Origin of the sequence: Peptacetobacter sp., from assembly GCF_029264495.1 — a bacterium.
Lineage (GTDB): Bacteria > Bacillota > Clostridia > Peptostreptococcales > Peptostreptococcaceae > Peptacetobacter.
The window spans coordinates 1-57,671 of sequence record NZ_JARIBH010000081.1; the positions used below are offsets into that span (position 1 = coordinate 1).

48 protein-coding genes and 1 other annotated feature (1 of these 49 running past the window's edge) are annotated in these 57,671 nt (G+C 24.8%); of the genes, 5 read left to right on the plus strand and 43 right to left on the minus strand.

The genetic code is table 11. The features are described 5' to 3' along the window. Together Q1J78_RS07905 and Q1J78_RS07910 are read right to left on the minus strand one after the other, a co-directional pair. Positions 1 to 296: rubredoxin-like domain-containing protein (locus Q1J78_RS07905; protein WP_300276082.1), on the minus strand; the 296-nt coding region annotated here is incomplete at its 3' end. 232 nt (positions 297 to 528) lie between these two features. Next, entirely contained in the window at positions 529 to 1,341 is an 813-nt protein-coding gene (locus Q1J78_RS07910; protein ID WP_300276084.1) for a purine-nucleoside phosphorylase, read from the minus strand. A gap of 276 nt (positions 1,342 to 1,617) precedes the next feature. On the opposite strand from Q1J78_RS07910, the gene Q1J78_RS07915 reads away from it, so the two are divergent. From Q1J78_RS07915 to Q1J78_RS07925, 3 genes are all read left to right on the plus strand, one after another. Beyond that, positions 1,618 to 2,403 carry a DUF3800 domain-containing protein gene (locus Q1J78_RS07915; RefSeq protein ID WP_300276086.1) on the plus strand — a complete coding sequence of 262 codons (786 nt, stop codon included), beginning with the start codon at positions 1,618 to 1,620 and terminating at the stop codon, positions 2,401 to 2,403. A 408-nt stretch (positions 2,404 to 2,811) separates the two neighbouring features. After that, positions 2,812 to 3,201: a GntR family transcriptional regulator gene (locus Q1J78_RS07920; protein ID WP_300276087.1), complete on the plus strand. Its 390-nt coding sequence runs from the start codon at positions 2,812 to 2,814 to the stop codon at positions 3,199 to 3,201. Continuing rightward, positions 3,194 to 4,321 carry a DUF5808 domain-containing protein gene (locus Q1J78_RS07925; protein WP_300276089.1) on the plus strand — a complete coding sequence of 376 codons (1,128 nt, stop codon included), beginning with the start codon at positions 3,194 to 3,196 and terminating at the stop codon, positions 4,319 to 4,321. Before Q1J78_RS07920 ends, Q1J78_RS07925 begins: the two co-directional genes overlap by 8 nt. 142 nt (positions 4,322 to 4,463) lie before the next feature. Here the strand turns inward: Q1J78_RS07925 and Q1J78_RS07930 are convergent, their stop codons facing one another. The 17 genes from Q1J78_RS07930 to Q1J78_RS08015 all read right to left on the minus strand — a co-directional run bounded on the left by Q1J78_RS07930 (position 4,464) and on the right by Q1J78_RS08015 (position 21,393). Beyond that, complete coding sequence (locus tag Q1J78_RS07930; protein WP_300276091.1) at positions 4,464 to 5,267, minus strand: Nif3-like dinuclear metal center hexameric protein; 804 nt, start codon at positions 5,265 to 5,267, stop codon at positions 4,464 to 4,466. 37 nt (positions 5,268 to 5,304) lie between these two features. Next, a complete protein-coding gene (locus tag Q1J78_RS07935) occupies positions 5,305 to 5,991 on the minus strand; it encodes a tRNA (adenine(22)-N(1))-methyltransferase (protein WP_300276093.1) in 687 nt (228 codons plus the stop codon). 72 nt (positions 5,992 to 6,063) lie between these two features. Continuing rightward, positions 6,064 to 7,230: an RNA polymerase sigma factor RpoD gene (rpoD, locus tag Q1J78_RS07940; RefSeq protein WP_300276095.1), complete on the minus strand. Its 1,167-nt coding sequence runs from the start codon at positions 7,228 to 7,230 to the stop codon at positions 6,064 to 6,066. 13 nt (positions 7,231 to 7,243) lie between these two features. Next, positions 7,244 to 9,079, minus strand: a complete 1,836-nt coding sequence (gene dnaG, locus Q1J78_RS07945; protein WP_300276097.1) for a DNA primase — start codon at positions 9,077 to 9,079, stop codon at positions 7,244 to 7,246. Between the two features lie 110 nt (positions 9,080 to 9,189). Next, on the minus strand, positions 9,190 to 10,464 hold the full coding sequence (gene aroF / locus Q1J78_RS08670; RefSeq protein WP_330683250.1) for a 3-deoxy-7-phosphoheptulonate synthase: 1,275 nt from the start codon (positions 10,462 to 10,464) through the stop codon (positions 9,190 to 9,192). Continuing rightward, the gene (gene folB, locus Q1J78_RS07960) at positions 10,457 to 10,822 is read right to left on the minus strand and encodes a dihydroneopterin aldolase (protein WP_300276099.1); all 366 of its coding nucleotides are present in this window, start codon (positions 10,820 to 10,822) and stop codon (positions 10,457 to 10,459) included. The genes aroF and folB overlap by 8 nt, the downstream gene beginning before the upstream one ends. 51 nt (positions 10,823 to 10,873) lie before the next feature. After that, positions 10,874 to 11,662, minus strand: a complete 789-nt coding sequence (gene folP, locus Q1J78_RS07965) for a dihydropteroate synthase (protein ID WP_300276100.1) — start codon at positions 11,660 to 11,662, stop codon at positions 10,874 to 10,876. A 14-nt stretch (positions 11,663 to 11,676) separates the two neighbouring features. Then, entirely contained in the window at positions 11,677 to 12,264 is a 588-nt protein-coding gene (gene folE / locus Q1J78_RS07970) for a GTP cyclohydrolase I FolE (protein ID WP_300276102.1), read from the minus strand. 24 nt (positions 12,265 to 12,288) lie between these two features. After that, complete coding sequence (locus Q1J78_RS07975) at positions 12,289 to 12,651, minus strand: hypothetical protein (protein WP_300276104.1); 363 nt, start codon at positions 12,649 to 12,651, stop codon at positions 12,289 to 12,291. 138 nt (positions 12,652 to 12,789) lie between these two features. After that, positions 12,790 to 13,989, minus strand: a complete 1,200-nt coding sequence (locus Q1J78_RS07980; RefSeq protein ID WP_300276106.1) for an MORN repeat-containing protein — start codon at positions 13,987 to 13,989, stop codon at positions 12,790 to 12,792. A gap of 152 nt (positions 13,990 to 14,141) precedes the next feature. Next, positions 14,142 to 15,008 carry a YitT family protein gene (locus Q1J78_RS07985; protein WP_300276108.1) on the minus strand — a complete coding sequence of 289 codons (867 nt, stop codon included), beginning with the start codon at positions 15,006 to 15,008 and terminating at the stop codon, positions 14,142 to 14,144. A gap of 360 nt (positions 15,009 to 15,368) precedes the next feature. Beyond that, complete coding sequence (locus tag Q1J78_RS07990) at positions 15,369 to 16,115, minus strand: LrgB family protein (protein ID WP_330683249.1); 747 nt, start codon at positions 16,113 to 16,115, stop codon at positions 15,369 to 15,371. Beyond that, on the minus strand, positions 16,058 to 16,420 hold the full coding sequence (locus tag Q1J78_RS07995; RefSeq protein ID WP_300276110.1) for a CidA/LrgA family protein: 363 nt from the start codon (positions 16,418 to 16,420) through the stop codon (positions 16,058 to 16,060). Before Q1J78_RS07995 ends, Q1J78_RS07990 begins: the two co-directional genes overlap by 58 nt. A 108-nt stretch (positions 16,421 to 16,528) precedes the next feature. Then, positions 16,529 to 17,908 carry an aldehyde dehydrogenase family protein gene (locus Q1J78_RS08000; RefSeq protein WP_300276112.1) on the minus strand — a complete coding sequence of 460 codons (1,380 nt, stop codon included), beginning with the start codon at positions 17,906 to 17,908 and terminating at the stop codon, positions 16,529 to 16,531. Positions 17,909 to 17,987: 79 nt separating this feature from the next. Next, on the minus strand, positions 17,988 to 19,430 hold the full coding sequence (locus Q1J78_RS08005; RefSeq protein ID WP_300276114.1) for a VanW family protein: 1,443 nt from the start codon (positions 19,428 to 19,430) through the stop codon (positions 17,988 to 17,990). Between the two features lie 81 nt (positions 19,431 to 19,511). After that, complete coding sequence (locus tag Q1J78_RS08010) at positions 19,512 to 20,939, minus strand: outer membrane protein assembly factor BamD (RefSeq protein ID WP_300276116.1); 1,428 nt, start codon at positions 20,937 to 20,939, stop codon at positions 19,512 to 19,514. 121 nt (positions 20,940 to 21,060) lie between these two features. Then, on the minus strand, positions 21,061 to 21,393 hold the full coding sequence (locus Q1J78_RS08015) for a hypothetical protein (RefSeq protein ID WP_300276117.1): 333 nt from the start codon (positions 21,391 to 21,393) through the stop codon (positions 21,061 to 21,063). A 227-nt stretch (positions 21,394 to 21,620) separates the two neighbouring features. Further along, positions 21,621 to 21,874, plus strand: a binding site (T-box leader). Between the two features lie 121 nt (positions 21,875 to 21,995). Between Q1J78_RS08015 and Q1J78_RS08020 the strand changes: the two genes are divergently transcribed. Next, entirely contained in the window at positions 21,996 to 22,544 is a 549-nt protein-coding gene (locus Q1J78_RS08020; RefSeq protein WP_300276119.1) for a tryptophan transporter, read from the plus strand. A 91-nt stretch (positions 22,545 to 22,635) separates the two neighbouring features. Here Q1J78_RS08020 and Q1J78_RS08025 read toward each other — a convergent pair whose 3' ends face one another. The 4 genes from Q1J78_RS08025 to Q1J78_RS08040 all read right to left on the minus strand — a co-directional run bounded on the left by Q1J78_RS08025 (position 22,636) and on the right by Q1J78_RS08040 (position 26,348). Then, positions 22,636 to 23,232, minus strand: a complete 597-nt coding sequence (locus Q1J78_RS08025) for a ribonuclease H1 domain-containing protein (RefSeq protein ID WP_300276121.1) — start codon at positions 23,230 to 23,232, stop codon at positions 22,636 to 22,638. Between the two features lie 103 nt (positions 23,233 to 23,335). Further along, on the minus strand, positions 23,336 to 24,718 hold the full coding sequence (locus Q1J78_RS08030) for an MATE family efflux transporter (protein ID WP_300276123.1): 1,383 nt from the start codon (positions 24,716 to 24,718) through the stop codon (positions 23,336 to 23,338). 107 nt (positions 24,719 to 24,825) lie between these two features. Beyond that, on the minus strand, positions 24,826 to 25,638 hold the full coding sequence (locus tag Q1J78_RS08035) for a MerR family transcriptional regulator (protein WP_300276125.1): 813 nt from the start codon (positions 25,636 to 25,638) through the stop codon (positions 24,826 to 24,828). Positions 25,639 to 25,679: 41 nt separating this feature from the next. Then, positions 25,680 to 26,348: a Dph6-related ATP pyrophosphatase gene (locus tag Q1J78_RS08040; protein ID WP_300276127.1), complete on the minus strand. Its 669-nt coding sequence runs from the start codon at positions 26,346 to 26,348 to the stop codon at positions 25,680 to 25,682. Between the two features lie 139 nt (positions 26,349 to 26,487). On the opposite strand from Q1J78_RS08040, the gene mnmL reads away from it, so the two are divergent. Then, positions 26,488 to 27,459, plus strand: a complete 972-nt coding sequence (gene mnmL, locus Q1J78_RS08045) for a tRNA modification radical SAM protein MnmL/YtqA (RefSeq protein ID WP_300276129.1) — start codon at positions 26,488 to 26,490, stop codon at positions 27,457 to 27,459. A gap of 101 nt (positions 27,460 to 27,560) precedes the next feature. On the opposite strand, the gene Q1J78_RS08050 is transcribed toward mnmL, so the two are convergent. From Q1J78_RS08050 to Q1J78_RS08145, 20 genes are all read right to left on the minus strand, one after another. Continuing rightward, complete coding sequence (locus Q1J78_RS08050) at positions 27,561 to 28,241, minus strand: hypothetical protein (RefSeq protein ID WP_300276131.1); 681 nt, start codon at positions 28,239 to 28,241, stop codon at positions 27,561 to 27,563. Positions 28,242 to 28,269: 28 nt separating this feature from the next. Continuing rightward, entirely contained in the window at positions 28,270 to 29,031 is a 762-nt protein-coding gene (locus Q1J78_RS08055; RefSeq protein ID WP_300276133.1) for a hypothetical protein, read from the minus strand. Next, positions 29,025 to 29,726: an ABC transporter ATP-binding protein gene (locus tag Q1J78_RS08060; protein WP_300276135.1), complete on the minus strand. Its 702-nt coding sequence runs from the start codon at positions 29,724 to 29,726 to the stop codon at positions 29,025 to 29,027. Before Q1J78_RS08060 ends, Q1J78_RS08055 begins: the two co-directional genes overlap by 7 nt. A gap of 3 nt (positions 29,727 to 29,729) precedes the next feature. Continuing rightward, the gene (locus Q1J78_RS08065; RefSeq protein WP_300276137.1) at positions 29,730 to 30,095 is read right to left on the minus strand and encodes a GntR family transcriptional regulator; all 366 of its coding nucleotides are present in this window, start codon (positions 30,093 to 30,095) and stop codon (positions 29,730 to 29,732) included. Between the two features lie 287 nt (positions 30,096 to 30,382). Further along, on the minus strand, positions 30,383 to 32,320 hold the full coding sequence (locus tag Q1J78_RS08070; RefSeq protein ID WP_300276139.1) for an ABC transporter permease subunit/CPBP intramembrane protease: 1,938 nt from the start codon (positions 32,318 to 32,320) through the stop codon (positions 30,383 to 30,385). After that, complete coding sequence (locus Q1J78_RS08075; protein WP_300276141.1) at positions 32,310 to 33,107, minus strand: ABC transporter ATP-binding protein; 798 nt, start codon at positions 33,105 to 33,107, stop codon at positions 32,310 to 32,312. The genes Q1J78_RS08070 and Q1J78_RS08075 overlap by 11 nt, the downstream gene beginning before the upstream one ends. 44 nt (positions 33,108 to 33,151) lie before the next feature. Beyond that, positions 33,152 to 34,648, minus strand: a complete 1,497-nt coding sequence (gene glpK / locus Q1J78_RS08080; RefSeq protein WP_300276143.1) for a glycerol kinase GlpK — start codon at positions 34,646 to 34,648, stop codon at positions 33,152 to 33,154. Positions 34,649 to 34,823: 175 nt separating this feature from the next. Continuing rightward, positions 34,824 to 35,579: a copper homeostasis protein CutC gene (locus tag Q1J78_RS08085; RefSeq protein WP_300276146.1), complete on the minus strand. Its 756-nt coding sequence runs from the start codon at positions 35,577 to 35,579 to the stop codon at positions 34,824 to 34,826. 50 nt (positions 35,580 to 35,629) lie between these two features. Beyond that, a complete protein-coding gene (locus Q1J78_RS08090; protein WP_300276148.1) occupies positions 35,630 to 36,514 on the minus strand; it encodes an alpha/beta hydrolase in 885 nt (294 codons plus the stop codon). A 210-nt stretch (positions 36,515 to 36,724) separates the two neighbouring features. Next, positions 36,725 to 37,816: a hypothetical protein gene (locus Q1J78_RS08095; RefSeq protein WP_300276150.1), complete on the minus strand. Its 1,092-nt coding sequence runs from the start codon at positions 37,814 to 37,816 to the stop codon at positions 36,725 to 36,727. A 59-nt stretch (positions 37,817 to 37,875) separates the two neighbouring features. Further along, the gene (locus tag Q1J78_RS08100; protein WP_300276152.1) at positions 37,876 to 39,381 is read right to left on the minus strand and encodes a hypothetical protein; all 1,506 of its coding nucleotides are present in this window, start codon (positions 39,379 to 39,381) and stop codon (positions 37,876 to 37,878) included. A gap of 23 nt (positions 39,382 to 39,404) precedes the next feature. Then, complete coding sequence (locus tag Q1J78_RS08105) at positions 39,405 to 40,850, minus strand: J domain-containing protein (protein WP_300276154.1); 1,446 nt, start codon at positions 40,848 to 40,850, stop codon at positions 39,405 to 39,407. Between the two features lie 25 nt (positions 40,851 to 40,875). After that, positions 40,876 to 42,063: a tetratricopeptide repeat protein gene (locus Q1J78_RS08110; protein ID WP_300276156.1), complete on the minus strand. Its 1,188-nt coding sequence runs from the start codon at positions 42,061 to 42,063 to the stop codon at positions 40,876 to 40,878. 27 nt (positions 42,064 to 42,090) lie between these two features. Continuing rightward, a complete protein-coding gene (locus Q1J78_RS08115) occupies positions 42,091 to 43,905 on the minus strand; it encodes an Hsp70 family protein (RefSeq protein ID WP_300276158.1) in 1,815 nt (604 codons plus the stop codon). Positions 43,906 to 43,927: 22 nt separating this feature from the next. Continuing rightward, the gene (locus Q1J78_RS08120) at positions 43,928 to 44,548 is read right to left on the minus strand and encodes a nucleotide exchange factor GrpE (protein WP_300276161.1); all 621 of its coding nucleotides are present in this window, start codon (positions 44,546 to 44,548) and stop codon (positions 43,928 to 43,930) included. A gap of 349 nt (positions 44,549 to 44,897) precedes the next feature. Next, positions 44,898 to 48,569, minus strand: a complete 3,672-nt coding sequence (locus Q1J78_RS08125) for a DUF2357 domain-containing protein (RefSeq protein ID WP_300276163.1) — start codon at positions 48,567 to 48,569, stop codon at positions 44,898 to 44,900. A gap of 23 nt (positions 48,570 to 48,592) precedes the next feature. Continuing rightward, on the minus strand, positions 48,593 to 51,160 hold the full coding sequence (locus Q1J78_RS08130) for a DUF8727 domain-containing protein (RefSeq protein WP_300276165.1): 2,568 nt from the start codon (positions 51,158 to 51,160) through the stop codon (positions 48,593 to 48,595). Then, on the minus strand, positions 51,161 to 53,260 hold the full coding sequence (locus Q1J78_RS08135; RefSeq protein ID WP_300276167.1) for a hypothetical protein: 2,100 nt from the start codon (positions 53,258 to 53,260) through the stop codon (positions 51,161 to 51,163). It lies immediately after the preceding gene. Further along, positions 53,238 to 56,627: an AAA domain-containing protein gene (locus tag Q1J78_RS08140; protein WP_301118256.1), complete on the minus strand. Its 3,390-nt coding sequence runs from the start codon at positions 56,625 to 56,627 to the stop codon at positions 53,238 to 53,240. The genes Q1J78_RS08135 and Q1J78_RS08140 overlap by 23 nt, the downstream gene beginning before the upstream one ends. Positions 56,628 to 56,644: 17 nt before the next feature. Continuing rightward, positions 56,645 to 57,671: the 3' portion of a protein kinase domain-containing protein gene (locus Q1J78_RS08145; protein WP_300276171.1), read on the minus strand. The gene runs 383 nt beyond the window's last position; only the last 1,027 of its 1,410 coding nucleotides appear in the window; its start codon lies off the right edge, out of view; the stop codon is at positions 56,645 to 56,647.

A 57,671-nucleotide genomic window follows, 5' to 3' on the forward strand; every position in this document is an offset into this window, starting at 1 on the left:
AATGCTATTCTTTTGTAAGCTTCTGCTACTTCTGGATATCCTTCTCTATCTGCCTGTCTTGACATTGCTAAGTACATTCCTACTTCTGTACATTCTCCAGTGAAGTTTGCTCTTAATCCTTCTACTATTTCTTCATCTACACCTTTAGCAACACCTATTCTATGTTCGTCAGCCCAAACTCTATCTCCGCCCATTTCTTCGAATTTATCTGCTCCAACTTTACATACTGGACATTCTTCTGGTGCAGTTTCTCCTTCATGTATATATCCACATACTGTACAAACCCATTTTTTCATAATCTTAATCCTCCACAATCTTTACTTTATAATAATTTTATTTGTTTTCTTTTTAAAGAGTTTTGTTATCTCTTTTATGTTATATATTATACCCCTGAAAAAATAGCCTAAACATATTTTTAAAAAAATTTTTTAATTTTTTATATTTTTTCTTATTTAAATATTTTTAGTCTATTTTATATTTTAAATTATGGAGTTTTCTATTTTAGTTTATTTATATATAGTTTTGATTTTATAGTTCTTTTATAATATTTTTTATTAACTTAGCAAAATTTATTTTTACTTTTTCTGTTGTTTCAATTACTTCTTTATGATTTAGTTTAGTTTTAGATATTCCAGCTGCCATATTTGTTATACATGATATCCCTATTACATCCATTCCACAATGTATAGCTGTGATAACTTCTGGTACTGTTGACATTCCAACTGCGTCTGCTCCCAATATTCCTATCATCTTTATCTCTGCTGGAGTTTCATAGCTTGGACCTGATAAATAGGCATATACACCTTCTTTTAAATTTAAATTTTCTTTTTCCCCAATTTTTTTTATTAAATTTCTATGTTTTTCACTATATGCATTTGACATATCTGGAAATCTAGGTCCTATTTTGTCATCATTTTTCCCTATAAGAGGATTTGAACCACTAAGATTTATATGGTCTTCAATAATCATCAAATCTCCCGGTTTAAAGTTTTTATTTACTCCTCCTGCTGCATTTGTCACTATTAATGTTTTTGCTCCTAACATTTTTATAACTCTTACTGGAATAGTTGTTGTTTCTTGCGAATATCCTTCATAATAATGAAATCTTCCTTGCATAGCAATAACTTTTTTACCTTCTAAATCACCTATTATTAATTCTCCAATATGACCTTCTACTGTAGATACAGGAAAATTAGGTATATCTTTATATTTTATCCTTATTGGATTTTCTATTTTTTCAGCCATAGACCCCAATCCAGATCCTAATATAAGTGCTATTTCTGGTTTTATGTTTGTTAAGGTTTGTATATACTCTACAGATTCTAATATTTTTTTATACATTAGTATCACTCCTTATAATATTATATTTACTATTTAACATATAATAACATCATGAATGTATATTTACAACTTAATAAATTCTTTAAATACTTATTATAATTTTCATATTAAAAATTTATTTCATAATATGTTACTTTCATAGCTTAATTTTAATCTACTCTTCATAAAAATACATATCTTTAACTATTTATAAAATCCACAGTTTAGACTATAATATATATTAAGTTATTTACTATATAAAATATATAATTATCTACATGAAATGGAGGAACTGTAGTGATAAATATCTATATCGATGACTCAGGTAGTAGAAGTATTAAAGATTTAGACCAACCTATATACCTTCTTACTGCTGTTTGTATAAATAATAAATATTTCAAAGAAATAAATGATGATATAAATAAAATATCTGAAATATTTAAATATAAAATAGAAAATACTTTAGAATCATCTTTTAATAAAAATACTTATACAGAAAAAAGAGCTCACAAAATGTCTAATCTACTTACAAATTTAATTGTTGATAAATCATTTGAACTTCATTGTTCTGAAATTATAAGAGGAGATATTCCATATATAATATTGGATAAAGAAGATAGAATAAATACAATAAAAAAAGTTTTGAGAGTTGTAGAGAAATACAATTTACCCATTTTTACTATATATTGTAATAAAGAAGATTTTTCATCAAAATACGGTAAAAATAATAACTCTGAAGATTTATTAAATAAAAATATGACAAAAATTTTTATTGATACATTATTAGATTATTTGACAGAAATAGATGAACAAGCTTGTTTAATTGCTGATGAAGGAAATTATACAATATCTAATTATATTATTCCATATATTCGTGAAATAGATAATGAGCGAATTAGCTGTGAAGTGATGCAGAAAAAAAGTTTTGAAAGCGTAAATATTCAATTGGCAGATATTTGTGCATATACAACAAATATGAGTTTAATGTATAAAATAAAAAAAGATAATTATAAGCACAAAAATATAGCAATAGATTTATTTAGTTTAATTTCAGATTATAGCATAGTAAAAAAGGTCTACTAATTTAAAATATATAATTATTAATCTATCAATCATATTTCTATTCATATTAATATACAAAACTCTTATATTTAGTGCATATAAACTTTCATTCAGAATTTAAATAAATTAAATCTTAAATATGAAAAAGGGCTATTCTTCTTAAAGTTAGCCCTTTATTATTTTTATAATAAAAAAAGTGAAACCCGTCACCTCGTGTTCCACTCCTTATAATTCTCTATACTGATTTCTTAGAATACACCCGTCATCTCGTGTAATATTCCAATCTATCTTCACTTATATATTAACATAATTTCTTTAATTTTTCAATTTTTACTTTAATTTTCGCAGTAATATTATTAAAATTATTGACATTATATTATATCTGTTATATATTATCTATAACAGATATAATATAAGGAGGCTATAATAATGCAATTTGAATTAGATTTTAATAGTGATAAGTCTATATATATTCAGATAGAAGAAAATATTATAAAATCCATTGCAAAAGGTGATTTGAAAATTGGAGATTCTCTTCCTTCTGTAAGAAATATGGCTGAAAACATAGGGGTTAATCTACATACAGCTAATAAAGCTTACAATTCTCTTAAAGATAAAGGTTATTTAAATATAGATAGAAGAAAAGGTGCTATTGTTTCAGATTTACCTCTCAAAAAAAATTCAGATTCAGAAAAGAACTTATATAGTGAGCTAGAAATATTTATTTGTAATGCTTTTTTATCTGGTATAAGTAAAGAAGAATTTATTGATTTTTCAAAAAAAATTTATAATGAATGTGAGGTTATAAAAAATGACTAACTTTTTACTAGTTATAATAATATTATTATTTTCAATGATAATAATGTCTGTATCTTTTTACTATATGCAAAATTTTTCAAATAAAAATATTTTTTATGGTGTAAATATTCCTAAAAAATATAGAGATTATGATGAATTGAAAAAAAGTGATAAATATTATAAAAAATCAATCTTATTATTGAGTTTTACATCTTTATTTTTACAAATAGCTTTTTATATAGCTGCTAGTTATTGTGAAAATAAATATATTTACATATTATCTTTTTATTTCCCTATATTATTTTTAAGTATAGCTTCTTTCATTGTTTATTTCAAAACGTATAAGGCTGTACTTTCTTTTAAAAAAGAATTTTTATCGACTATTGATAAAGAATTAGATTCTAAAAAAGTGCAGATATTCGATATCAATTTTTTAAAAGAAAAAGAAAAACTAATAAAAAAATATCGTATTTTATGTATTATACCTATTTTAATTACATTTTTAATAACATTATATATTATTTTAAATTATAATAAGATACCAAATATGATGCCTGTTCATTATAATTATCTAGGTGTTGCTGATAAATTTATTGAAAAAAATGTATCATCATTTTTATTTCAATTATCTTATCCTTTGATTATGATGATTATACTTTATTTTTCAATTATAAGTTCTTTAAAATCTAGAATAAAAATGAATGATAAAAATTCTGAGAATTTTTCAATTTCTAAGTTGAAATATTTGGAATATTTGGCTTTTTCATCTTTTATCATGCTAGTATCAATGTCAATACTTTTGAACTCTATTTCTTTAGCTCTATTATTCAAAAGTTTAAACATTGTGATTAATATTACTACTACTGTTTTAATGTTATTTTCAATAATTCCTATTATTTATTTTTCAATCAAAATCAAAAATGATTCTTCTTCTGATTCTTCTTATTCAGTTGAAGATGATGATGAGCATTGGATTTTAGGAAGTATATATTATAATAAAAATGATCCATCTGCTTTTACTTCAAAAAGATTCGGTATTGGTTGGACTGTTAATTTAGGAAATATAAAAGGCAAATCTTTTTGTATACTAATACTATTATTCGTATTTTGGGTAGTTTTCTTTTCAATAAAATATCTTTAAATAGTTAAAATAATTAGTAACTATTATCAAATTTTATAACTTAATAAAATAATATGTGTAATAAACAAAAGCTATGGCGGTACTATCATTAGTTCACCATAGCTTTCTATTATTTTTGATAAATAAAATTATATGTATTATTCTATACAATGTTAAATGGATTTAAATTTATTTCACTTTTCATAACTTCTATATCTTTAAATTCATTTTTTAAGAAATCACTCATAACATCTTTAAAAATATCTTCACTGTCAAAGTGGCCACAATCTACTAAATTCATTCCCATATCTAATACATCTTGTGCATCATGATATTTTACATCTCCAGTTAGAATGACATCTGCACCCTCATTTAATGCAAGTTTTGCAAACTCTGAACCAGATCCAGTTACAACAGCTACTTTAGATATTTCTTTTTCTAAATCTCCAACAACTCTTAAAGAATCTGCTTTTAATATTTTTTTTATTTTGTTACATAAATCTTTTAATTTTATACTTTCTTCTAATTCTCCTATACGTCCAAGTCCATATGTTTCTCCATCACAGTAATCTTGATAAGAATCTATCTTATCCAAAACTTTTGTATTTTTAATTTCCATAATTTTCATAAAATAATCATTCAATCCATCAAATGCTATGTCAAAATTTGTGTGCATAGAATATATAGATATATTATTTTTTATAAGTTTGTGTATTAATTTTCCTTTGTAATCATCTGTTGTGATTTTTTTTATTTTCCCAAAAATAAATGGATGATGTGTTACTATAAGATTAACATTTTTATCTATTGCTTCATCAACCACTGATTCATTAGCTTCTAATACAGTCATTATTTTTTTTATATCTGAGCTTAAATCACCGACTATTAATCCTACATTATCCCACTCGTATGCTAAATTCAGTGGATATTTATTTTCTATTTTTGTTATTATATCATTTAATTTCATAATAATCACCTTTTTAAATTTAAAATTAAATTATAGTTTATAAAAGATTTTCTAATTTTTTTATTTTGATTTCTATTTCTCTTCTTTTCTCTGATATAGTTTCACTTTCTATACCGTCTAATTTATCTAGTATAGCCTTATTTGATCTTATTTTTTTATTTATAAATTCAGTAAATAGTTCATTTTTATTGTTTAGTAACTTTTCTCCAACTTCATAATATATTTCGTCTTCAGGAATATTATTTTTTCCAGTGTACTTAGCTGTCATTATTTCATATATTCTAAAGTCTTCATTTTCAAGAGTTTCTTCCATTATTTCATATCCATTATTTAGTAGATATTTTCTTAATTCTTCTTGTGCTTGCATAGGTTGAAGTATCAATTTTTCTGCATTTTGTGCTACTTCTTTTTTAGCTTCTAATATATCAGCTATTAATATACCTCCCATACCAGCTATTATAATTTCATCTACTTCGCCTTTTTCTAATACTTCTATTCCTGAGCCACATCTTAAATCTGTTTTATTTTCTAAAGAATTATGTCTTACTTCTTTTCTAGCATTTTCTAAAGGCCCTTTATTTATATCTGCTAAAATTGCAAATGGTATTTTATTATTTTTTAGTAAATAAACAGGTATATATCCATGGTCAGTTCCTATATCTGCTATTCTTTTTCCATCAGTTACAAATGATGCTATTTTATATAATCTATCCGTTAATTTCATATTATTTTCCTTTCAATATTTATTATATAGAAAAAATACGTCTTTAAGTAAGACGTATTTTTATATATTTTATTAGTCAAGATAGTCTCTAAGTTTTTTAGATCTACTAGGATGTCTTAATTTTCTAAGTGCTTTTGCTTCTATCTGTCTTATTCTTTCTCTTGTTACATCAAATTCTTTACCTACTTCTTCAAGAGTTCTAGCTCTACCATCGTCAAGACCAAATCTTAATTTAAGAACTTTTTGTTCTCTTTCATTTAAAGAACCTAAAACTTCTTCTATTTGTTCTTTTAATAGTGAGTATGCTGCTGAAATATCTGGAGCTGGAGCATCATCATCTGGTATGAAATCACCTAAATGAGAATCTTCTTCTTCTCCTATTGGTGTTTCTAAAGATACTGGATCTTGTGCTATTTTCATTATTTCTCTAACTTTTTCTTCAGATAAATCCATTTCTTTAGCTATTTCTTCAGGTTTAGCATCTCTACCCAATTCTTGTAATAACTGTCTTGAAACTCTCATTAATTTATTTATTGTTTCAACCATATGTACTGGTATTCTTATTGTTCTAGCTTGGTCTGCTATGGCACGTGTTATAGCCTGTCTTATCCACCATGTTGCATATGTACTGAATTTAAATCCTTTTTCATAGTCGAATTTTTCAACAGCTTTTATAAGACCTAAATTTCCTTCTTGTATTAAATCAAGGAATAACATTCCTCTACCAACATATCTTTTAGCTATACTTACAACTAATCTTAAGTTTGCTTCAACAAGTCTTTGTTTTGCTAATTCATCACCTTCGTGCATTCTTTTAGCATACTCTACTTCTTCATGAGGTTTAAGTAGTGGTATTTTACCTATTTCTTTAAGGTACATTCTTACAGGGTCATCTATACTTATACCTTTAGGTAAAGATAAGTCTATTGTTTCTGAATCACCATCTTTTTCATCATCATCAGGATTAGAATCATCTATATGATCAAATTCCATATCATTATTATTTCTTTCAATAAAAGTTGCATTATTCTTTTTAGATTTTTCATCTACTAATTCTATGCCTACACTTTGAAGTGTTTCATAAAGGTTATCCATCTGTTCTTTATTCATTTCCACTGTTTCAAAAGCATCACCTATTTCTTCAAATGTAAGAGATCCGTTCTTCTTTCCCTTTAATATCAGTGCGTTTGCTTTCTCTTTTAATTCTTTTTTGTTGTCTGCATTTTTTACTTTATCCACACTTAAACCCCCTTTATAAACTTCTCAATCTTTTATTTAAATCTACTGTTTTCAAAGCTATATTCATTATTTCAATATCTAGCTCTTTTATCGCTTCTTTATTAGAATCATCCATTTTTTTTCTATTTTGTTCTAATTCTGATTGATGTTTTCTTAGATTTTCTATTTTATTTTTTAATGCATTTCGTTTAACTGTTCTTATTGTTTCTTCTATTTCATGAAAATTATTTATATCTATAAGTTCTAAAGAAATCTCTTTTAATGTATTTAAATAACTCTCATCTATATTATCCAATTTTTGAAAATCCAATACTTCTTCTGGATCTAATTTTTCTAAAACTTTGATTATATTTATACTATCTTTAAGTAATAAATCACTTTCATCTATTTTTAGTAGTATCTTTTCTCTTAAAAATGGAAATTTCATCATCATTTTTATTAATGTTATTTCCGTAGTTTCCTCTCCATTTTTAGCTACTTCTACTTTTTCTATATTTAATTTTTCTTCTTTAGTATTAAAATTATTAAATTTATTGTCTTTTTTTAATGATTTTTTTGTATAATATGATTTACCGTATATTTCCCTTTTTACAGCATCTTCATCTAATTGAACTATTTTGCTTAAATATTTTATGTAATAGTCTATTTCTACTGGACTTTTTATTTGTTTAATAATATCAACTGCACTTTTCGCAAATTTTATTTTGTTTTCATCTTTATTCAAATCAAATGATAATTTTAATTTATCTATTTTAAATTTTATCCGAGGTACAGCTTCTTTTATTGCATCTTTATATCCTTCTGTTTTATATTTTCTAACATATTCATCTGGATCTTTTGCATCTTTCAAATCTAACACTTTTACTGATAACCCTGCTTCAACCAAAATATCAATTGCTCTAATAGTTGCTTTCACACCTGCTTCATCAGAATCATATGATATTATTACATTGTCTGCATATCTTTTTATTAAATTAGCTTGCTGACTTGTAAGTGCTGTTCCTAATGTAGCAACTGCTATTTGAATTCCATATTGGTATAAAGATATTAAATCCATATAACCTTCAACTAAAATAACTGTCCTTGTAGTTAAGTTTTTTCTTGCAAAATTTAGTCCATATAAGTTATATCTTTTATTAAATATTTGTGTATCTGGAGAATTTAAGTATTTTGGAAGAGAATCATCTAAAACTCTACCACCAAATCCTATGACATTGCCTCTATAATCAAATATAGGGAACATCACTCTATTTCTAAATTTATCATAATACTTACCTGTTTTAGTACTTTTCCCAATTAGGCCACACTCTATAAGGTCTTTTTCTGTATAACCTCTGTTATTTATTAAATATTCCATTAGACTATTCCATGAATCTAGAGAATATCCCAAGCCAAATCTTTTTATAGTTTTATCATCAAGTCCTCTATTCCTAAGGTATTCGTAGCCTTTATTTTTTGTACTCATTAGATTTGATAAATAAAACCTAGCTGCTTCAGTGTGTATATCTTGATATCTTTTACTTAATTCTAATCTTTTTTTTGTGTCTTCATCTATGTTTAAATTTATATCTATTCCGCATCTAGTTGCTAGCATTCTCACTGCATCCATAAAATCTAGATTTTCCATCTTCATGATAAAATTTATAACATCTCCACCTTCACCACAACCAAAACATTTATAAACTTGTTTTGATGTACTTATATGAAATGAAGGTGTTTTTTCGACATGAAAAGGACATAAAGCTTTATAGTTTTGACCAGATGGTTGTATTTTTATATATTCGCCTATTATACTAGCAATATCACATCTAGCTTTTATTTCATCTATAATCTCTTTCATATCGTTCATCTAAACACATCCTTATTTTTTGTCTTAACATTTCTATTTTACACAATTTAAAATCTTTGTCAATGTTTTAATATATAAATAATTCTATTTTTTATTTAAATTCCCTCTTTTTATTTATAATTTTTTTTAATTTTTTCCATCATTTCTTTAAAATCATCAAATTCTAGAGATTGTTCTCCATCTGATAATGCTTCTTCTGGATTTGGATGAACTTCTACCATAAGTCCATCAGCACCACAGGCCAATGCTGCATATGACATTGGTTTTACAAGTTCTCTTATACCTGTTCCATGACTCGGATCAACTATAACTGGTAGTCCTGTTTCTTTTTTTATTATAGGTACTGCTGCTAAATCAAGTGTATTTCTTGTATAATCATCGTATGTTCTTATACCTCTTTCACACATTATGATTTTTTCGTTTCCTTCAACTGCTATGTATTCAGCCGAACAAATCCATTCATTTATAGTTGCTGCAAGTCCTCTTTTTAACATAACTGGTTTATCCTGTTTCCCAGCCTCTGATAATAGTGGAAAGTTCTGCATATTTCTAGAACCTATCTGTATTATATCTGTAGAATCATATACTTTTTCTAAATCTCTAATATCCATAAGCTCTGTTATAACAGGCATTTTTGTTTTTTTTCTTACTTCTTTTAAAATTTCAAGACCTTCTTCTTTTAATCCTTTAAATGAAAATGATGATGTTCTAGGCTTGTACGCTCCACCTCTTAATATATCTGCTCCCTGACTTTTTACAAATTCTGCTGTTTTTAGAAATTGATCATAACTCTCTATTGCACATGGTCCTGCTATAACTATTTTATCTTTCCCAAAAATAGTGCCTTTTTCTCTATTTATAATAATATCTTTCTGCTTTGAAAAAGGATTATTCTCATTGATTTCAAATTCTAAAACATTTCTTTTTTCTTCATTTGAAAGTTTATTGAATATATCAGATATACATTCTCCTTTTATATTTAATTCTGTATTTAAATCTAAAAGCGGTCTTATTACAAATGCTCTTTCTTTCATAAGTGGATGAGGTATTTTTAAATTTTCGGTATCTATAACCTCGTTATTATATAATAAAATATCTACATCTATTGTTCTAGGTCCCCATTTTATTACTCTTTTTCTATTTAGTTTTTTTTCTATATTTTGACAAAACTTAAGCATTTCTTGTGGGTCTAAGCTTGTATCTATTTCTACACACATATTTAAAAAGTCCGGTTGTTCTGTATATCCCCATGCTTTTGTTTCATATATTTTAGACTTTTTTATAGAAAAAATATACACACTATCTTCTAACATATCATATGCTCTATTTAGATAGCCAAGTCTATTTCCCATATTAGTCCCAAGACTAAGATAAACTTTATTCATTATTGTATCTCCTTATTTCTACTCCCATATAATCAAAAATTCCTTTAACAGGAGCTTCTTTCTTTCTAATTCTAATTTTAATAGAATATATTTTTTTAAATTTTTTCAATATTTCTGATGCTATTTTCTCTGCTAATGCTTCTATTAAATTAAATCTTTCTTCTTCTGTTATTTTTCTAGTTATCTCATAAACTTCTGCATAGTTTATAGCTTTTGTAAAATCGTCACTTATTCCAGCTTCTTTTGTATCAGTTTCTATCTCTATATCTATAAAAAATTTTTGTCCCAGCACGTTTTCTTCATTTAATACACCATGATATCCATAAAATGCCATATCACTTAAAATAATTTTATCCATAACCATATATAATTTAAATATAAATATTTAATCCCTTCTAATTATTATATTTTATCTATAAAGAACATCTGCTATTTTTGCAGCTCTTAAGTTTTCTTTTACATCATGAACTCTTACAATATCAACACCATCTCTTATTCCAAGAACAGTTGTAGCTATTGTTCCTTCTACTCTTTCTTTTGGTTCTATATTTAAAATATTTCCTATAACAGATTTTCTAGATGTTCCAAGTAAAATTGGATAGTTTAGCTCTTTAAGCTCTCCTAATCTTCTTAAGACTTCTAGGTTTTGTTCAAATGTTTTTCCAAAACCTATTCCTGGATCGATTACTATTTTTTCTTTTTTTATACCTGCATCTATTGCTATTTCTATACTTTCATTTAAAAAGTCTTTTATTTCTTCCATTATATCTTTTTCATAGTTTGTACCATTTTGATTGTGCATTATACAAACTTCAGCATTGTATCTAGCTATTGTTTTTGCCATATTTTTATCTTTTCTAAGTCCCCAGACATCATTTACCATTTCTACACCTAATTTTAATGCTTCTTCAGCTACATTAGATTTATATGTATCTATTGATATAGGAACTTTTATATTATCTTTTAATACTTTTATAATAGGGATTACTCTTTTTATTTCTTCATCGCTATCTACATATGTATGTCCTGGTCTAGTAGATTCTCCTCCAATATCTATTATATCTGCACCTTCTTCAACCATTTCTTCTGCGTGTTTTAGTGCTTTATCTATTGAATTAAAATTTCCTCCATCAGAAAAACTATCTGGTGTTACATTTAATATACCCATTATATACGTTTTTTCTCCATATTTAAACATAATTTAGTCCTCCACTACATAAGTATTAAATTCATAGCCTCTGTTCTAGCTGCTACATCTTTTTCAAATATACCTCTAACAGCAGATGTTACTGTTTTTGAACCTGGTTTTTTAACACCTCTCATTGTCATACACATATGTTCCGCCTCTATAACAACCATTACACCATATGGTCTTAACTCTTCCATTATTATATCCGCTGTATCTTTTGCAATTCTTTCTTGTAATTGTGGTCTTTTTGATATAGTTTCAACTACTCTAGCTAATTTAGAAAGTCCTGTTAATCTACCTTCTTTTGGTATATATACTATATGTGCTTTTCCAAAAAATGGTACTAAATGATGTTCACAGCAAGAATAAAATTGTATATCTTTTACAATTACCATTTCTTCATGTGATTCTTCTGGAAATGTAACTTTAAGATGTTCTCTTGGATCTTTGAATAATCCACAAAATATTTCTTCATACATTCTAGCAACTCTATCTGGAGTTTCAACAAGTCCTTCTCTATCTGGGTTCTCTCCAATAGCTTCTAATATATCTCTAACTGCTTTTTTAATTTTTTCTTTATCTACTTTCCCATTGTTTTTTAAATCTGCCATTAAAAACACTTCCTTTTTATACTTTTATTTTAAATCATTACATTTTTTTATGATATCAAGAGATATATTTTCTTTATCAAAGACTATTTTGGGATTTGACAATGCTTTAATAAAAAATTTCTCTTTTTTCTCTATGTATTTATAGGCACTTTCTTTTGAAAAGTAATTTATATCAAATTCTACATCAAAATAATTTATAAACTCTCTTATTTGATCAGAAATTTGTTTTTCCTTTATAATAAATAAATCTATATCATTTATGTTTAAATTTTCTTCTATTAAATTCTTATTCTTAGATGAACCTACTAAAAAAATACTTATTATATTCTTATCATTTTTCAAATTATTTATAACTGTATCGAATGCTAATTTTTCTTTTTTGCCCATTTTAGCCTCCAAATTTTATTTTTAGGCGACGTATTATATATACTTCTATAAATTTTCTTTTTTTCCTCTTTTATTTTAGTTTTTTTATTTTAAATTTAAAAAGGAAGACTTAATAACTATAAATCTTCCTATAAAAAATTATTCTCTACCAGTAAATACTTCTTCAAAGGACATTCCAAATATTACAGGCTCATCATTTTCCCATGTTCCACTATACAATATTTCTCCTGTCTCTGTGTAGAAAGTTCCTTCTCCATGTTTTTTTCCGTTTTTAAAGTCTCCTTCATAACTTTTTCCATCTTCCCAAATGAATCTTCCTTTTCCATTTATGATGTTATTTGTCCATTGTCCTTCATAAACTAAATTTCCATGTTTATCAAAACAACATCCTCTTCCGTTAAATTTACCTTGTTTGAATTCTCCAATATAAATATCTCCTTCTTTCCATTGGTAGAATCCATATCCTTCTTTTCTACTATCTTTCCATTCTCCTAAATACTCAGCTCCACTATTATATACCATTCTTCCTATTCCATTTGCCATCTCTCTTTTGAAAGAACCTGTATACTCATCTCCATTTGAGAATTTATAAAATCCTTTTCCTTCTCTATTATTATTTTTAAATTCTCCTATGTATTCATTTTTAATTTCTCGCTCTGAATAAAAAATATAATTTCCCATTCCATGCATTTTATTATTTATCATTTTTCCAATATAAATATCTCCATTTGAAAACTCATATATTCTCTCAACTGGTTTTACATTTTTTCCATCGGGATTTGGTGTATATGAATCTACTTTTATATCCATATTTTCATCACTATATTCATCTTCATAATAAAAATCTTCCTCATTTTCACAATCGCTTTCTTCATCTGTGCTATATTCATCCATTTTTATTAATCCATCGTCTAAAAGCTCTTCATCATATTCAATATCCTTTTCTAAATCAGTATCTATAACACCTATTTCTTCCCAAAAATCATCTTCTGAATCATCTTTTAGTATGCTCATAGCTTTTTTAACATCATCTGAATTCATTCCATAATCTTCATTTATGTCTATATCTATATTATTTTCATCTTCTATTTTTACAGATTCATCTTTATCATCTATATAAAATTCAGATTTCTTGAAATATTCTTTTTCTATTTCTTCCTCTTCTTGTGATGTTTTTCTACACATTTCTATTTCATTAACTTCAAATTCAGTTGCATATTCTTCTTTTTTTATTATTTTTTCTCTTTTACTTTCAAAATTTCTAACTTTCTTTTCAACAGAAAGTATTTCTCTTGTATATCTATTGTATATTTCTTTATATCTTCTTGGTAGATTCATAATTTTCCTCCCAAAGTATTTATTCGCATTTTAATCATCTTATATAATATTATAATACTATTTTCTTTTACATAAAAGCAAAAAATAAATCCCCAATATTTAATCTTGGGGATTTATTTTTATATTTATCAATATATACAATTTATTTTTATTTAAAGATCTTTTGCTTTGAATCCTCTACCTTTTACTTCAGTTATATCATTTACTGAAATAAAGGCTTTTTCATCACAATTAAGTGATATTTCTTTTATTTGAGGAATTTCACTTGTAGAAACTACTGTATATATTATTTTTTTCTTTTGATGAGTATATGCTCCTTCAGCTTCAAGGAAAGTAACACCTCTAACTAATTTTTGCATTATTAATTCTGAAATCTCTTCTGCTTTATCAGATACAACCATAACAGCTTTTTGTGAATTCATAGCATCTTTAACGAAATTCATTGCTGTTGCATTTAAGAATATATCTATAAGTGTATATAAAGCTAAATCTAATCCAAATAAAAAACTTCCTATAAATACTATTACAGCATTTATAGCCATTGCAGTATCTTTCATTTCAATATTTTTTTTAACTTTTAATATAGCCGCTATTATATCTGTTCCTCCAGTAGATGCTTTAGCTCTAAATACAAGACCTACTCCAGCACCTGATAATAATCCTCCATATATCGCCTGTAAAATAATATCGTGTATTGGTATAAATTGAGATACATCAGATGTCACACCTAATAAAAATGAGAATATCGCCATATTAATAAGACTTAATATACAAAATTCTTTTTCAAGATATATAAACCCTAATATAAATACTGGTACATTTACTACAAATGTTAATACCCCTATATTCATTCCTGTAAGATAATTTATAGCAGTTGATATACCTGTCGCTCCACCACTAAGAAGCTGAGCTGGTCTTAAAAATCCATTTACTCCTATTGATGTTATAAGCATCCCAACTATCATCGTTAAAAATCTTAAACTAGGATGATCTTTTAGAGTATCTTTTACTTCACTCATTGTTTTCTCCCTTCAAATTATGCATTAATAAATTTATGTTATTTACTAAGCAGTATTAACTTCACATATATATTATAATCAAAATCTTTTTATTGTCTAGTTATAAAAACTGTATATTTTTAATTAAAAGTGGATTTTACTTTATTTTTAAATACAGTATACTGTTTTATAAAAATCCAATTGAATACATTTTTTTAATTCTTGCAGTTTTTTTCTTTTTTTTATAATATAAACCCATATTTTGAAATTATTTTACAATTATTTTTCATAAATAATTTTATAACTTAAATTTATTTATTTTTCAATTTTGTTTATAATACTTTAAAATATATATTTCTTTATTTGTATTTTTATATATTTTTATAAAAATTTTATAAGTATCGGAACAATTATAACTGTAATCATACCTGATATACCTATAGAAAGTCCACTCATCGCACCTTCCACTTCTCCCATTTCTATTGCCTTTGTCGTACCAAGTGCATGTGCTGATGTTCCTAAAGCAATTCCCCTAGCTATTGGATGCTTTATTTTACCTATTTTAAATATTAGCGGAGATATTATTGCTCCTAATATCCCTGTACAAATTATAGCAACAACTGTTATAGCTTCTATTCCTCCTAAAGAATTTGTAAGGGATATTCCCATCGGTGTTGTTATTGATTTTGGAATCAATGAATTTAAAAGACTTGCATCTACTTTTGATAAAAAACCTATTAATTTTATTGAAATAAATGAAACTAAAACTCCCGCTGTAATGCCTATTATTATTTCAATCATATTTTCCTTAAATAATTCAAATTGCTTATACAATGGTACTGCTAAAACAATTGTAACTGGAGATAAAAAATAATTTATGCTATCTCCACCTATTTTATAACTTTCATATGGTAATTTTGTAATACTTAAAAAACTTATTATTCCTATAATAGCTATAAGAAGTGGATTAAATATTGGATTCCCAGTTTTTTTCTGTATTAATCTTCCTAAATTATAAAAAATTATAGTAAGTAAAAGACCAAAAATTGGTGTCTTTGTTATATCATACATTAATCTCTTTTTTCCTTTCTTTTCATCATTACTTCTACTACTATACCTGTACTCCACATTACTACAACTGTTGTAACAAATATAGCTATAATTAAAAGTATCATATTTTCTTTTATAATATCCATTGATTTTATAAGAGATACACCTGCTGGTACAAAAAATAATGCCATATTATCTAAAAAGAAATTTGATACATTTTCTATTTTCTCTATTTTTATTATCTTAAATTGTAACATTAAAAATAATAAAATCATTCCCACTATACTACCTGGTATTAATATAAATTTTGAAATAGCAGCACTTATATATTCCCCAACTGCCCATATTCCAAGTATTATCGCTAATTGATTAAAAATTTTCATTCAAATTCCTCCTTTCCCCTTAACCAAAATATCATATATTGTATACAATAGTCAATTATATATTAATTTTCATTGATATACATAATTTTCATTGATACAAATATATAATTAAATCCATTTAAAAACTTTTTTTAGTAAACTAAATTTCTTATCATTAAATGGTGGATATTTAATACTTATATCTGCAATTTTTTTTGATTTTACAACTGCTTTTTTATGACTAAATGTATCAAAACTATACTTTTCATGGTAACTTCCTATACCACTTTTACCAATTCCTCCAAAAGGAAGATTTTTTGATGAACAATGTATTATTGTATCGTTTATACATCCTCCACCAAAAGATATTTTTTCAATTATTTCTTTTTCAAAATTTAAATCTTTTGTAAATAAATATAGAGCTAAAGGATTTTTATTTTTATTTATTATACTGTATATTTCTGTTTTTTCTTCATAAGTTACAATTGGAATTATTGGTCCAAATATTTCTTCTTTCATTATTTCACTATCTATATTATTAACTTTTAAAATCATCGGATTTATTTTTAATATATTTTCATCAAAACTTCCTCCATAAATAATTTCTTCTTTTTCTACAAGTTTTTTTATTCTATTGAAGTGTCTTTTGTTTATTATTTTAGGATAATCTTTTGATTCCATCGGATTTTTTCCATAAAATAATTCTATGTAATGAATTAATTTTTCAATTAGTTTATTATATATTTCTTCTTTTACTATTATATAATCTGGTGCTACACATGTTTGTCCAGAATTTAATAATTTCCCCCAAATTATCTTTTTTGCTGCATTATCTATATCAGACGTTTCATCAACTATACATGGACTTTTTCCTCCCAATTCAAGTACACAAGGAATCAATCTCTCTCCTGCTGATTTTGCTATAATTGAACCTATATTTGGATTACCTGTATAAAAAATAAAATCAAAATCTGATTCCACTAATTTTTCAGCTTCTTTTCCATCTCCCCAAAATACAGCAACATATTCTTCTGAAAATATTTCTTCTATTATCTCTTTTATAATTTTAGATGTTGCTAATGACAACTCTGATAGTTTTAAAACCGTACAATTTCCAGCTGCGATACTCCCTATTAACGGCATTATTGCCAACTGAAACGGATAATTCCACGGTGATAAAATAAGGCATTTACCATAAGGTTGATTGTATATAGTATTTTTAGAAAAAGGATTCATAATAGAAAACTTAATTTTTTTCGGTTTAGACCATTTACTTAAATTTTTTATACTATTTTCTATTTCACTTTTTACTAAACCTACTTCTGTTGTAAATGCTTCAAATTCTGATTTACCCAAATCTAGTTGTAAGGCATACAATATTTTTTCTTCATATCTATCAACTGCTTCTTTTAATTTTTTTAATTGTTCCTTCCTATATTCTATATCAATAGTTTTTCCTGTATAAAAAAATTCATTTTGTTTCTTTAGTATTTTTTCTATATTATTCATTTTTTCCTCCAAAATTCTTATTAAAATAAAAGGGTTGCTAAATTAATTAACAACCCCTAATTTATAATTTATAAAATTTTTAAACCTCTGGATTAGGTGTTTCTCCACCTGTAGAACCACTTCCACCATCTGGACTAGGTGTTTCTCCACCTGTATTATCTGAATTTCCATTTTCTGGTTTATTTTCAGGATTTTCTGGTTTTTCTTCTTTTGGAGCAGTTCCTACAAATATGACACCATTCTTTTTAGGATAGTATGATGTACTTATTTTTTCTTTCTTTATTTGTTTACCATTTTTATCTTTGTATATTCTATATGTTTCAACAGTATATCCATTTCTGCTTGGTTTTTCCACTACTTCTTTTCCTGCAGGTAAGTCAGACTTGTTTACTTTTTCAGAAGTAGCACTTGCAATAGATATAACTTTAGTCTGTATTTCTATATTTTGTTCATCAGATTTATTTCCAAATACTTGACAAACTATTGTTCCACCACTCACATAATTTTGAACATATACATTATGTTTATATCCATTTTTAAATATAAAATCTATTCCACTATCTGTAACAGTTGCATCTCTACCCATTCCAACATAAGAAGAAGGTATTGAATGATTTTGAACTTTTACAATTTTCATACCAGATTTTAAAGTAGCATTGTATAAAGTTGATGAAACTTGGCATACACCACCACCTAAATCTTCTTGCATTTCTCCAGATACTATAACTGGTGCACTCTTATATCCATTTTTTTTGTTTCTTTTACCAACTATTTTATTAAAAGAATATTCTTCTCCTGGTCTTAACAATACACCACTTGATGATTCTGTAGCGACCCTTACATTTTCAGTTCTATTATAATCTCCTTTTATACTAGTTACTGATGTTCCAAGTAAGCTATTAATTCCTTTTAAATCTTCTTTTTTTATTTTAGGCTCATCTACTTTTACCACTGCTTCTGTATCAAACTTATTTTCAGATAACCGTTTTTCAATTTTTCTTTCAGTTTTATCTTCAATAAGTAAAATACCATCTTTTTCTGCTATAATAGAAACTTTTTTATTTTCCATATTTATTTTTGCATTTTCTTTTTTTCTATCCACATCTTTTTTAATTTTTTCAAGTTCTTTTGATATCCTATTTCTATTAAACTCTGTAACTATATAAACTTTGTTTTTATGTCCTAATATTGATTTAGTCATGCCAATCATATTTGTAAATATACCTTTATCTCTATTTACTTCATATGCATTTTCTACTGTTTTATCAATATTATATCTAAATTTCATATCGTCTAAGTTTAATTTCCAACTTCTATCATTATTTTTTACAATAAAAGTATTTGCTTTGAATATTTTTATTTCTTTTTTAGCTTCTTCTTTTGTCATTCCACCAACATTTACGCCGTTTACAATGACATTATCTGCTATTTTATTGCTTTTTACCTTTGAAAAAACTATTCCAAATGCACATAATATAACAACTAAAATAGCTACTATAATTACTTTAATTTTTTTTGACATTTAACCTCTCCTTTTATTTTTATTGTTTTAATAAATTCAATTAATCTTATATTTATTAAAATAATACATTTTAATTATAAATTAATATAGACTAATAAATCTATTATTCTCAAGAAAATATACATTAGAATTATACATATCTACACAGTAAAGATCCTTCCCTCTTAAGAAGCCTTTGTTACCTATAAAGAAGAAATATGTATTTTCTTTTTTATTCAGTAATTCATTTAATTTTTTATCTCCTTTTACATATCTTTCTGCTTTTTCCTTATCTATACTTTCTATTTTTTTATATACCCTCTTATTTTTTTCTAATTCATCTTTAAACTCATTTTCTGCATCTTCTTTTGAAATAGCAAATTCTACATTTCCCTCAATAGTAACTCTAAAAAAGTCTGTATTATAATCATTTTTATAAGATCTATCTCCATCTTTATATGAATATATTTTTTTATCTTTTGCTCTTATTAAAATTTCATCTATTCTCTTACTTCCTTTTAATATTTCAACATAATAATATTTTTCACCATTCAGCATCTGTGGAAGTGGACTTATTGTTATTTCTTCTGGTTTTATATCTGCTTTTTTAGAATATGAGTTTTTTATGTCATCAGAATTAAGTGTATACTCAGATAATTTTTTTTGATAATCTTTTAAAATTTTATCTATTTCTTCATCATCAGGATAGTATTTTTTCACATATTCTATATCTTCTATAGCTAACTGATAATCTCCCTTTTTTGCAGCATTATTAGCTTCTTGAATATAATATTCATACATCTTTTCAATACATTCATTTTTATTATCCTCTGCTTTTTTGTAATATTTTTCATCTTTTTTTAATACTTTTTGATACTTTTCTATAGCTTTTGAATATTGAAACTTTGTTTGATATTCATATCCTTGTTCGTATATTTTTCTAGAATCATATATAGACTCTATTTGTTGTATGTATTTTTCAGTTCCTATTTCCATTCCTTGTAAAGCTGATATAGAATCTACAAATGATTTTGCTGTATCATAACTTATCTCATCTTTACTATACATAATCGCTGCTTTTTCACATTGTTTTAAGAGTTTTTCATTCTTTATATCTAACTTATTTAAAGAATTAATCATATTGACAAATCCTGTAAATTTTTCTTTTGTTATTCTACCTTCAAAAAAATCATTTCCTGTTTTTTCTAAAAATTTATTCATCTTTTTAGATAATCTATCGTCAAAACTTTCCATCTTACTTTCTGAAAATTCTTTTTCAAGAGAACTATAGTAATCTAAAGCTATTGCATATTGTCTATTTTCAATATAATTCATCATATGTTTAATTTCTGAATGATATCTAAAATGATTCCAAACTAGGAATATCAATAATAATATAGATAATATTTTTATTAGTTCAAATTTATTTTTTTTAGGCATTTTAAATTTTATTTTATTGTCTGGGGGATTATTCTTTTTTTCAGTTTTTGTATTATTATCTTTATCATTAATCCAACCATCTATTTTCATTTAATATATTCTCCTATGTAAATTTCATTTAATCTATTATTACAAAAAATAAAACACAGTAACAACTGTGTTTTATAATTATATATACAATTGCATTTCGAGCAAAATAAAATTTCTAATACTATGATACTTTTCTTCTATATTCTTTTTGTGAACTTGAAGTTGATACTCTAGACGTGCTCTTTTTATGTGCTTTCTGCTTATTATTTGCCACATTTCTTTTAACTGGCTTTTTAATTATTCTTTCTTTATTAGCCAAAACTATAAATATAGCTAAAGGTATTACAAAAGAGTTTGCTATTAAGAAATAATAATCTAGACTAGGAGTATTTATGCCTAAGAAAATATTTATAAATCTTATCATTATTGCAGACATATTACATAATATTAATGAAATTAATATATATCTAAATATTCTTTTACAATTTAAAGTTTTTATTTTAAATTTTTTCAAATAAATCACCTCCTATTATCAGCTTCATAAATCAATTAATTAACATAATTATATCAATTTTTTTTAATCTTTTCAATAAGTTTAACAATATTAATCATTTTATCCGATAAATTCCTTATTTTTCCTATTTTCAAAAAAATATATATTTTTTAAAAATTTTTTAAAAAAAGATTGACATTATATCTAATCTAGATTATTATTAATATTAAATAAATTAATAATTTTCAGAAAATTCTACGACAAGGAGTAGTAGCTAATTTAAACTTTTTTACAGAGAGTTGATATTTGGTGAGAATCAGCATAAAGAACTTTAGTGAATGGACCTTAGAGAACCAAATCGAAATATTTAGAGTAGACTTTGGCGTTTGGTGTACGTTATAACACACAGAATATGTTAGTATTCTTGAGAGATATATTCTTCTAATTATTTAGTATGAATATGAATTTAGGTGGCAACGCGAATTATAACTTCGTCCTATTTGTAGGACGGAGTTTTTTTATTTTTTTAGATTGGAGGTGTAATTATGGTATGAACTTTAAATGAAGATAGTATTGAAAGTAATTGGCAAAAAAATAAATTTATCTTATTGGAGGAAATAATAATGAAAACAAATACTTACTCAATATCAAATACAAGAAAAATGGTCTTAAACTCTATACTTCTTGCTATAGGTCTTATACTTCATCAGATTACACCTGCTTTGGCCCTACCAATGCAACCTGATTTTGCTTTAATAACTATGTTTATTGTAATTTTATTAAATAAAGATGATTATAAAAGTTGCTTATTAGCAGGAATTGTTACAGGAGTATTTACTGCACTTACAACTAAATTTCCTGGAGGACAAATTCCAAATATAATAGATAAAATAATTTCTGCAAACCTAGGATTTATATTTATTTATTTAATGTATAAATTACCATTTTTAAAAAAATTAGATGAAAAAAAATTAAATAAAATAAATTCTTTTATTTTATTATCTGTTGGTACTTTTTTAAGTGGATTTATATTTTTATTATCAGCAAAATACATTGTTGGACTTCCTGCTGGTTTTAATTTACTTCTTATCACCATAGTAGTTCCTTCTGTTGTAATTAATTTAATTGTAGGAATTATTCTTTATAATATAGTAATTCGTTGTATAAAATAATTTTACCATTTATATAAATTTATTAACTTATACTATAATCTGATAAAAACAAATAAAAAGCTATCATATTAATTAATATGATAGCCTTTTTTTATTTGTTTAATCCTTCTTTTGCAAGTTTATCTGCCATTTCATTATAGGTATCACCAGTATGTGCAGCTACTTTTACAAAGGTAACTTCTAATTTATTTTTTACTGAATTATAAAAATCTCTATATTCAATAGTACCTTGTTTATTAGCTTTCCAATCTCCTGTACACCATTTTTCTATACCTTGATAGTCATAATACAATATTAATCTTGGAATATTATTTTTTATGCAATAATTCATAGCATATTCTGATGCTTTTATCTCTCCTGCAACATTTCTCATGCTTATATATTCACTTTCTTTTCCGCCAAAACTCTCTTTGTGAATAACTTCTTTATTTCTTAAAATAACTATTCCTGAACCATATTTTTTTATAGAATGTTCATAACTTCCATCTACATAAGCTTCTATTGTATTTTCATCTATCTCAATTTCTTTTTTTATTCCCAATATAAAATTTTCTGCTTCTTCTTTTGTTGGAAAACTTTTAAATTCGGCACCTTTAAATCCACTTATTTGCTTACTACATTCAGTCCAAGTGTTAAAAATACCCGTTTTAAATCCTTTTCTAACTGCATAGAATTTCTTTTTAGCCAAATAAACACCTCCAATATATAACAAATTTTACTTTTACTATTCTAACACACTTTTACAATATGATATATATATTATATCTATTTGACTATATTTTATAAATATACTAACAAGTTTTTAAGAATTCTTTTTTATCCTTCAATTCTTTCATTCCTTCATAGACTGTTCTTATTTTTGTTTTGAATAATAGTATTGCAATTATCATACAAACTCCTTCTGAAAGAATTGCAGAATACCATATTCCTTCTCCACCAAGTATCGCAATCATAATATATAATGAAGCTAATATTAAGAAAAATCCTCTTCCTAACGAAACTACAGCTGCTATTGAAGGTTTTTCTACAGAAACAAAGAATGCTGATATTATAACATTCAATCCCATAAAAGCAAATGAATATGAATAAATCTGTAAAACTCTTATACCTTCTTCAAAAATATTTTTTTCAGATGGATCTATAAATAGACCTACTATAAAATCTGGTACAATATGACAAACTATAACAAATACTATAGAGGCAATAATCGCTACAACCGCTGACATTTTAAATAATTTTTTCATATTTTTAGAGTTTTCCGCTCCAAAGTAAAAACTAACAAGTGGCTGCATACCTTGTGCTACACCCATCATAGTCATAAGAACTAGTGTATTAACATAATTTATAATACTATAGTATACAACACCTTGTTCACCTATATATTTTATTATATTTAGGTTGAAAAGCATAACCACTATACCACAACTTAATTCAGTTGTTGAATCTGGTATTCCTATAAATGCTATCTTCTTTAGTTCTCTCAAATCAAATTTAAATCTTGAAAAGTTTAATGTTGAATTTTTTCTTAAAAAGTGAATTAAGAAAAATACAGTTGAAAATACTTGCGATAATCCTGTTGCAATAGCTGCTCCTTGAACTCCCCAATGAAATACCATTATAAATAAATAGTCTAGTATAACATTTGTTAGAGCAGAGATTATAACTCCACAAGTAGCTAATACAGGAAATCCATCTGTTTTTATAACTACTTCTAATGAATAAGATACCATGAAAAATCCATTGAATATTACAATTATTCCTAAGTAATGTTTGACATATTCCATTGTAGAATCAGTAGCCCCTAAAAATGTCGCTACTTTTTCCAAATTAATTAATACAACTCCCATTATAATTAATGAAAGAATTATTATAACTGCTGTATTTAAAGAAAATACCTTATTTGCAGATTTTATATCTTTTTTACCAAGATAAACTGCTATTATTGTAGATGCTCCTGTTGAAAACATTAAAGATAATGCAAATATAAAATTTATAAAAGGCATAGATATATTTACAGACGCAAGAGCTGTTTCCCCTACTCCTTTAGCTACAAATATCCCATCAACCATTGTATATAGTGAGAATACCCACATTGAAACTACTGATGGTATAACATACCTTAAAAATTTTGCTTTTAGTGTTATTTTTTCATCGTATAACAATTTCGAATCCATTTTTATTACTCTCCTCTCTTCTTAATTAAAAGAATAAACTATAGTACTATACTATAGTCAATAGATTTCATAAATTTTTTTAATTTTTATTAAAATTTTAAGTATCTTTATAATTTTTTTACTGGAACTTGAATTTCTGTAACAAACTCTTCTGGATTACCTGTCTCATGAATATCTATTTTATAAATTTCTAGAGGAGCTCCTATAGCTAATAAATCATTTTCATTTATAAATTTCTCTATTTTTTTTAAATGTTTATAATTTTCATCATATTCCCCTCTATATTTAAACGTAGCATAATATCCCTCTTCCAAAGTTATGTTATAAATTTCTTCATCTTCATCCAAAAGACAAAATACAGACTTAAATACATTATTCATTCCTTTTTTTAAAGCATCTTCAGAAAAAAATGAACCTATATTATTATTTCCTAAAATGTCAAATCTTCCTTCATATTCATTTTGTAATTTTTGCACACAAAAATCAAACTCTTCATCTCTAGTTATATTTGCATTTAATTCAATTGCCTTTCTTTTTTTTATATATTTTAATTCTACATTTTCAAAATCAGTAATTTTTTTAGATTCATTTATGGACTTTAATCTATTTACTATATTATTCTTTTGAGAAATTAGCTCCTTTATTTTAATTTCAGTCAAACTCAATTCTTCATTTAATATTTCTTCGGTTGTTTTCAATGTTCTATTTTCAAGATATTCTTTTATCTTCTTCATAGAAAATCCAAGACCTTTTAGTTCTTTTATTAAATTAAGGCGATATATATCTTGTATACTATACATTCTATATCCATTTGTATCCCTATCTGGTTTTAAAATTCCTAGTTCTTCATAGTATATTAAAGAATCTTTTCCAAATCCATAAATTTTTGATATTTCTCCTATTTTATAATAATCTTTCATATATTCCACCTTTTCTATACTTTTATAATATTTTTACACTTTTATAATATTTTTACGTCTATTAAAGCAGATTGATATTCTCTACTTATTTCCCCTAATTTATAATTTATTGCTTTTTTAAAATTTTTACCATCTACTACTATAGTATGATATTCTCCATTTTCTCCACATAAATCTATATTTATATTATTTTTTTCTCCATATCTTTTTATATCTTCTATTGTCTTTAAATTTAACTCTCTTCCTAAAAAACTTTCATCTAAATAATTTAAATTTACTTTTTTTATAATCGCTTTAAATCCACTTTCTATAAATTTATTAACTGTTTTTTCTCTATCTGCATTTTCAAGAGGCATAATAGCATTCATTCCTGAATTTTTACATCTTTTTTTATTCCACTCTAAATGTTCTTTTATATCTATATCTCCAAATACACAAATTTCCAAATCTCTTTCTTTTTTTATTCTCTTTAAAGTATTTTCAAATTCTTGCTCATAATTATTCATATTACATATTATAGGGTATATTTTTATTCCAAAAACGTCTTCATATTTTTTTATCATTTCCATACTTATTCCATGAGTCCAAGAGTTTTTTTCTTTTACAGTTATTATCATAGAATCCAAAATATATCCTCTTTCTTGCATTATATATGTAGATAACATACAATCTTTTCCACCACTAAACGAAGTAACAAACTTTTTATTCATATATACTACCTTCCATTCTTCAATTAAATAATAATATATTAATTATATACTATTAAACTTTAACATAACAACTTCATTTGTATCCCTTTATATGTTATTATGTCATTAGTTGATATAAGAAATTGGAAAGGAAATTATTATGGATAAATTCAAATATGCTTTTGATAAAAATAAAAGATATCATACATGGAACTATGATTTAAGAGAACGATTCGGGGAAAAAGTATTTAAAGTTTCTTTAAATGCAGGATTCACATGCCCTAATGTAGATGGTACTTTAGGATATGGTGGATGTATATATTGTAGTAGAGAAGGTTCTGGAGATTTTGCTGGAGATCCAAAAGACAGTTTAAAAAAACAGTTTGATGAAATAAAATCTATGATGCTAAAAAAATGGCCTAATGCAAAATACATTGGTTATTTTCAGGCTTTCACAAATACATATGCTCCTTTAGAAGTATTAAAAGAAAGATATGAAACTGTTTTAAAATTTGATGATGTTATTGGTCTTTCTATATCCACAAGACCTGACTGTTTACCAGATGATGTTGTTGATTATTTAGCAGAACTTAATGAAAGAACTAACCTTTGGGTTGAGTTAGGATTACAATCAATACATGATAAAACAGCTAAACTGATAAATAGAGGTCATTCTTATCAAGATTTCCTAGATGGATTTAAAAAATTAAAAGATAGAAATATAAAAACTGTTGTTCACATAATAAATGGTTTACCTGGTGAAGATAAAGAAATGATGATGCAAACTACTAAAGCTGTTGCCGATATGGGTGCTGATGGTATAAAAATTCACCTTCTTCATGTTATAAAAGATACTCCTCTTCGGAAATTTTTAGAAAGAGGTCTTATAACTCCTCTAGAGCAAGAGGAATATATAAATTTAGTTTGTGACCAACTTGAAATACTACCTGAAGAAATGATTATTCATAGACTTACAGGAGATGGTAAAAGAGATGAACTTTTAGCACCTCTTTGGAGTTTAAAAAAATGGGAAGTTTTAAATCGGATTGATGATGAGATGAAAAGAAGAGGTACTTTCCAAGGTTCTAAATATGTAAAACCTAATTATGATATTTTTAAAAATTGTAAATAACTTTAATAAAATATAAAATTTTATAGATAGTATTAAAATTTTTAAATCTTAAAAAATTAAAACCCTACTTGATTGATTTCTCAGACAAGTAGGGTTTATTTTTATTTTATTTTTTCAATACTTAATAAATCATCTTTATTATTATCATTTATTTTTATTCTATATGTACCATTTTCTAAATCACTTTTAGCTTTTGGAAATTTCAACTTATACACTTTTTCTTTTCCACCATTTTTAAAAACTTTGACTTCTATTTTTTCATCACTATCTACCAATAATTCTATTTCATCATTGTTTTTTATACCAACCATATTTAATAATTCTTTTATATCTTTTTGATCTTCTTCGTCTAAATATTCATCATCTACATAAATTTTTTTATTTTTGTCAGAAATTCTATTTTCATTTTCTATTTTTTTAAAACTTATGCTTCCCTTTGCTTTTTTTGCAATTACATTTATTTCATATAATCCATCTGTATCAACATCAACACTAAATTTTGAAATAGGTATATTTTTCCCTTCATAAATAGGTGTTTTATTTCCTTCTTTAAGTATTTTTACATCTATCTTACCTTTTTTATTATCTATTCTACTTTCTATTGTATCACCTTTTTTTAATTCTAGATTATGTTTATTAGATCCATTAAAAGATTCATAATCAAGTATAAATTCATCATTATTTGCAATTCTATTTCCTATAAACTTATCTTTTTCTCCACTACATCCAACTAGAGAGATTAGTGATGTCAAAATAATTAAAAGTGTGGTTATTTTTTTCATTACATTTCATCTCCTATTTATATATTTTTTATTCCAAGTTCAATTTTTTTTCAAGTATGTAAGATGTAAGTATAAATAAGATTAAACTGCATATACATGTTAGAACTATTGTTATTAGTATTTCCGTATTTGCTGATATACTCATTGTTCCAAATACTTTGTTTATATTATTTCCTATTGTTGATACTATTAAATTTATAACAAAGAAAGATATTATTGAAAATAAATTTCTATGATTTTGGAATGGTTTTAATTGAGCAATTGATAATGAAAGATATATTGTTAATACAAATTCAATGTATCCTATTAAACTAACTATAAACATATATATTGTATTTAATATTAACTCTCTTTTAGTAACTAAATTTACTATTAAAGAAGTTTTTATTTCATTTCCAAGTTGTATTAAATTATTAATTTCATTAACAGATGGTATTACCATTATTATAAATGTAGCTATTACTATTAAAACACTTATTATTATATATACTAATGACACTATTAATTTAGATATTACTATTTTTTTAGCACTAACTGGTAAAGTAAACATCAAGTAACCTTCATCTCCAAATAAGTTATCTTTAAATCTTTTTATAATAATTGTTATAGTTAATACAAATAAAGCTACCAATAATCCAAAGAATACAAATATCGCTAGAGCTGTTCCTTCTTCTATATTTGCAACATTAAATATTCCTATCAATAATCCTGTAACTAACATACTAAGGTAAATACCTAAAAAAGTTTTTATTGTTGATTTAAATTCATATTTTATAAGTTTTCCTAACATTTGAATTCCTCCCTAAATAAGGCATCTATTGATTTTCCTTCTTCTTCTCTTATCTCATCTACATTACCCTGTAATTTTATTTCTCCGTATGATAAGAAAATAACCTCATCACAAATATTTTCTATTTCATTTATTAAGTGTGTAGCTATTAAAAGTGTACTTTCTTCTGAAAAGTTTTGAAGAATTGTCTTCATTATAAATGATCTAGCTGCTGGATCTACCCCTCCAATAGGTTCATCTAATATGTATAAATCTGCATTTCTCGACATAACAAGTATTAATTGAACTTTTTCTTTTGTTCCTTTTGACATACTTTTTATCTTTTGATTTATATCTATATCTAAAGCCTCTATCATTTTTTCTGCTTTTTCTATATCAAAGTCATCATAAAAATCATTAAAGAAAGTTAATAAATCTTTCATTTTCATCCATTCACTTAAATATGTTCTCTCAGGAAGGTAAGAAACAATTTTTTTTGTTTCTATAGATGGTTTCATTCCATTTATTTCTATACTTCCACAGTCTGGTTGAAGTAATCCATTTAACATTTTTATCATTGTACTTTTTCCGCTACCATTAGGTCCTAAAAGTCCAACAATTTTACCCTTTGGTATTTCTAAACTAATTCCCTTTATCGCTTCTTTTTTACCGTATTTTTTAACTACATTATCAAGTTTTACAATACTGTTATTCATAATTTATTCTCCCTTCATATTTTCAGAAACTAATGATATAATTTCTTTTTCATCATATCCTAATTCCATAAGAAATGATTTTAATTCATCTATTTTTTCATTAGCCATTTTCTTTTTCATATTATTTATTTTTTCTATATCATCTGTAATAAACCTTCCTTTAGTCCTTTGGCTATACATTAATTCCTCTCTTTCAAGCTCTGAAAGTGCTCTTTGCATAGTATTTGGATTAACTTCAGCTTCTGCTGCTAAGGCTCTTACTGTAAACATTTTTGACCCTGGTTCAAATTCTCCAGATGCTATTTTCATCTTAAGGCTGTCTACAAGTTGAATATAGATGGGTTTATTATTATCAAATTCCCAACTCATATATATCCCTCCTTAAAGTTATTGTATTAAGTTGTTAATACAATAATACTATATAGTTTTATTTTTTTCAATATTTATTTTTACTTTTTAAAAATTATTTAAATTCCAATTTTTTCTCACTCTATTACTTTATTAAATAAATAAATTCTAAAAATCTTTTAAAAAATATATCTAAATTAAAATAAATCCACTATAAATTTAACCTTATAAAAAAATCTCAAAGTAAAAACTTTGAGATTTTCTAGTATATACTAATATGCATATTTATAAATTAAATTTTGATTTATTTATATTAGACATATAATAGCTGTTGTAGTAATATTTACAGCTACTACTGACATGAAATTATTTAAAAAATGTATTCCCATTGAAGAAAAGATAGATTTTGATTTATATACATTATAAGCCATTATCATACCTAAAATAGATGTAGGTATTATTCTTATAAAATCAAGATGCATTATTCCGAACAATATTCCAGATGTAACTATTGCAAATGCAATATACTTTTCATCATTTTCACCAAATGTTTTTTTATCTCTAAATGCAGCAAATATAAATCCTCTAAAAAGTATTTCTTCACATATAGCAGGTGTGACAGCAAATAACAATATTTGTGTTACAATATTTCCACTTGATTTTATTATATTATTTAATTCTTTTGATACTTCAATTTGTTCTGGGAATATTTTTATCAAAATTCCAGTTAATAAACTCATCAAAATTAATCCTATTATCCAAGTAATAACTGCTCTGATAAAATCTATTATTTTTATTTTATTTATACTGAATATCTTTTTAAAATCTGCCTTTATATAAATAGCTACAAGTATAGGTATCATAGCTAATATTATTTGATTTATTGTATTTCCAAATATTCCTATTTTCATCATTAAAATAGGAGATATATATAGTAGAGATAAAAATGCTAATACATACACTAATATCCCATCACTTATTCCAGGGATACTTCCTTTTTTCATACTGCTTCTACTTTGAATCAATTTGAAATTTCTTTTTTCTCCAAATAAAATATCCTCTGAATTGAAAATTTTTGATAATAATACAAGTGATATAAATACAAATATTAGATTTACAATAAATACTAATCCGACCATTTTCATATTTGTATTTAAGGAAAGTACACTTTTAATAAGCAGTGATATATTTATAACTGGTATTGTAGCAGTTATTCTATTTAAATATATGTTAGGTATCATAGATATATATGCAGGAACCATTATCATAAGCATAAGTGGTGTTATATAATTCTGTGCTTCTTTAAAAGTTTTTGCAAATGAGCAAATACACATAGCTAGTGCTGATACAACCATTGCAAATAATATAATACTTATTATTGTAATAAATATCGAGCCTCCTAAAGATGTATAATTTATTTTTATTTCAGATAAATCATATATTGATTTTGCTTTCATAAAATATCCTAAAGTACAGCTCATAGAAATTATATTCAATATTGAGGTTAAAATAGCACTTATAGATACAGCTAGATACTTTCCTATTACAAGTTCCATATTAGAAATTGGTAGAGAGAACAATGTTTCTAATGTTCCTCTTTCTTTTTCTCCTGCCATAACATCTATAGCTGGGTAAATGCAACCAAATAAAACCCCTATTATAAGTACAAATGGTATAACTTGTCCTAGTAAAATTCCAACTTTTTTAGCATTATTTGTTATATCTACTTTTTTATATTTTATTGGTTCTAGTATTTTTTCACTATTTAAATTATATTTTTCTATTTCTTTTTCAGACATTTTAACTTTATATTTATTCATTATACTAAAGATAGTATTTGACTTTATTCCAGATTCATCTGATGCTGAATTTATATACACTTTATAATCAGATTTTGATGAAGAATTATCTATATATGCGTCTATATCGCCTTTTTCTAATTTATGCTTATAATTTTTAACATTGTTTTCTACTTTTATATTCCCTAAATATGCTTCTTTTTCTCTTTTTTGATTCTCAACATCTATTATTTCCAAAATTTCTTTTGATGGTTTTGATGAAAAACCTATCTTAATACCTTCAGATGTCATTTTATTTACAGATGTATTCATTACACCCATAAGAAGCATCATTATTATAGGATATAACAACACTGGAACTACAAGCATCATAAAAATACTTTTTCTATCTCTTACTATATCTAATACTTCTTTTTTAAATATTTCTTTTATTATCTTAATCCTCATACAAAGTCACCTCTTTTTCTGCTAATTTTATAAAAACTTGCCTTAAAGATTTTGAATTTGTATTTTTCATAAGATCGTTTGGATTTCCTTCAGCAATAATTTTTCCTTCATATATTAAAAGTATTCTATCACATAATGTTTCTGCTTCTTTCATATAATGAGTTGAATATAAAACTGTTTTTCCTTCTTGCTTTTCTTTTATCATAAAATCTATTATTGATCTACTACTTAAAATATCAAGACCTAATGTAGGTTCGTCAAATATATAGACACTTGGAGAATGTATAAGACATCTTGCAATAGATGTTCTTTGAGTTTGACCTGTTGAAAGATTTTCTATCCTATTGTCTATAAATTCATCCATATTCATTATATTTGAAATTCTTTCTATAGAATTTTTTATACTTTTTTCATCCATTTCGTACATTTTCCCAAAAATCGTCATTATTTCTCTTGGAGAAAATCTTCCATATAATCTTGTATTTCCAGATAAATAACCTATTTCTTTTTTTGCAAGATTCTTATCTTCATTATAATTATATCCACAAATTTCTATATCTCCCGATGTTGGTGTTAAAATTCCAGCTAACATCCTAAGAAGTGTCGTCTTTCCTGCTCCATTAGGGCCTAGTATTCCTATTATTTCTCCTTTTTCTGCCTTAAAAGAAATATTATTTACTGCTAAAAATTCTTCTTCTATTACTTTCTCTTTTTTGCCAAATAATTTTTTGTTTCCAGTACTTATAATCCTTGTAAAAACCTTACTTAGATTTGTAACTTCTATCATAATTCCTCCATTTTAATAAAATAAAAGTTGAAATTTATTATTGATTACTCTTCCCATGCAAAAGATCTTTGAACTGCTTTTTTCCAACCTTTATAATTTTTTTCTCTTTTTTCTTTATCCATTTTTGGTGAAAACTCTCTATCACAAATCCATTTTTTCTTTATATCTTCTTTACTCTCGAAAAATCCTACTGCTAATCCAGCAAGATATGCTGCACCTAAAGCTGTAGTTTCTACTATTTTAGGTCTATCTATTTTAACATTTAATATATCTGATTGGAATTGCATTAAAAAGTTGTTATTACTAGCTCCTCCATCTACCTTTAAAGCTTTTAATTCCATTCCAGAATCATTTTGCATTGCTTCTAGTACATCTTTTGTTTGATATGCTATAGATTCTAAAGTAGCTCTTATAATATGTTCTTTTTTAGCTCCTCTTGTAAGACCTACTATTGCTCCCCTTGCATACATATCCCAATATGGAGCTCCAAGTCCTGTAAATGCTGGAACTACATAAACTCCATTAGTATCTTCTACTCTAGATGCGTATTTTTCACTATCAGAAGATGTCTTTATCATTCTAAGCTCATCTCTAAGCCATTGTACAGATGCTCCCCCCATGAATATACTTCCTTCTAAGGCATATTCTACTTTTCCATTTACTCCCCAAGAAATAGTTGTAAGAAGTCCATTTTCTGATTTTACTAATTTTTCACCTGTATTCATTAATAAAAAACATCCTGTTCCATAGGTATTTTTTGCAGTTCCTTCCTCAAAACAATTTTGTCCAAACAATGCTGATTGTTGATCTCCTGCACATCCAGATATTGGTATTTTTACATCTGCAAACAACCCAGAATCTGTATATCCATAAACACAGCTAGATTCTTTTACCTCTGGTAGCATTTTTTCTGGTATATTTAATTCTTCTAAAATTTCTTTATCCCATTCTAAAGTATTTATATTATACATCATTGTTCTAGATGCATTTGAATAATCTGTTACATGAATTTTTCCACCTGTCAACTTCCATATAAGCCATGTATCTACTGTTCCAAAAAGTAATTCTCCTTTTTCAGCTCTTTCTCTCGCACCTTCTACATTATCCAAAATCCATTTTACTTTTGTAGCTGAAAAATATGCATCTATTATAAGACCTGTCTTTTCTTTTATTTTATTTGTTAGTCCTTTTTCTTTTAGTTCATCACAAATTTCTGATGTTCTTCTACACTGCCAAACTATAGCATTATATATAGGTTTTCCTGTTTTCTTATCCCATACTACTGTTGTTTCTCTCTGATTTGTTATTCCTATTGCGGCTATTTCTTCTGGTTCAATTCCTGCTGCATCAACAGCTTCTCTCATAACACCACTTTGAGAACCCCAAATTTCCATAGCATCGTGTTCTACCCATCCTGGTTTTGGGTATATCTGTTCAAACTCTTTTTGTGCAATTTTAACTATTTCACCTTTATTATCAAATATTATACATCTTGAACTTGTTGTTCCTTGATCAAGAGCCATTATATATTTTTTATCCATTTCTATTTCCTCCAAATAAATTGCAAAATAATTTGTTATCCTAAATTCTTTATATAAATTATTATAACCATTTTTAGAACTTCTGTGTTAATACTATTAAAATTTTTTATTAATTAATATACAAAAAAATCCATAGCTTTATGACTACGGATTTTTATTATATTTATAATATACTTTATTTATTTAAAGCACTATTTAAAACTTCTTTAGCTTCTCTTATTTTTTCAGAACTTGTTTGACATATTGTATATTCGCTCATCATAGGAAGTCCCATACTAACATCTTCTTTTCTATATTCCATCTTGCTATCTAAATTTATTTTTCCTGACATATGATAAGATGTTGCATTAGTATCTTCTAAAAATTCTTTTATAACCTCTGCATTAACTCCACTTCCAACTAAAATTTCTATATCTTCTCCTGCTTTTTCAACTAATTCTTTTATTAATTCTTTACCTTCTCTAGCATTATTTTTTTGACCTGAAGTTAATATTGTTTTTATGCCAAGTTTTTTTGCTAGTTCTAATGTTTCAAATGGATCTTTTGTCATATCAAAAGCTCTATGTAATGTAACATGCATATCTCCTGCTTCTTTAATTAATTCTTCCATTTTTTCCACATCTAATGTTCCATCAGTATTCAGACATCCTATAACAACTCCATCTGCTCCTGCTTCTCTAAACATAGCAACTTCTTCTTTCAAAATTTTAAATTCATTTTCTGTATAATGGAAATCTCCAAATCTTGGTCTTAATAATGCAAATATCTTTATATCTGATTGTCTTCTTATTTCATTGTATAAAGCTATACTTGGTGAAGTTCCTCCTATTATTAAATTGGCAGCAAGCTCTATTCTATCTGCTCCACCTTTATCCGCTTCTATAGCTGATTCTACTGAATCTACACAACATTCTAGTATATAATCTTTCATTTTTTCCTCCTAAAATAATCTTTATTTTTATAATTTATAATAATTATTTTCTAATTAATTTTATCTTTTATAAAATCAGATATGCTCTCTACTGTTATATTTAACTGTTCTTTTTCTGAAGTTATAGCTTTGTTATCACCTTTTTGAAGTCCGTAATCTGCAAAATCCGAATGATTACCACCCTCTATTTCTACATATTTAGTATCTTTAGGTAAAAAATCTTTAGATTTTATTAAATTTTCAAAGTTTATAACCCCATCTTTACTTCCCCATATTGATAGAACTTTTGCATCAGTTAATTTTATTTTATCATTTGATGGATATGATGCTAAATAAACAATACCTTTTATCTTATTATTTGTTTCAACTGCTTTGGTAGCCATAGAACCACCTAAAGAATGTCCTACTATTATCCAATCTTTAATATCTTTATTATCTTCTATTATTTTATCTGCTTTATGAGATGAAAAAATAGCCATATTAAAAGGCATATCTGCTGCAAATACCTTATATCCTTTTTGTGCTAGTCTATTTGCAAGCGGTGAATATGCTTTTACATCAACTCTAGCACCAGGATATATTATAATCCCTGTATCAGATATCACTTCCTTAGGTATAAATTTTGTAACATCCCCTTCTTCTACAAATACTTCATTATTAGAAATTAGATTTTCTCTGGCTATATCTTGTGGTTCATATGAATTTGATAACCAAGCAAATGTACCTATAACTACTATAATAAGTATACAAGCTAAAACTTTAAATATATTTTTATTTAATTTTCTTTTCTTCTGATATTGTTTTTCTTCATTTTGTTTTTTTAATTCTTCTTCTGTTATTAAAGGTCTATTTAATTCCATAGTCAAGCTAAAAGTATCATATTGCTTTTCATTTTTCTTTTTCTTTCTTATTTTTGAGCTTTTATCGCTATGCATAATTTTCCCTCCATATATCTCTATTTCATTATTATAGTTTAACTTAATCTATATTTTTTTTCAATATGATTGAAAATTTTTACACATAAGTATATACTTTTCTTCTTAATAGATAAAAAATACTATTTTTATATCTATATAATTAGTTTTTAATATAAAAAAGTACTATCATTAAACATATAAAATGCTTAATATGATAGTACTTTTTATTTAATATAGTTGTGGTTCTGTCATACCTGGAGAAAACTCAAATATTGCTTTATCCGATTTTCTAACAAGAAAATTTATATCCCACATATCTCCTAAATCATCTACAACACAAAATATATAATAATTATTTTTATAGTATTCGTATTTATCTAGTGACATTAGATAATTACTCTGCTTTGCATAATCATAGTCAAAAGTAAGACTATTGTCTCCAATTTTAGCATATAATATTTTTTTAGCTTCTTCTACACTTATCTCCTTGCCTACATTATTATGTTCTTCAGCCGTAGAGCACATTCCATCGTGTATTTTTTTGCATTCTATTTGCCAATTTTCAAGACCTAAATTTTCATCTCCATAAGGTAATATGTAATTATTAGGATATGCAGCTATAGAAAATTCATAAACTTCCATATTTTTCTTTTTAACAGCTAAATCAACATCTCCCTCTTCACTAGGTACAGCATTTTCATCTAAATTATAATCCGAAAATACATAGTATTCATCATTTAAATTATATTTTTTATTCCCTATTTCCTCTAGTTCTGGACTATACTCATATTTATAATAATTCTCTTTCACTGTATCACTTAATGTATTTCCTATCCGTTCGTATGCTTTTTTTATTTCTGGTTTCATTTCATAGAAATATGATTTATATTCTTCTTTTACTTTCCAACTATTTTCATTTTCTAATATATTCATTTGCCCTCCAGCAAAATAAATATTTGTATCATTTGTATTTTTATTCACTAAATAATTGCACTTTCTAATATTTGTAATTTGACCATCTTTATCTGCATCTATTACATTAAATACATAATAATTCTTTTTTATAAAATCTTCCATTATATAATTTTTAGTTGGATTATATTTATAAACAACTCTTTCTTTATTATCTCCAGTTATTCTGTATAGTTTATTTATCGCTTCTTTTATTTCTGGTTCTAAAGTTTCTTGGCTTTTTAATATTGGTCTTATACTATTTTTTTCTCTATTTTCTATATATGTTTTTAAGTTTATTCCTAACATAATACACAGACAAATTACAAGTATACCCAAAATTGTCATCAATGTGCTTTTATTTTTCATTATAATTTCCACTTTCTCTTTTTAATTAATATTGATTATATATTTATTTTTAGATTTTTCTAGAAATAATCTCTATAATTTGTAAAGTCAAAGTAATCTTCATCTGGATTGTAATCTTGTTTGTATATAATATCCCAATCAGTATAATTATCTATAAGCCAACATTGATTATAATAATCATAGTAAACTGTCATTCTTTGGGTTTCTATCTGTATCCTTTCATTATCTATAACATATACTGTATCTAGATTAAAACTAGCTTCATTATCATATAAATCAAAATTATATATACTAAAATGTTTTACATAAACACTCTTATTTTTATATCTAGGTATAGATATTTTCAATTCTTTTGATAATTGACCATCATCTACTAAATCTCTACTAACATAAGAATAGTCAGAATTTGAAACCGCTTTTTCATAATCTATGTAATATTGAGTTAAAAAATCCTCTATTTCCATGAAATACTCTTGAGTATCTGGATCATAGTCTCCATATTCACTATATCTTGTTGGAAGTGACTTTTTCACTGTTGGTCTTGAAGATATTGTTTTACTACTATTTTTTTCAGGGTTTTTAGGAACTTTTTTATCATTTTTTTTATTTAGCACTCGCTCTTTTGGGGGATTTTCTGATTCTATATGGTTTAAAGAGTCATCCATATCAGATATACTATCATTATCATTGTTATTAATTATTGGAATTTCTAAATTTCTAGCATTGACTGTATATATACCTACATTTAATACCAATAGTACTATTACTACAAATATAGAAGCTTTTACCCATTTATCCTTGCTATATTTTTTTAATTTTTCGTTTTTTATTTCATTTACAGAACTATTATTCTCTTTTTCTAAATTTTTAATAACATTTTGTGTTGGCTTATTTTTATTTTTTTTTATTTCTTTTTTTAATTTTTTATATTTATTTAAGTATTTTATAGATTTATTTTTATCCTTAATTTTAGTATCTATTTCATACAATTTACTCAATAATCTATAAATCTCTACTAAATATAATTTAGTTTCATTTTTTTCTGAAATAAGTTCCGCTTGCCCAAGTATACTTAATATATATTTTATCTTTTCATTAAGATATTCTTGGCTAATTATTCCATTTTCTATATTTTCTATTTCTATTTCTGCTATTTTTAATAAGAATAATTCTTGATATTGATACTTATCAGACTTTAATTGTTCTATTTTTTTTAATTTAACTTTGTTTTCTTTGAATAAATTCAAATAATCATTTATTAAATTAATACTTATTCTTTTATTTTTCCTTTCTTCTTCAGTTATTATCTCTTCAAAAGCCTTTATTATATATTTTTCTTTGTCGGTATTTTTTTTTATATACTCTATTTTATCATCTAAATTATCTGAATATTTTCTGACTTTTCTTATAAATTCTTCATATTCCTTCTTTTCTTGTTCTATTTTTCTACATAAATTATCCTCTTCCTTGTTAAGTTCTAATAAATATTCTTTTTCTAAACTCTTTGAATCATTTAATGGTTCTAATGATTTTCCATTTTTTATTTTACTGTTCTCTTTTTCCAAATATAACATTCCTTTCTATAAATTTATTTTCTGTTTTTCTTAATAAATCCCTCAATCTTATTGATAAAACTTGGGCTTATCTCTTCAATCATCTCGTAGATAGATTTATTTTTCATATCGTCTATCTTTTTTTCTACTCCAATAACAAAATTTTCTTTTCTATCTATTAAATTTTTAGATAAATTTTCTTTTAATGTCAATAATTTTTCTTCATATTTTATTTTTAATTCATCAAAATCATAACTAGCTAAATTATCTTTTTCTTCATATTTTAATTTAAAATCAAAGTCATCTTTTTTATAATTAATGCTATTATTTGCAAATTTTTCTATAGCTATATAAATCTTATCAATCATACTGTATAAATTAGTATAATTTTCTCTTATTTTCTCTACAGAAATTAATATTTTCTCTGGGTCATTGATTATACAATTTTTTATTTCATTTATATTTTCATTCTTTTTTACTTTAAATAGTTCCTCTTTATACTTAATAAAGTTAAAAATAATAGGTTCTTTTAAAATATCCATTATATCCTTATCTTCAAGCAATCTAAATAATTCATTTTTTTTATCAAAATCATTATTTTTTTCTATAAGTAATATTCCTTCTAAATTTCTATTTCCCAGTCTATTTAAATTGTCTGATATAATAGTAAATGCATCAAACATATTTTCATAATATAATTTATATGCTAATCTTATTGATTCTTTTATAACATAATCTTTTATATTTGAATTCTTATATACTCTATTTAAATTTTTTTCGAGTAAGTACTGTATTTTATATTCATTTCCTTTATACATATAGTTATCTATTAATATTAGAGAATACCTAAATATTTTAAAATTATTTTCATATTTATCTAAAAATTCATATATAATATTTTCTAATTTAAGATATTCTCCATTCTCAGCATATATATTAGCTAGCATTAAATTTATATCTTCATTTTCTTTCTTTAATGATTTTATTTTTAAAATATATTTTTCTGCATTTACATAATCTTTTTTCATGTAATACATTTCTGCTAAATTAATATTATATTCTAATTTATCACTATCTTTTAATAATTCTTTTAATATTTCTTCTGCTTCCTTAAACTTATTGTTTTTTATTAAAACAGTTGATAATTTACTTTTGATACTTTCTTTTGAATAATTTATTTTTAAAATTTTTTTATAAATTTTTATGGCTTTCTCATACTCAGCATTTAAGCTTAATTCATCTGCTTCTTTTTCTAATTTTTTTATTTGCATATTCTGTTTTTCTAATTCTTCTTGTAATTTAAAATTATACTCTTCTCTTAATTTAGAATCCATTAATATTTCATATGCTTCTCTTATTTCAACAAATTTTTCAGGATTTTTCTCTGGCGAGTATTTTTTAACTAATTTAAAATACCGTGCTTTTACTTCTTTTTTACTTGAATTTATATTTATATTCAATATTTTATATAAATTTTTCATCGAATTCTCCTTATTTTAATGCAAGTTATTTGTCTATTATATAAGCTATTTTAGAGTTATTAAATTGACTATATGGATGATTTTTTCTTAATTCTTTTGCTAATTCTTTCGCTTTTTCTATATTATTTTCATCATTCAATATCAATGCATAATTATAAAGAATCTCATCATACGCATCGAAATTTTTGTATTTATTTATATATATTTCATAATATTTTATAGCTTCTTCTTTTTTACCTAACTTTAAATTAGAAGCAGCTATAAAATATATAGCATCTGCTATAATTACTTCATCATCAGAATAATCTAATATATAATTAAACTTCTCAATTGCTTTTTTATATTCTTTATCAAAATAATATTGTTCCGATTCTTTTTGTAATTTTAATACTTCATTATGACTATTATTAAAAATAAATTTAATATCCTTATTTAATTTTTCATTTTCTTTTTTTAATTCATTTTGTAATATTTTTTCTTTCTCTAGTTCTTGTGTTATATTATTTATTTTTTTACTTTCTTTTTTATTATAGTATAAATAATTAAATAAATTTAATCCAATAAACAATACTAGGATAACAGAAATAATAGTAATTTTTTTGTTCTGTTTATAATTATTTTCTTTTATCAATAACGTATTCATTTCATTTTTAATATCATTCGATACTTTCTTATTGATAATTTTATTTTCTGTTTTATTTATTTCTTCTTTATAAAATAATATTTTTTTATTTCCTTTATCTATTTCTTCTAATGCCTCTAACATTATTTTTGAATTTTTAATATCATCAATTTTTAGGTATAATATTACTAAAATCTCATATACTTCTATAAATTTATCTTCATATTTTAATATATTTTTAAATATATTTATTGATTCTTCATATCTATCATTATCAAAACAATCTAATGCTATATTATATTTTTCCATAATTTCACTAAATTTATTTGTTTTTAATTTTTCTTCAATATACTTCTGAGCTAAATTATTAATTTTATTAATTTCTAAACTCTTTTTCCAGTAAAAGTTAGCTTCATTGAAATTGCAGAGATAGTATTCACATAATCCGAGTAAGTTAAGTATATCGATATCTTTTGAATAGACTTTTATAGCTTTGTCAAGATTTTCTTTTGCTAAAGAAATATTATTTTTTTTTATAAAATCTAAACTTTTATTATAATACAGATAAGATATGTTTATTAAGTTATCCATAACTATGCTCCCTTTTATTATTTATTTCTAGTAATATAATATTTCAGATAGCTTTTCATCTAATTGACACGCCAAAGATTTATCTTCATTTATAATAGCTTGCTTTAATTTTTCTAATATATCTTCAGCTTTTTTTCTATCTTCATCGTTCAATGTATTTATTCCCTGATTAAATAATATTATTGTATTTTCCATTCCCATTTCTTCAGCTAAAGGACTATCTTCCCAAGTATATACACTTTTTTCACCTAATTTCTCATTTGTTGTGTTATGTAAATTCAATATATTTTCTATATTTTCTTTTATTGGTTCTGCTGATATATACTTACTTAAATTTCCACTTTCTTTTATTTCTAATCTTTTATCTACTATTGTTTTATTTGCTTGTTTGCCTGTACTAACTATGGTAGCAGTTACTTCTAATGTACCATTAAGATCATATGCAAATGTTATATCTATTGCTTCTTCTCCAGCTGCAGCATTAGGAATTCCATCTAATTCGAATTCATTTATTTTTTCGTTTTGAGATGACAACTTATTATAACCTTCATATATATCTATATTTACTGCATTTTGATTCCTTGTACATGTATAATATCTTTTGGTTTTAGAACATGGAATACTACTATCTACTGGGATTATACAATCAAATAAATCATTTAAATATTTCCCATTTAGCATTCCTACTATATTTGTTCCCAAGTTATAACTACATTTATCTGTTACAACCAAACTATTTTCACTATCTATTTGATTTGATTTTATTCCTGCTTGTATAGCTGCACCCATTGCAACTGCTTCATCTGGATTTACATCATGTCTTATTTTACCTGGAAATAATTCTTCTATCAAATTTTGAACTGCAACTATTCTGCTAGATCCTCCAACTGTTAATACTTCATCTATATCACTGTAATTTAATCCAACCGCATACAAAGCTTCCTGTATTGGTTGTCTTGTAGATTCTATTAAATCCTTTGTTAGCTCATAAAATTTTTCTCTTGTCAATTCCATATTCAATATAATTGGTTTTCCATCTATAAGTCCTATAAAATTGGTACTTATATGTGCTACATTTTGGAAAGATAGCATTTCTTTTGCTTTTTTTACACCTTCTTTTAATTCATATTCTATCTCTGCCTTATCAAGATATCCAATTTCATAAATATCTATTCCATATTCTTTTTTAAATTCTTCAATTACATATTTTTCAATTCTTTCATCGAAATCTTTTCCACCTAATTTATTATTTCCTCTACTTGCTTTAACATCCAATACTCCTTTGTATAGTTCTAGTACAGTTACATCAAATGTACCTCCTCCTAAATCATACACAAGTATATTAGCTTCCTTATCTAGGTTATCTATTCCATAAGCCATTGCGGCAGCAGTTGGTTCGTTTATGATTCTTTCTACTTTTAATCCAGCTAATTTTCCAGCCTCCTTGGTTGCTTCTCTTTGCTGATTATTGAAATTAGCTGGTACAGTAATTACAGCTTCATCAATTTTTTCACCTAATTTATCCTCTGCATATTCTTTCATTCTTTTTAATATAAGGGCTGATATTTCATGAGGATATAAATAATCCCCTTGAAATTTAATTTTTATATTTTCACCCATATGCCTTTTTATTTCTTGTATAGTATCTTTAGGATTCATCTTTCTCATATTATATGCTTCATTTCCTATTACTTCTTTTTTACTTATAATAGTATCGTAAGATATTATTGAAGGTATTATTCTATATCCTAATGTATCTTCTATTATTTCTGGTCTTCCATTTTTTATATATGCCATTTCTGAAGTTGTTGTTCCTAAATCTATACCGATTACTTTTCCCATAATTATATTCTCCTTATAATTTTTATTTCTGCATAATTTTTTTATTTTTAACCACTATTACTTTAGCAGATTTAAAAATTGATCCATGTAATTTATATCCTTTTTTTATTACTTTTACAATCGTATTTTCTGTAACCATAGGATTGTTTTTAAATTTATCTATATCCTCTATTTTTAAGCATTCATGTAATTTAGAATCATATATTTGCATTATAGGATTTATTTCTTCAATATCTATACTGCTTAAATATCTATTTATATTTTTATTTACATTATCCAATATTATTTTTAAATTTTTATCTTCAGTTGCATTTGCATACTCATTTATACTCTCAACTTGATCCAAAATATCAATTATTCTTTTGTATATATCTATATTCTTATTCTTTTCTTTATCTAATTCTTTTTCTTTCATATAAATATCATTATCTTTTTTTCTTATTTTTTCATCTAGTATTTCTATTATCTTATTACCTTTTGTATCATTTCTAAACCATCTATTTAAATTCTCATATAAGTCATTTATATTCGAATCTATTTTACTTATAGCATTAACATAACTTACTAAATCATTATCTATATTCACATCTATATTTAAATCTTCATCTATTTTCTTTTTTTTAAAATCTTTATTTATATCCATACATTTCTCCTTCATTATTTTCATATTGTAACTTTCCAATTTAAATGCTATTTACATTAAATTTTATACATAATAAAAGCACCGTTCTTTATTATAAAAAATATGCTTTTATCATTAAATGATTATCTTATAAAACTATCTATTTGTTAGTTGGATATATTAGTTTTTTAATTTATTTCAAAATAAAAGGATAACACAAATTTATTATAAAATAAAATTTTTATTAAAATATTTTTAAGTAAATTTATATTTATTTTACTTATATAATTTTTGTATATTTTAAAACTAAAAGAAGTAAAAAGTAAAAAAATATTATCAATATCTTACATATACTATATTTAATTTATTTTTATTCTTCATCTGTATTTAATGAAATTTTAATTTCACCATCTGTACTATAGCCTGTTAAATATACTAATACAACATATACTAGATCACAAATATTTTCATAATCACCTTTTGATGGAATATCTATTTTTAAAAAAGAGAAGAGATTTATATTGTTATCTACAATAATTTCAAGATACTTATATAGCTCTTGCATCTTTGGATTATTAAGGGATAAATATTTACTTATAATTTCATCTGAACAATTTTGTCTCAACCTAAAGATACCAAGAATAAATTCTAAACAATATGTGATATATCTGCGTGTATAATATATTTTTCTTCTATCTTTTTTAGATTTAATATCTTTTTGTAAAAATTTTCCTAAACAGTCAATTGCTTTTGGTAAATATTCTTCTAAAAGTAATTCTCTATCAATTCTATATACAAAATTTTCATTATGCCATATTGCTTTTGATAGTATACTTATTTTTTTATGATATTTTTTTACTATTTTTAATGTTGAATTAAATAAATCCATATGCATTTCATTAGATAAATCACAAAATCCAAAACCTATTTCATCTGGAATTTCTGCTATTTCTTTATTTTCATACATTCTAAGTAGTTCATTTGCTACATCATAATATTCTTTTCCAATATCATTTGCTGCCAATGATATTTCTATAAATAAATCTTTTTTTAATTTTTTATTATCATATAAATAGAATAACTGTACCCAATTATGAATAGCTTTTTCAAATATGTTTTTAAATTCTTTAGGACATCCCAACTCTTTTAAAGATCTATTATTAGCAAATAATTCTCTCATCCATTTCCTATGATATGTATTTACTAAATATTCTATTGGTTTTGGAATTGTATCAGAACTACAAATATTACTTGCTAAATAAAATTTTGTTTTTGGAATTGGTTTAATCCAAAATGAAATATTTGAAATAACTTGAGATGGATTTTCTCCATTCATCCAATTCTTTTTATCTCTATTCCATTTTACATATACTATTTCTTCATTTAATATTATAGGAACTTCACCATTATTTTTTCTTCCTTCTGAACTATCTATCTCAACAGTGTAATATCCTTCTCCAATTAATTCAAATATTTCTTTCAATTTGTCAAATATATTTATAACATCTCCATGTAATATATCATCAAAACATTCCAATTCATCCCATCGTAGTTTTCTTGGGAATGGAGGAGCTTTTAAATTTTTAATATCATATTTTTCTATCTTAGACCATTTAGCTTTTATTTCTTTAAATTTAGCTTTTGGATAGTTTTTAGGAATAAATGTGAGTTCATATGGTTCTTCTATTCCATACTGATACGTCATATTTAAATCACATTCAATATCTTCATTTAAAGGAAATACTGCACTTTTTATTATAGCTTCATAATTCATTTTTCTTGCATTTTCATCTTGTACTAAATTAAAGTGATATTCTTCATTATTTTTAGGTAAAGTAAATGTCCCATTAATAGGTATACACTGTTTTTCTCCAAAACGAGGTTCAACACATGTATTTTTTATTAAATCAAATTTCCCATACATCAATTTAATTGCCAAAGATGGTAAATAATCATGCCATAATGGTATATCTGACTTAGATTCAAGTTCTATAAGATTTTTACAACCTTCTACAACATCTTGTTTATTCATATACATATAATGTAGTGGTCCATTGTATCTTAACTTATCTACAATAGACGCTATATGAACATTTGAATTTTTTATAATATCTTTATTTTGCTCTATAAATTCTGATATTATACTTGATATATCAATATTAAAATTATCTATTATATTCTTTGTTGTTCCTGTAAATCTAAACCATTTATCTTCAAAATATATACCTAGCTTATTAACCTCTTCTTTAAGTCCATCTATTGTAAATAATTTATATATTTGTTCTGATTTTTGACACCCTAATTCATTTAATTTTTTTATTATTTTTTTATTTATTTCATTTTTTATTGACTTTGTTGATGTAGGGTGTCTTTCCCAAATAACTTTTTCATAATCCCTTATTTCTTTTTCCAATTTTTCATCATACATTCCTTTAACCAATGTAAGTGTAATTTCACTGTCAATTAAATTAACAACTAATATAAAATCATCTGATTTAAAATTTTTTACAAAGTCATCTGTATTTTGATACTTAAATACTCCCCCTATACTTAAAGGAATATTTCTTACTTTGTGGTAAACCATTTTAGCTGCTTTGTGAATCATACTCAATTGTAGTTCATTATAAGCATCTGGGAAAATATATGTAAATAAATCAGTTTCAATATAATCACCCATCATATACATTAAGCGCTTCATTTTCTCTATATCCCCATTATCTATTACAAATGGTATTGTATATGTATCTGTTATTATATCTTCCATTTTTATAGCATTTGCATTATCACAAGGGATATAATATTCTCTTATCTCGCCACTTAAATCCTTTCCTTTGTATTTTTGTTGCATAATACGTTCTGAAAGCTTATTATAATTTTGATTATCTCCTAAATATCCTGGGTGTAATGAAAATAAATCCACAATTACGTTTTTAAATCTCTTAATTTCTGTATGTGTGTTAGATAATCTTTTGTTAATTAATTTGAGATCTAGTTCTTTTAAGATTAAAAATACTATTTTCATTAAATCATCTGTTGATAAATCATATTTTTTTTCTTCTGATTCATTTATATGTAGTTGTACTTCTCTACCTTCAAACTTTACTTTTATATTATTTTTTTCTGATTTTATTTCCACAAAATTATTTTTTCTAAATATATTTACAATATTATCTGATTTGTCTAAACAACATATAACATCACTGCACGTATGAATCTTATACTCATCATATACTACCTCAATAGGTTCCTGAGGAATATATAATAAATCTTTCAAAGAACCTATTAGCTCAATATATAATATTGTAGCTAAACATTCACCTAATTTTTTAGAATATATATATATTTTTTTATCAATTTTTTTTAATTCATTCCATGCATTCCAAATTTTTCTATAATTTTGATCTGATAAAAGAGTATTGTTAGGAGGTAAGTTTTCCCATCTTCTTACTTCTTTTATATCTTCTCTTTTAAAAAAATTAAATAATTCTTCCTGCAACTCTTTTTCTTCAATTCTTATCATATCATTTGGCATATTATTTATTTTTATATCTAATTGTTCATACAATTCTTTTGCAAACGCTATGAAAAGTCTGTTTTCAGCTGTATCAAGACTCATTCTACGCTGAACACCCATAATAGAGTTCCTTGTTGATGAAATCTTTTGTCTTATAGTCCTCCCAGATTTTCTAGTAAGCCAATTTAATCCATAGCTATTTAATTCTCTTACTTTATGAACTGGCATCTGAACATTCTCTCTAATAATTTTTTCTTTCATATTTTCTTCTATACGTCTAAATGCAACTTCTGAGCAATCGACTATATTAGATAAGACATCTTTTTTAACATTCATATCTTCACTTTTATTCTGTTCTATTAGTTTATTTAAACTATAATCAAGTGTGTCTTCTTTTAAATGTTCTAAAACTTTAATAATCCAATTTTGAACAAATAACAATAATTTTGCCTCTATTTTCTGCTCATCATCTTCTTTTAAAGTATTGAAAGCTTCACAAAATTTTTCATAATCATCGATATAGTCCATACAATACCTCCTTTCTGATAGATTTATTTTTCAATTTCTTCTTCATCAAGGTATTTTGCAGTATTCCAAATAAACTGACCATATCCTTGTTCTCTAGCTATTCTAAAATCTTCTTGTAGATTAGTAAATTCATGATTTACTAATAACTCTTCTATTTCATCTAAACTTCGTTTTCCACGTTTATCACGAGTTTCAATTCCTCTTAATTTAGGCATTATTTTCTGTACAATTTGATCTTCAAATGCCGTTTTCATAGCTTTTTCTAGCTCTCCAGTAAGTTCCTCATTTGTAGCTTCCAAAACCATTATTCCTTCTTCATTCTTTATATTTTTATAGTTCATAGCTTTTCTAACAGTTGGATAATTTGCTATATAGTATTCTATAGATTGCCATACTCTATGCCCTAATGCTCTTCCAACATTTTCAAGCGCATCATTAATTTCTTCAACAATATTCTTATATTCTTCTATTTTTTTCTTTTGTTCTTCAGAAAATTCTATTTTATGTGTTGTCCAAGATTGCCATGTTTCTTTATGTAATTTAGGCCTATCTTCAGAAAGATACTCTGTAATTAATTCCATTTTTTTTCTACTTTCTAATTTTCTAGGTCTCGGAAAGTTTATTATTATACCTCTATCTAATACTTTGTCTGAAAGTGATTTAGTTGTTTCATCTTGATTCATTGTTCCTGTCCATAAAATAGTTCTTGATAATCTTAATCCATATGGTTTTACGCCTGCGCCTAATTTTACTTCTACTTCAGGTATATATTTTTTTGATAATCCTCTTCTAGTTTCTAATTTACTTAAGAATTCAGCAAAATAATGTTCTACATGAGCTAAGTTCATTTCATCCAATAAAACTAAACTCATATAATCTTTATATTTTTCATCTTCTGTGCACTGTACTAAGAATTTTAATAGTTCTTCTGCTTCAAATCTATTATCTATAGAATTAAAGAACCCTAACATTGATTCTTGACTATCCCAATTTGGTTGAACTGCAACCGAACAAAAATTCAATCCTCCGAACTCAGAATATAAACGTGGTAATTCTGATTTTCCTGTTCCACTGACTCCTGCTAATACAGTTATTATAGACCAATCATTTATTTTTAAAGCTGTATGGAATGCATATAATATTCTTTTATTAAACTTAATTCCATATTTTTCACATTTACTCCATACACTATCTAGCCACTCTATCTCCGTTTTACTTATATATCTACTATCTTCATTACCTGAACCTATTAAATCTTTTTTATCATCTAGTATTCCTGACTTTATAGCTTCTATCCTAGCATTTCTATCTATCATAGATTCTTCTGGTGTAGATAATCTTATAAGCTCTTGACTTTTTATTTCAAGCTGATTTTCAAGCGATTCGCAAGTAGCTTTAAGTGCTTTATGTTCCACTTCTAACGCTTTAAACGCAGACTCTAATATAGGATAATTTCTTTTTAACTCATCTAAACTGCTTTTTTCTCTAAGTAATATTTCTTTATCTTTTCTTAAGTTTCTATATTTTAATGAAAGATTGTCATATTCCATTTTATCAGTTGAATTTGCTAATTCATTTTTTAATTCATTATTTTTTTCTTGTAAAATTTTTATATTTTTAAACACTGTAGTTGGATCTTCTTTATAAACTTCTTTGAAATTTTTTACTATATCTATTTCCTTTATTGTTAACGATAATTGCTCTCTTAATCTTTCTATTTCTTCATCTTTTATATTTATCTTTAAATTTAAACTTTTTATTGTATCATCTATTTTTTCATTTACAACACTTTCAAGATCTTCATACTTTTCATCTATATTCATTCTTTCTCGTTCTAATCTTCTTTTTTCTCTTATTATACTTCTTTCTTTATCTCTTAATTTTTCCTCTCTTTCAACTATCTCTTTTTCCATAATTTCTACTCTGTTAGTTTCAGATTTCATTCTATCTATTTCAAGATTTAATATCTGTTCAGCTTTAGTTAATTTAGATGTTCTGTCAATAACTTCTAAATCTAATTGTTTCAAAGCTCTTTCTCTATCTTCTTTTAATAATTTATTTTGTTCTTCTCTTCTATTTTGAAACTCTTTTTCATTTTCTTCACGATTTTTTTTTAACTCATCTTCATTATTTTTTCTAATTTCATCTATTTCTTTTTTTGTATTTTCTCTTGCTTTTTTCAATTCTTTATCTAATTCGTCCAATAGTTTTTTTCTTTCATTTTCAAAAGAATTTCTTTTTCTATCTAATTCTACTATAAACGCTTCTCTATCCTTATTTTGTTCATCTTTTAACTTTTGTTTAGCTTCAGAATATTCAAAATCTAACTTTAATTTCAGCAAAGACTCAGCCTCTTTTGATTTTTCATCCAATTTTGCTATTTCTTGCTGAATTTTAATTTTTTCTACTTCCAAATTTTTTTCCTTTTCAAATAGACTTTTTTGCCATTTTTCTAATTCTAATTCCTTTATTTTTAATATATTCTCAAAATATAATTCTTCTTGTTGTTTATTATCTTCGATTAACTCAGTTTTTTCAAAATCACTTAATTCTTTTTCATTAGTAATTTTTTTACTTAAATCTAGTTTCATTTAACTCTCTCCTATTATTCTGCTTATTCGCAACATATTATCCCTAATTTCATCCAACTCTTTTACATCCGTAGTCAATAATACTGTAGACAATGTATGATTTCCATGCCCTCTAAGGTACACTAGTCTTTCTATTGTATAAACAAATTTATTTTTTTCTAGTTCTTTTATTTTTTTATCTTCTTGATAATAAAGATACACCATAGCATTTGCTCCTAATGTTTCATTCTTATTTTCTAAAACATTTTTAATATACACATCTTTTACTGTTTCAAAAGATTTCGAATATATTCCACTTCGTTTAAGTTTCATAAGTATTTGCTTCTTATTTAACTTTGAATCTTTCTTAATGCTTTTTATTTCATAAAATAAAGTATCTCCCATAATTCTATACATTATATTAATATACTCTGTAATATTAGGATACTCTGCTCTCCCTGGTGATATAATCATCCATTCATTTCTAATAGATTTTGGTAACAATCTATAAAAATACATAGTTCCTAATTCATTAGCTAAAAAAATTTCTGCATTTAATTTTTCTTGAGATATTGAACTTATATTTAGCTCTTTATTTATATTATTTGAAAATTTATAATCTGGTTGTAAATAGTTTATAAAATCTATTAATAACTCGTATATTTTTCTATTATTTTCTTTATCTAATTCATACACTTTTGTTCTGTGAGATAACTCATTACGTTTTGGAATAAATTTATTTATTACATCAAATAGCTCGGGTCTTTTTTTTAATAATTTTATAAACTGACAATTACTATTATCAGCTGCATTAAGAACAGCTATACTTAATGCTATTCTCATATCTGGTATCTCAGTGTTATACATTTTTCTAATTCTTTTATCATCAATAAAATTAAATAAGTTTTCATATTTTTGTGGTTCGGATATACCTATTTTTTTAGCCATCTGAATTATTAACTTTAAATTTCTTTTACTATTTTTATTCTTTTTTATAACTTCTCTAATTGTAGGATTAAGTTTGTTTTCTTTATCATAGTAATATAAACTATGTTCTATTGCGGAATAGCACTTTAATAAAAAATTTTTTTGTTCTGATTTTAATGCTTGCATTTCATCTTGATTAAAAGCATCTTCTTCATTTGATATTGTATATAAATAAGATAGTGTATTAATTTCTGACATTATAGATTCTAATTTATAGTATTTTGATTTATTATTATTTCTTTCAACATCTTTATCATTTTCTAATCTAGATTTTATAGTATTTTTTACTGAATTTTTTTTTACATTTCCCACAAAACCAGGAAAATTATTTTTTACATATTTTCTTATAAAATCTACATCTTCAATAAGTCCATCAGATACCAATATTTCGTCTATATTGCCATCTTGTACAACTGCTTGCATATGAAAATATACATTTTCTGAAGGTGTACTATTTATTGCCCATCCATGAGCATATTTAATTGTTTTTAATTCTTCATTTTCTAATATTAATCTATTATATTTATTTATAGCTCTTTCAATAGTTGATGTTTGGAGTCTTTCTAATTTTTCTTCTTCACTTTTTTTCTCTTTTAAAAGTGGTCCTTTTATACTTTTAATTTTCCCCGCATTTTCAGTACTAAAAAAAATACATCCTTCTCTATCACTTTCATTTAATTCAGTTTCAAAGGCACCTATATGGATATATGGTAATATTTTTTTAGTTTGCTTTAGCATAAAAATTTTCGCTTTAATAAATTTTACCTCTTTTTTATCTTTATTTTTTTCATTAATACATAAAATTTCTTTGCCATTTTCAGTTAAATCCATTCCATTTCCTTCTACAAGTTTTTTTTCTTGAAGACGTATAATGATAAAATTAATTAAATCCTTAGTTAAACATAATGTCTCAGCTATATGTTTTTTATCTGAAAAATTTAAAGATAATAATTTTAATATTGCTTCTTCAAATATATCTAACCCTATATCAAATTTTTCTTCAGTTGGTAACTCTAAATCGTATGTATTGCATTCTAAAAAAAAGTCTACTTTTTTACCTATTATTGAAATATTTTCAAATATTTCACTATAATCTCTCTCTTTAAAAAGACTAAATACCTTTGTGTCCATCATATATCACACCCTCTCTTTTACAGAGTTCATATAAACGTTTCATTCCTGGTACACAAATATCAGCTACTCTACCCCATTTGCCTAAACTAAATATATCTGAATTACCAACTACAATAAGTAGCTTCTTCTGTCTAGTTAAAGAAACACATAGTCTATTTTCTGAAATAAGAAATCCATAATTTTGTATTCCTACCTTATATTTATAATTTTCCCATTTCTTGTATACTTCACTGTCTTTATCCATTTTACTTACATCCATATCTAATTTATTAAAATCTATATTTTTAGGTTTTTCACCTTTTTTTTCAATTACTTTTGGAATATTAGGATTACTTCTTACAACCGATAAAAATATTACATCAAATTCCATACCTTGAAAAGCATCTACACTTCCAACTCTTATCTTTTCCGCTTCTTTTCCAAGTTTCATCTTTAATTTTACCTTTATATTTTTAACTTGTTCTCTATAGAAAGCAATAATACCATATGAAAGATTCTTACCATTTTTAGAATTTATACATTTTATAATTTTTTCTACAATAAAATCAGTTTCGCAATCTCTTATTCTACTAGTTCCAATCCTTTTTTCAGCCCCATATTCATCTGGAATGTGATACCATTCAACTGGAAATTGTTTTTTAGATATTTTCTGCTCATATTTATTAGCTGGCATGGGCGATCTAAAACTTTCATCATTAGGTTTATAAAAGATATCATTTACAAAATTCCCTAAAACAGGATGCATTCTATATTGTGCATCCAAAACTATAGTTCTCTGAATTTTATCTATTTTTTCTAAATCTCTAGCTTTTTCAAGTAAGTATTCAAACATACTCTTTTTGATAGTGCTAAATTTAAAATCTTCTCCATTATTTTTTATATTTTCAAATACTTCTTCATCATACATATGAGGTAATTGTCTATGATCTCCTACTAAAATGATTTTTCTTTTAGCTTGAGATAATGGTATCATTAAATCTATAGGATTAACCCTAGCAGCTTCATCAACTATTACTGTTTCATATTCTGGATGTTCTTCTTTATTTAATCCCTTTGCTATTCTTATTTCTTTTCCCTCGCTTTGCTGAGTTGTAGATGAATATGCAAATAAATATTTCTTTAAAGTATCTTCAACTCCAGAACGATTTATATTTAATTCTCTTAATAGTTCTGCTAAAATAGATGTTTTTTCATCCTTATATTCTTTTATTCCTTGACTTACCTCTGTATATATTTCTATTATTTTTTCATCTATAATATTTGATTGATATACAGATTTAGGAATACAATTTTTTAATAAATAGTTTTTTACTTCTTTAAGATTTTCTAAAAGCTGATCTTCCGGTTCATTTACACACATTGCTGCTTTATCGAGAATATCAATAACTTTTTTATTTTCAGGTATATTTTTATTTATTCCAATATTTTCAAGTGTCCAAAGTAAGTTATCTGCATTTTCAGAACCATCATCCAAAAATCCTTCTTTAGTTGTTCTTATCCTTCTAATTAAATTTAATAATTGAGTATCAATTTTTCTTTCTTCAATATTTTCATCTTCAAGCATTATATTTATTTTTTTATCTACTGTTGAATCTGTGTTCAAATTTTTGGCACATTCCAAAAATTTAATTGCATTATTATAATTTGGATACGCTAAATAAATATTATATAAATTTATTAGTTTTTCTTTTTCCTCTATTTCTAATATTTCTGGATTCTTTTCACTCAATCTTTGATTATATTCCTCACACCATTCTTTTATTCTTTTTTCTTCAGTTAAGTCTTCTTCTCCTTCCCTTTCCTGTTTTCCAAATTTTATTGTTGGAAGTGAATTTACTTTTAATCTTTCAATAACATTTCTTACAGCATCATGCTGAAAACTCGTTATCAATACCTGTCCATTTAAATTCGTATTTTTATCACATAATTCATTTAATCTTTCGACAATAGCTGTTATAACAGTTGATTTACCAGTACCTGGAGGTCCTTGAATAATCGCTATATCTGGAGTATTTAGCGCTATCTCTATAGCTTTTTTTTGTGTCTCAGTCGGACTATATTCAAAAATTTTATCCTTTACAAAACTAGATAATGGGTCTATTTTTTTTCTTTTTTCATATGTACAAAATTCTTCTGTTAATTTTCCTTCTAAAATTAGCCCTAATGCTGGATTTGCAGATTCTCCATTAATTATTCTATTACGAGCAACTTCTCTTCTATATATTTGACTTTCATCTCCTATAATAGATAAGGAAATGAAATCCTCACTTGGTAATTTCTTGTCTTTCAAATCTAAAACAAATCCTCCATTTTTTTTAGAAATGACCCTAACATGTTTATTTTCAATTCTATTAAAATATATTTCTTTATCCTTATATTTATTCTTATTATGTGTAATATTACTATACTCTTTCCAATCAATATTTTCATATTTTAAATAAATAGGTGGTTCTTTAGAGAAAAGCAAAAAAGTATCTTTGCCTATAATTCTTTCAGCCTCTTTACTCAGTCCGCTATATGGTACATGAATCCCTTCTTCATCATACGTTATCTTTTTTCTATCTATTTTTATTTGTCCCACTTTACGAGCTTTATCTAGTAATAAATTTCCTTCTTCTTCAGAATATTTATTCCACAAGTTAAGATATCCATTTGTATCTTCCATAGCTTCTTTTAATTTTTTAGATATATTTTCTCTTTTATTAAAAAAATCTAATTTCCCTTTTGCTATTCTCATGAAAGGAATATTATTTCTTCTGAATTCTATTCTTTCTACATATGCCTTATATTTAGAATCTTTATGCATACATCTCACATTTATATTGAAATTTTTCCCATAAATAGTTAAAATACTTCTTTTATTTTCATATTCTCCTATATGACAATTAATATCATTATTTAAATCTTCATTTTCTATTTCACTTTCTAAATAAGCTTGACTTTTTGTATATGCAAAGTATGAACTATTTCCATCTGTAATAGTAAAATTTTCTTTTAAAATTTCTTCTAAAGTTAGTTTTTTATTTTTATATTTTTTACTGATAGTTTTTTTTATTTTATCATTTAATATTATAAAGATTTCCCCCCAATTTTGCATATTACAAAAGAAAGCTATGTAAAGATAAAAATTTTTATTATTTTTTTGATGCATAGTAATTTTAGATATCGCATAAAAATTTTGATTAAACATATTCATTATCATTTTTGCATAATTTTTATCTACAATTTTAAATTTAAAAACATTATCTTTTGTTATAAATTCAAATCTATTATCATCAATCATTTCTATGCGACCATTAGTATAATTTATATCTTGATCAAGTTCCATTTCACACTTTATATCGTAAAAAACACTATTTTTATTCATTTTCAAATCATTTATTATCATTGTTGCACCTCAATTTCTATCTTATAACGTATATTATTTTTTTTATAAGTTGCATAAATTTCAATATTATTTTTATTTTCTATAATAGTACTTCCATAAATTGGTTTTTCTTTATCATCAATTATAATTGAAAAATAATACCATCTAGATAGTTCTCTTATCTCTATTTCTTTTTCTGTACATCTAATTTGAAATGCTTTTTCTTCAATACTATTATTATTAAATCCAGATAATATTCTTAGTGGAACATTTATATAACCATACATTTCATGTTTAAATTTCCAATTTTCCACATAGATACCTTTTTTATTTTTTTTAGACTTTACACATATTATTTTATTTTCAAAATCACACCAAGGACAATTTAAAAAATCATCCCCATAATAGTCCATATTACAATTTTTACATCTTATAATTGAATCCGATTCTTTTGCCAAAATATAACTCCATTCTGGCATAGTAACTCTTTTTCTTATATTTTTTCTTCCTTTTTCTGAGAAAACTGAACTAAAATATGCATTTAATTTTTTACTTAAAAATATATTGTATGGTAGTCCATTTTCTGAATGATTACTTTTATCCTTCTCATCCCCTATCCAAGCAAATTGTCCTGTACATGCATAATCTTCTTCTAAGAAATCTAAAAAATCCTCTCCTTTAAGAGATTCATCTATTGCTCTCCCCATAAAAGGATGTTTCTTTGTCAATGTCCAAAATAAAGATATTGCAAATGAATACGCATCTGAATACATAGTATTTCCTTTTCCAGCAATTATTTCAGGTGCTCCAAATCCGCCTTTTTCCCACACATTATTTTCTTTTGTTTTTTTCATATAATCTATATTATCGCAGTCAATCAGACATACATTTGATTTATCTAAATCTTTAGATACAAACATATTCTTATCTGATACGTTGCAATATACCAATCCATTAGCATGTATATTTGATAATATACATGCTACTTTTAAATACGATTCTATTCTTTTTCTTATTCCTCCTGATAATATATATTGTTTAAAG

What these genes read in the sequence shown, in the direction of transcription:
- Q1J78_RS07910 (WP_300276084.1), bottom strand. Translation starts at nt 1,341, where the DNA reads ATGTATAAAAAAATATTAGAATCTGTAGAGTATATACAAACCTTAACA.
- Q1J78_RS07920 (WP_300276087.1), top strand. Translation starts at nt 2,812, where the DNA reads ATGCAATTTGAATTAGATTTTAATAGTGATAAGTCTATATATATTCAG.
- Q1J78_RS07925 (WP_300276089.1), top strand. Translation starts at nt 3,194, where the DNA reads ATGACTAACTTTTTACTAGTTATAATAATATTATTATTTTCAATGATA.
- Q1J78_RS07930 (WP_300276091.1), bottom strand. Translation starts at nt 5,267, where the DNA reads ATGAAATTAAATGATATAATAACAAAAATAGAAAATAAATATCCACTG.
- Q1J78_RS07935 (WP_300276093.1), bottom strand. Translation starts at nt 5,991, where the DNA reads ATGAAATTAACGGATAGATTATATAAAATAGCATCATTTGTAACTGAT.
- dnaG (WP_300276097.1), bottom strand. Translation starts at nt 9,079, where the DNA reads ATGAACGATATGAAAGAGATTATAGATGAAATAAAAGCTAGATGTGAT.
- aroF (WP_330683250.1), bottom strand. Translation starts at nt 10,464, where the DNA reads ATGAATAAAGTTTATCTTAGTCTTGGGACTAATATGGGAAATAGACTT.
- folB (WP_300276099.1), bottom strand. Translation starts at nt 10,822, where the DNA reads ATGGATAAAATTATTTTAAGTGATATGGCATTTTATGGATATCATGGT.
- folP (WP_300276100.1), bottom strand. Translation starts at nt 11,662, where the DNA reads ATGTTTAAATATGGAGAAAAAACGTATATAATGGGTATATTAAATGTA.
- folE (WP_300276102.1), bottom strand. Translation starts at nt 12,264, where the DNA reads ATGGCAGATTTAAAAAACAATGGGAAAGTAGATAAAGAAAAAATTAAA.
- Q1J78_RS07975 (WP_300276104.1), bottom strand. Translation starts at nt 12,651, where the DNA reads ATGGGCAAAAAAGAAAAATTAGCATTCGATACAGTTATAAATAATTTG.
- Q1J78_RS07980 (WP_300276106.1), bottom strand. Translation starts at nt 13,989, where the DNA reads ATGAATCTACCAAGAAGATATAAAGAAATATACAATAGATATACAAGA.
- Q1J78_RS07985 (WP_300276108.1), bottom strand. Translation starts at nt 15,008, where the DNA reads ATGAGTGAAGTAAAAGATACTCTAAAAGATCATCCTAGTTTAAGATTT.
- Q1J78_RS07995 (WP_300276110.1), bottom strand. Translation starts at nt 16,420, where the DNA reads ATGAAAATTTTTAATCAATTAGCGATAATACTTGGAATATGGGCAGTT.
- Q1J78_RS08000 (WP_300276112.1), bottom strand. Translation starts at nt 17,908, where the DNA reads ATGAATAATATAGAAAAAATACTAAAGAAACAAAATGAATTTTTTTAT.
- Q1J78_RS08005 (WP_300276114.1), bottom strand. Translation starts at nt 19,430, where the DNA reads ATGTCAAAAAAAATTAAAGTAATTATAGTAGCTATTTTAGTTGTTATA.
- Q1J78_RS08010 (WP_300276116.1), bottom strand. Translation starts at nt 20,939, where the DNA reads ATGAAAATAGATGGTTGGATTAATGATAAAGATAATAATACAAAAACT.
- Q1J78_RS08020 (WP_300276119.1), top strand. Translation starts at nt 21,996, where the DNA reads ATGAAAACAAATACTTACTCAATATCAAATACAAGAAAAATGGTCTTA.
- Q1J78_RS08030 (WP_300276123.1), bottom strand. Translation starts at nt 24,718, where the DNA reads ATGGATTCGAAATTGTTATACGATGAAAAAATAACACTAAAAGCAAAA.
- Q1J78_RS08035 (WP_300276125.1), bottom strand. Translation starts at nt 25,638, where the DNA reads ATGAAAGATTATTATAAAATAGGAGAAATATCAAAAATTTATGGATTT.
- Q1J78_RS08040 (WP_300276127.1), bottom strand. Translation starts at nt 26,348, where the DNA reads ATGAATAAAAAGTTTGTTACTTCGTTTAGTGGTGGAAAAGATTGTATG.
- mnmL (WP_300276129.1), top strand. Translation starts at nt 26,488, where the DNA reads ATGGATAAATTCAAATATGCTTTTGATAAAAATAAAAGATATCATACA.
- Q1J78_RS08050 (WP_300276131.1), bottom strand. Translation starts at nt 28,241, where the DNA reads ATGAAAAAAATAACCACACTTTTAATTATTTTGACATCACTAATCTCT.
- Q1J78_RS08055 (WP_300276133.1), bottom strand. Translation starts at nt 29,031, where the DNA reads ATGTTAGGAAAACTTATAAAATATGAATTTAAATCAACAATAAAAACT.
- Q1J78_RS08060 (WP_300276135.1), bottom strand. Translation starts at nt 29,726, where the DNA reads ATGAATAACAGTATTGTAAAACTTGATAATGTAGTTAAAAAATACGGT.
- Q1J78_RS08065 (WP_300276137.1), bottom strand. Translation starts at nt 30,095, where the DNA reads ATGAGTTGGGAATTTGATAATAATAAACCCATCTATATTCAACTTGTA.
- Q1J78_RS08070 (WP_300276139.1), bottom strand. Translation starts at nt 32,320, where the DNA reads ATGAGGATTAAGATAATAAAAGAAATATTTAAAAAAGAAGTATTAGAT.
- Q1J78_RS08075 (WP_300276141.1), bottom strand. Translation starts at nt 33,107, where the DNA reads ATGATAGAAGTTACAAATCTAAGTAAGGTTTTTACAAGGATTATAAGT.
- glpK (WP_300276143.1), bottom strand. Translation starts at nt 34,648, where the DNA reads ATGGATAAAAAATATATAATGGCTCTTGATCAAGGAACAACAAGTTCA.
- Q1J78_RS08085 (WP_300276146.1), bottom strand. Translation starts at nt 35,579, where the DNA reads ATGAAAGATTATATACTAGAATGTTGTGTAGATTCAGTAGAATCAGCT.
- Q1J78_RS08090 (WP_300276148.1), bottom strand. Translation starts at nt 36,514, where the DNA reads ATGCATAGCGATAAAAGCTCAAAAATAAGAAAGAAAAAGAAAAATGAA.
- Q1J78_RS08095 (WP_300276150.1), bottom strand. Translation starts at nt 37,816, where the DNA reads ATGAAAAATAAAAGCACATTGATGACAATTTTGGGTATACTTGTAATT.
- Q1J78_RS08105 (WP_300276154.1), bottom strand. Translation starts at nt 40,850, where the DNA reads ATGAAAAATTTATATAAAATATTGAATATAAATATAAATTCAAGTAAA.
- Q1J78_RS08110 (WP_300276156.1), bottom strand. Translation starts at nt 42,063, where the DNA reads ATGGATAACTTAATAAACATATCTTATCTGTATTATAATAAAAGTTTA.
- Q1J78_RS08115 (WP_300276158.1), bottom strand. Translation starts at nt 43,905, where the DNA reads ATGGGAAAAGTAATCGGTATAGATTTAGGAACAACAACTTCAGAAATG.
- Q1J78_RS08120 (WP_300276161.1), bottom strand. Translation starts at nt 44,548, where the DNA reads ATGGATATAAATAAAGATTTTAAAAAAAAGAAAATAGATGAAGATTTA.
- Q1J78_RS08125 (WP_300276163.1), bottom strand. Translation starts at nt 48,569, where the DNA reads ATGGACTATATCGATGATTATGAAAAATTTTGTGAAGCTTTCAATACT.
- Q1J78_RS08130 (WP_300276165.1), bottom strand. Translation starts at nt 51,160, where the DNA reads ATGAAACTAGATTTAAGTAAAAAAATTACTAATGAAAAAGAATTAAGT.
- Q1J78_RS08135 (WP_300276167.1), bottom strand. Translation starts at nt 53,260, where the DNA reads ATGATGGACACAAAGGTATTTAGTCTTTTTAAAGAGAGAGATTATAGT.
- Q1J78_RS08140 (WP_301118256.1), bottom strand. Translation starts at nt 56,627, where the DNA reads ATGAATAAAAATAGTGTTTTTTACGATATAAAGTGTGAAATGGAACTT.